General features: G+C 35.6%; 47 protein-coding genes and 1 tRNA gene (1 of these 48 running past the window's edge). 30 read left to right on the top strand and 18 right to left on the bottom strand.

Going from position 1 to position 57,671, the window contains the following annotated elements; genetic code table 11:
* The 7 genes from FD18_RS09300 to FD18_RS03135 all read left to right on the top strand — a co-directional run.
* A protein-coding gene (locus FD18_RS09300; protein WP_083486746.1) for a hypothetical protein crosses the window boundary here: on the top strand, window positions 1-743 show its 3' portion. The gene continues 1,444 nt to the left of window position 1, outside the view; 743 of the gene's 2,187 nt are visible here — the last part of the coding sequence; the start codon falls outside the window, past its left edge; the stop codon is at window positions 741-743.
* 6 nt (window positions 744-749) lie between these two features.
* The gene (locus FD18_RS03160; protein WP_057718554.1) at window positions 750-1,397 is read left to right on the top strand and encodes an ABC transporter ATP-binding protein; all 648 of its coding nucleotides are present in this window, start codon (window positions 750-752) and stop codon (window positions 1,395-1,397) included.
* 102 nt (window positions 1,398-1,499) lie between these two features.
* On the top strand, window positions 1,500-1,934 hold the full coding sequence (locus FD18_RS03155) for a CopY/TcrY family copper transport repressor (protein ID WP_057718552.1): 435 nt from the start codon (window positions 1,500-1,502) through the stop codon (window positions 1,932-1,934).
* Window positions 1,935-1,946: 12 nt separating this feature from the next.
* Window positions 1,947-2,324, top strand: coding sequence for a cupredoxin domain-containing protein (locus tag FD18_RS03150; protein WP_057718550.1), 378 nt, complete (start codon window positions 1,947-1,949; stop codon window positions 2,322-2,324).
* Between the two features lie 17 nt (window positions 2,325-2,341).
* Window positions 2,342-2,629 (top strand): cupredoxin domain-containing protein, encoded by a 288-nt coding sequence (locus FD18_RS03145; protein WP_057718548.1) that lies wholly within the window; start codon window positions 2,342-2,344, stop codon window positions 2,627-2,629.
* Window positions 2,629-4,563 (top strand): copper-translocating P-type ATPase, encoded by a 1,935-nt coding sequence (locus FD18_RS03140; protein ID WP_057718546.1) that lies wholly within the window; start codon window positions 2,629-2,631, stop codon window positions 4,561-4,563. The genes FD18_RS03145 and FD18_RS03140 overlap by 1 nt, the downstream gene beginning before the upstream one ends.
* 322 nt (window positions 4,564-4,885) lie before the next feature.
* Window positions 4,886-5,938, top strand: coding sequence for a YdcF family protein (locus FD18_RS03135; protein WP_057718544.1), 1,053 nt, complete (start codon window positions 4,886-4,888; stop codon window positions 5,936-5,938).
* 50 nt (window positions 5,939-5,988) lie between these two features.
* On the opposite strand, the gene FD18_RS10060 is transcribed toward FD18_RS03135, so the two are convergent.
* On the bottom strand, window positions 5,989-6,252 hold the full coding sequence (locus tag FD18_RS10060) for a hypothetical protein (protein ID WP_235499865.1): 264 nt from the start codon (window positions 6,250-6,252) through the stop codon (window positions 5,989-5,991).
* A gap of 192 nt (window positions 6,253-6,444) precedes the next feature.
* Here FD18_RS10060 and FD18_RS03125 point away from each other — a divergent pair, with 192 nt between their 5' ends.
* Window positions 6,445-7,122: a mucin-binding protein gene (locus FD18_RS03125; protein ID WP_083486745.1), complete on the top strand. Its 678-nt coding sequence runs from the start codon at window positions 6,445-6,447 to the stop codon at window positions 7,120-7,122.
* Between the two features lie 112 nt (window positions 7,123-7,234).
* Here the strand turns inward: FD18_RS03125 and FD18_RS03120 are convergent, their stop codons facing one another.
* On the bottom strand, window positions 7,235-13,687 hold the full coding sequence (locus FD18_RS03120; protein ID WP_057718540.1) for a S8 family serine peptidase: 6,453 nt from the start codon (window positions 13,685-13,687) through the stop codon (window positions 7,235-7,237).
* A 277-nt stretch (window positions 13,688-13,964) separates the two neighbouring features.
* Here FD18_RS03120 and FD18_RS03115 point away from each other — a divergent pair, with 277 nt between their 5' ends.
* The gene (locus FD18_RS03115) at window positions 13,965-14,861 is read left to right on the top strand and encodes a peptidylprolyl isomerase PrsA (protein WP_057718538.1); all 897 of its coding nucleotides are present in this window, start codon (window positions 13,965-13,967) and stop codon (window positions 14,859-14,861) included.
* Window positions 14,862-15,177: 316 nt separating this feature from the next.
* A complete protein-coding gene (locus FD18_RS03110) occupies window positions 15,178-15,891 on the top strand; it encodes a hypothetical protein (protein WP_057718536.1) in 714 nt (237 codons plus the stop codon).
* Here the strand turns inward: FD18_RS03110 and FD18_RS03105 are convergent.
* The 3 genes from FD18_RS03105 to FD18_RS03095 all read right to left on the bottom strand — a co-directional run bounded on the left by FD18_RS03105 (window position 15,874) and on the right by FD18_RS03095 (window position 19,464).
* Entirely contained in the window at window positions 15,874-17,103 is a 1,230-nt protein-coding gene (locus FD18_RS03105) for a glycosyltransferase family 2 protein (RefSeq protein ID WP_235499864.1), read from the bottom strand. The genes FD18_RS03110 and FD18_RS03105 overlap by 18 nt on opposite strands.
* 59 nt (window positions 17,104-17,162) lie before the next feature.
* The gene (locus tag FD18_RS03100) at window positions 17,163-17,582 is read right to left on the bottom strand and encodes a hypothetical protein (protein ID WP_057718534.1); all 420 of its coding nucleotides are present in this window, start codon (window positions 17,580-17,582) and stop codon (window positions 17,163-17,165) included.
* 400 nt (window positions 17,583-17,982) lie between these two features.
* Complete coding sequence (locus tag FD18_RS03095) at window positions 17,983-19,464, bottom strand: APC family permease (RefSeq protein ID WP_057718533.1); 1,482 nt, start codon at window positions 19,462-19,464, stop codon at window positions 17,983-17,985.
* Window positions 19,465-19,706: 242 nt separating this feature from the next.
* On the opposite strand from FD18_RS03095, the gene FD18_RS03090 reads away from it, so the two are divergent.
* Together FD18_RS03090 and FD18_RS03085 are read left to right on the top strand one after the other, a co-directional pair.
* The gene (locus FD18_RS03090; protein ID WP_057718532.1) at window positions 19,707-21,809 is read left to right on the top strand and encodes a putative ornithine decarboxylase; all 2,103 of its coding nucleotides are present in this window, start codon (window positions 19,707-19,709) and stop codon (window positions 21,807-21,809) included.
* The gene (locus FD18_RS03085; protein WP_057718530.1) at window positions 21,809-23,077 is read left to right on the top strand and encodes a methionine gamma-lyase family protein; all 1,269 of its coding nucleotides are present in this window, start codon (window positions 21,809-21,811) and stop codon (window positions 23,075-23,077) included. Before FD18_RS03090 ends, FD18_RS03085 begins: the two co-directional genes overlap by 1 nt.
* A 68-nt stretch (window positions 23,078-23,145) precedes the next feature.
* Here FD18_RS03085 and FD18_RS03080 read toward each other — a convergent pair whose 3' ends face one another.
* On the bottom strand, window positions 23,146-23,559 hold the full coding sequence (locus FD18_RS03080) for a GNAT family N-acetyltransferase (protein ID WP_057718528.1): 414 nt from the start codon (window positions 23,557-23,559) through the stop codon (window positions 23,146-23,148).
* 263 nt (window positions 23,560-23,822) lie between these two features.
* Here FD18_RS03080 and FD18_RS03075 point away from each other — a divergent pair, with 263 nt between their 5' ends.
* The 3 genes from FD18_RS03075 (at window position 23,823) to FD18_RS03065 (ending at window position 27,700) form a co-directional block, all read left to right on the top strand.
* Entirely contained in the window at window positions 23,823-25,166 is a 1,344-nt protein-coding gene (locus tag FD18_RS03075; RefSeq protein WP_057718525.1) for an MFS transporter, read from the top strand.
* Between the two features lie 53 nt (window positions 25,167-25,219).
* Window positions 25,220-25,618, top strand: a complete 399-nt coding sequence (locus FD18_RS03070; RefSeq protein ID WP_057718523.1) for an iron-sulfur cluster biosynthesis family protein — start codon at window positions 25,220-25,222, stop codon at window positions 25,616-25,618.
* A 216-nt stretch (window positions 25,619-25,834) separates the two neighbouring features.
* Entirely contained in the window at window positions 25,835-27,700 is a 1,866-nt protein-coding gene (locus tag FD18_RS03065; protein WP_057718521.1) for an endonuclease MutS2, read from the top strand.
* A gap of 50 nt (window positions 27,701-27,750) precedes the next feature.
* Here the strand turns inward: FD18_RS03065 and FD18_RS03060 are convergent, their stop codons facing one another.
* The 8 genes from FD18_RS03060 to rpmH form a co-directional block, all read right to left on the bottom strand.
* On the bottom strand, window positions 27,751-29,304 hold the full coding sequence (locus FD18_RS03060; RefSeq protein WP_057718520.1) for a ClC family H(+)/Cl(-) exchange transporter: 1,554 nt from the start codon (window positions 29,302-29,304) through the stop codon (window positions 27,751-27,753).
* 93 nt (window positions 29,305-29,397) lie between these two features.
* A complete protein-coding gene (gene gndA / locus FD18_RS03055; protein ID WP_057718518.1) occupies window positions 29,398-30,786 on the bottom strand; it encodes an NADP-dependent phosphogluconate dehydrogenase in 1,389 nt (462 codons plus the stop codon).
* Window positions 30,787-30,932: 146 nt separating this feature from the next.
* A complete protein-coding gene (gene spxB / locus FD18_RS03050) occupies window positions 30,933-32,741 on the bottom strand; it encodes a pyruvate oxidase (protein WP_057718517.1) in 1,809 nt (602 codons plus the stop codon).
* A gap of 247 nt (window positions 32,742-32,988) precedes the next feature.
* A complete protein-coding gene (gene mnmG, locus FD18_RS03045) occupies window positions 32,989-34,884 on the bottom strand; it encodes a tRNA uridine-5-carboxymethylaminomethyl(34) synthesis enzyme MnmG (RefSeq protein WP_057718515.1) in 1,896 nt (631 codons plus the stop codon).
* 8 nt (window positions 34,885-34,892) lie between these two features.
* Complete coding sequence (gene mnmE / locus FD18_RS03040) at window positions 34,893-36,278, bottom strand: tRNA uridine-5-carboxymethylaminomethyl(34) synthesis GTPase MnmE (protein WP_057718513.1); 1,386 nt, start codon at window positions 36,276-36,278, stop codon at window positions 34,893-34,895.
* 108 nt (window positions 36,279-36,386) lie between these two features.
* The gene (locus tag FD18_RS03035) at window positions 36,387-37,262 is read right to left on the bottom strand and encodes a YidC/Oxa1 family membrane protein insertase (RefSeq protein WP_057718511.1); all 876 of its coding nucleotides are present in this window, start codon (window positions 37,260-37,262) and stop codon (window positions 36,387-36,389) included.
* Between the two features lies 1 nt (window position 37,263).
* Window positions 37,264-37,632 carry a ribonuclease P protein component gene (gene rnpA, locus FD18_RS03030; RefSeq protein WP_057718510.1) on the bottom strand — a complete coding sequence of 123 codons (369 nt, stop codon included), beginning with the start codon at window positions 37,630-37,632 and terminating at the stop codon, window positions 37,264-37,266.
* A gap of 48 nt (window positions 37,633-37,680) precedes the next feature.
* Window positions 37,681-37,821, bottom strand: coding sequence for a 50S ribosomal protein L34 (gene rpmH / locus FD18_RS03025; protein ID WP_003648141.1), 141 nt, complete (start codon window positions 37,819-37,821; stop codon window positions 37,681-37,683).
* 483 nt (window positions 37,822-38,304) lie between these two features.
* Between rpmH and dnaA the strand changes: the two genes are divergently transcribed.
* The 14 genes from dnaA (at window position 38,305) to FD18_RS02960 (ending at window position 54,262) form a co-directional block, all read left to right on the top strand.
* Complete coding sequence (gene dnaA / locus FD18_RS03020) at window positions 38,305-39,669, top strand: chromosomal replication initiator protein DnaA (protein WP_057718508.1); 1,365 nt, start codon at window positions 38,305-38,307, stop codon at window positions 39,667-39,669.
* 180 nt (window positions 39,670-39,849) lie between these two features.
* Window positions 39,850-40,980, top strand: a complete 1,131-nt coding sequence (gene dnaN, locus FD18_RS03015) for a DNA polymerase III subunit beta (protein WP_057718506.1) — start codon at window positions 39,850-39,852, stop codon at window positions 40,978-40,980.
* A 216-nt stretch (window positions 40,981-41,196) separates the two neighbouring features.
* The gene (yaaA, locus tag FD18_RS09295) at window positions 41,197-41,412 is read left to right on the top strand and encodes a S4 domain-containing protein YaaA (protein ID WP_083486747.1); all 216 of its coding nucleotides are present in this window, start codon (window positions 41,197-41,199) and stop codon (window positions 41,410-41,412) included.
* A 3-nt stretch (window positions 41,413-41,415) separates the two neighbouring features.
* The gene (gene recF / locus FD18_RS03010; protein WP_057718504.1) at window positions 41,416-42,540 is read left to right on the top strand and encodes a DNA replication/repair protein RecF; all 1,125 of its coding nucleotides are present in this window, start codon (window positions 41,416-41,418) and stop codon (window positions 42,538-42,540) included.
* Window positions 42,541-44,508 (top strand): DNA topoisomerase (ATP-hydrolyzing) subunit B, encoded by a 1,968-nt coding sequence (gene gyrB / locus FD18_RS03005; protein WP_057718503.1) that lies wholly within the window; start codon window positions 42,541-42,543, stop codon window positions 44,506-44,508.
* A 10-nt stretch (window positions 44,509-44,518) separates the two neighbouring features.
* Window positions 44,519-47,008: a DNA gyrase subunit A gene (gyrA, locus tag FD18_RS03000; protein ID WP_057718502.1), complete on the top strand. Its 2,490-nt coding sequence runs from the start codon at window positions 44,519-44,521 to the stop codon at window positions 47,006-47,008.
* Window positions 47,009-47,194: 186 nt separating this feature from the next.
* On the top strand, window positions 47,195-47,491 hold the full coding sequence (gene rpsF / locus FD18_RS02995) for a 30S ribosomal protein S6 (protein ID WP_004896331.1): 297 nt from the start codon (window positions 47,195-47,197) through the stop codon (window positions 47,489-47,491).
* A 33-nt stretch (window positions 47,492-47,524) separates the two neighbouring features.
* Window positions 47,525-48,043, top strand: coding sequence for a single-stranded DNA-binding protein (gene ssb / locus FD18_RS02990; RefSeq protein ID WP_057718501.1), 519 nt, complete (start codon window positions 47,525-47,527; stop codon window positions 48,041-48,043).
* Between the two features lie 25 nt (window positions 48,044-48,068).
* Complete coding sequence (gene rpsR, locus FD18_RS02985) at window positions 48,069-48,305, top strand: 30S ribosomal protein S18 (RefSeq protein WP_003649728.1); 237 nt, start codon at window positions 48,069-48,071, stop codon at window positions 48,303-48,305.
* 94 nt (window positions 48,306-48,399) lie between these two features.
* On the top strand, window positions 48,400-49,317 hold the full coding sequence (locus tag FD18_RS02980) for a magnesium transporter CorA family protein (protein WP_057718500.1): 918 nt from the start codon (window positions 48,400-48,402) through the stop codon (window positions 49,315-49,317).
* Window positions 49,318-49,420: 103 nt separating this feature from the next.
* Complete coding sequence (locus tag FD18_RS02975) at window positions 49,421-51,439, top strand: DHH family phosphoesterase (protein ID WP_057718499.1); 2,019 nt, start codon at window positions 49,421-49,423, stop codon at window positions 51,437-51,439.
* Window positions 51,440-51,450: 11 nt separating this feature from the next.
* The gene (rplI, locus tag FD18_RS02970; protein ID WP_003651632.1) at window positions 51,451-51,906 is read left to right on the top strand and encodes a 50S ribosomal protein L9; all 456 of its coding nucleotides are present in this window, start codon (window positions 51,451-51,453) and stop codon (window positions 51,904-51,906) included.
* A gap of 2 nt (window positions 51,907-51,908) precedes the next feature.
* Window positions 51,909-53,282, top strand: a complete 1,374-nt coding sequence (gene dnaB / locus FD18_RS02965; RefSeq protein ID WP_057718498.1) for a replicative DNA helicase — start codon at window positions 51,909-51,911, stop codon at window positions 53,280-53,282.
* Window positions 53,283-53,377: 95 nt separating this feature from the next.
* The gene (locus tag FD18_RS02960) at window positions 53,378-54,262 is read left to right on the top strand and encodes an ROK family protein (protein WP_057718497.1); all 885 of its coding nucleotides are present in this window, start codon (window positions 53,378-53,380) and stop codon (window positions 54,260-54,262) included.
* A gap of 75 nt (window positions 54,263-54,337) precedes the next feature.
* Here FD18_RS02960 and FD18_RS02955 read toward each other — a convergent pair whose 3' ends face one another.
* From FD18_RS02955 to FD18_RS02940, 4 genes are all read right to left on the bottom strand, one after another.
* Window positions 54,338-55,480, bottom strand: coding sequence for an Mbeg1-like protein (locus FD18_RS02955; RefSeq protein WP_057718495.1), 1,143 nt, complete (start codon window positions 55,478-55,480; stop codon window positions 54,338-54,340).
* A 368-nt stretch (window positions 55,481-55,848) separates the two neighbouring features.
* Window positions 55,849-56,046, bottom strand: a complete 198-nt coding sequence (locus FD18_RS10055) for a hypothetical protein (protein WP_057718494.1) — start codon at window positions 56,044-56,046, stop codon at window positions 55,849-55,851.
* A gap of 207 nt (window positions 56,047-56,253) precedes the next feature.
* Complete coding sequence (locus FD18_RS10050) at window positions 56,254-56,637, bottom strand: hypothetical protein (protein ID WP_057718492.1); 384 nt, start codon at window positions 56,635-56,637, stop codon at window positions 56,254-56,256.
* A 108-nt stretch (window positions 56,638-56,745) separates the two neighbouring features.
* On the bottom strand, window positions 56,746-57,447 hold the full coding sequence (locus FD18_RS02940; RefSeq protein ID WP_057718490.1) for an MgtC/SapB family protein: 702 nt from the start codon (window positions 57,445-57,447) through the stop codon (window positions 56,746-56,748).
* A gap of 136 nt (window positions 57,448-57,583) precedes the next feature.
* Between FD18_RS02940 and FD18_RS02935 the strand changes: the two genes are divergently transcribed.
* Window positions 57,584-57,656 (top strand) — tRNA-Thr (locus FD18_RS02935).
* Window positions 57,657-57,671 lie beyond the last annotated feature (15 nt).

The following is a 57,671-nucleotide window of genomic DNA, read 5'->3' as shown; positions in this document are numbered from 1 at the left end:
TTTACTTACCTGATAACATTTCCGGAGCTGAGAAAAGAAAAACTATCTCTTATATAAAAGAAAGTATGCAAGAAGGCATTCGATCTTCAGATATTTCAACTAAATTTACTCGATCTCGTAAATTCAAATTTATAACCTATTATCCTCAAAAATCTATCTTTCTTTGGAACAATACTCCGCAAGAACCAACGCTAAACAACTCTCCAATTATCTATGTTGCCAGCCCAGAAAACTTTTCTTTTGTAGAAATAGGTAACTTATTTGCATCGGGATTAGGAGGTTCGTTTAAATTTAAAGATTCTGCAGTGCGTAAACAAGTTCTTTCTCCAGATAATTTATCTAAATATCACTTAGCAGACAATAAATTGAACTTTGCGACTGTCCAGCAGTACATAGATGGGGTTCAAAAATCACTCTGGCAAACTCTAGCTATCTTCGGTTTGGTGATTATATTATTGATTATTCTCTTAATCTTACTTGTAGGTGTCTTAGCCTTTACTTACAAAAAGCTTAACTATGAGACTCTACTGATTAAACAGTTTTTAGGTTTCTCATTCAGACAGCTTTACACTCTACCACTCATTATGATTAGCACAATTAATGGAGGAGCTTTACTCATTATCTTAATTAGCCACAGTAAGATTGGAGTTCTAATAGAAATTTTAAATTTAATTTTACAGCTTTTAATTTTTTATTTAGCATTAAAAACTCACTTTGCTCAAAAAATGATAGAAAGGAATTAGACTAATATGATCGATGTAATCAAAGTTCAAAATCTTACCAAAAATTTTGGAAAAAGAATTATCATTGATAATTTAAATATGAGAATCAAGCAACAAGAATTCGTCGCAATTGTAGGTCCATCAGGATGTGGCAAATCCACCCTGCTCAATATTTTAGGTTTACTAGAAGATTGGAGCGATGGAACAGTCGAATTATTCGGACAGCCTCTTCCTTCACTCAACAGTAAACGAGCAATCATGTTAAGACGTAATACGATTAACTATCTCTTTCAAAGTTTTGCCCTAATTTCTAATAAAACAGTCAAAGAAAATCTTTATTTGGCTACTTACTTTAAAAAAATAGATAATAATAGGCGTGATAAATTAATTGATCAAATCCTTACTGAGCTAGACATATTCCATACTAAAGATGAACAAGTTTCTATTCTTTCTGGTGGAGAACAGCAGCGTGTCGCCCTTGCTCGAACTATTTTAAAGCCTGGGGATCTCGTTTTAGCAGATGAACCAACTGGAGCTTTAGACGATCAGCATGCTAAAGAAGCCTTAAATTACATTATTCAGCTACGTGACAAATATCAAAAAACGGTAATCATGGTTACCCATAATTTAGAGCAGGCTCAGCAGGCTGATCGAATAATTTACTTAAATAAATAAAATATTTCTATTTGAATAAGAACTATTTTTTTAATAATTTTATGTTGACAAACGTAAACTAAAAGTTATATGATTACATTTGTAAACGAAAGGAAAGTAATAATGAACGAAAAAAATTTATCTTCCATTTCAGACAGTGAATGGGAAGTAATGCGTATTGTCTGGACATTAGGTGAAACTCATACAAAGCAAATCCTAAAAGAACTTCGGGCAAAAAAAGATTGGTCAGATTCAACTATCAAAACACTAATTAGACGTTTAGTTCAAAAAGGCTGGTTAACTGCTAAGCACGAAGGACGACGTTATACCTACACTGCTACTGTTAGTCAGACAGACATGATGTACAACGAAGCTAAAACCTTATTAAACCGAATGTGTGACATGCATAAGGGCGAAGTGATCCTAAAACTTTTAAAGGACTCACCCATTTCTAAAGGCGATTTAATGAAGATGCAAGAAGAAATTAGTCAAAAAGAAAAAACAGCCCCCAACATGGTCCCATGTAACTGTTTAAAAAACGGCTCTACCATTTGTTAGGAGGTCTTAAAAATGAATATTAGTCAAATGCTTGTCTTAATTATTGGAATAATTTTAATTGGCTTTATTGTTTGGTGGTTCTTTGGCAAACATAAAGAAGCTACGGGAAGCGGAACTATTGTTAATGATGAACAAACTGCAACAATTGTAGTTAACGGTGGATACTCTCCCTCAACTGTAGTTTTGAAGAAAGGGATACCTGCACAAGTCAACTTTGATATGCGCGATTCTACTGCCTGCTTATCACATGTTGTCTTTGAACAATTGGGCGTTAATAAAGATCTAACTAAACAAAAAATCACTACAGTTAATATTCCAACCGACAAGCCTGGTACTTATAACTTTGCCTGCGGAATGGACATGTTTCATGGAAAAGTAATTGTTAAATAAAGAAAGGAACTACTAAAATGAGTATTTTTTCAAAAAAACAAACTAAAAAAGTCGTCGTCAATGCAGAAAATCATGGCTATAAACCGGATACTATTACTTTTAAACAAGGTAAACCAGCTCAATTAAAATTTATTCCTTCTGACAATATGGGCTGTATGAACGAAGTAGTTTTTAAAGACTTGGATATAGATGACAAACTTGATGACAAAAAAGAAGTTATTGTCAATATTCCTACCGACAAGCCTGCTACTTATAATTGGAGTTGCGGAATGGACATGTTTCACGGGAAGGTTGTTGTTAAATAATGAAGTTATCAAACATTAAACGATTTTGGATATCGTTTATCCTCTCTATCCCCATGCTTATTCAAATGTTTGCAATGCCATTCCATTGGATGATGCCAGGCTATAATTGGATTGCTCTGATTACAACCACAATCATTATGGCAATCTCTGCACTTCCTTACTGGAAAAGTGCTATTGCTGCTTTTAAAAAGCATAGTGCTAATATGAATACCTTAGTGGCTACTGGCACAGCTGTTGCGTATTTCTATAGTATCTTTGCCATGATCACTAACCGCCCCGTTTACTTTGAAAGTGCAGCATTTGTTACGGTCTTCGTCTTATTAGGCGACGCTATGGAAGAAAAGATGCACGATAACGCATCAAATGCCTTAGGTAAATTAATGGGTTTACAAGCAAAAGATGCAGAAGTTCAAAGAGATGGTAAATTTGTAAAAATTCCATTGGATCAAGTTCAAGTTGGTGACATTATTCGCGTTAAGCCAGGTGAAAAAATTCCAGTTGATGGTGAAATTCTAGAAGGGGTTACTACACTTGATGAATCAATGGTTACTGGTGAAAGTATGCCAGTTGTCAAAAAAGTTGGTGACACCGTTGTAGGATCAACTATTAATAGTAATGGCACAATTACTTTCAAGGCTACTAAAGTTGGTTCTGACACCATGCTTGCTCAAATAGTTGACTTAGTTAAAAAAGCTCAAACTAGTCATGCCCCAATTCAAAACTTAACAGATAAAATTTCTAATATTTTTGTCCCTGCTGTTATGATTATTGCCATTTTAACTTTTATCATTTGGTATTCATTCCTTGGAGCAACCGCTGTTAAAGCAATGCTTTTTGCAGTTAGTGTGATCGTTATTGCCTGCCCATGTGCTTTAGGACTTGCTACTCCAACCGCTTTAATGGTGGGTACTGCTCGTAGCGCTAAAATGGGAGTTTTGATCAAGAATGGTGAAGTTCTTCAAGAAGTTAGTGACTTAAATACTGTTGTCTTTGATAAAACAGGTACTATCACGGTTGGTAAACCTGAAGTTACTGATATTGTCGGTGACGAAAAACAAGTTTTAACTATTGCTGCAAGTCTTGAGGAATCCTCTGAACACCCTCTTGCTACAGCAATTATCAAAAAAGCCGAAGCTGAAAAATTAGCAATTGAAAAAGTTGATGACTTTGAAGCTATTGAAGGTAAAGGCGTTAAGGCTAATTATCATGATCAAACAGCTTTTGTAGGAAGTAATCGTTTATTAGCTGATGTCAATATTTCCCCGGAAATGAATACAAAAGCTACAAAATTACAAGAAGAAGCTAAAACTGTTGTTTATGTCGGCCTAAACGGTGAAATTATTGGCTTAATTGCTATTCAAGATGTTCCTAAGCCAAGCTCTAAAGAAGCTATCAGCGAACTTAAGAAACGTGGATTAAAGACAGTAATGCTTACAGGCGATAATGAAAAAGTTGCTCAAGCAATTGCTAATGAAGTTGGAATTGACCAAGTTATTGCTGGTGTTTTACCAAACGAAAAAGCTGAGCATATTCAAGAACTTCAACAACATGGCGACAAGGTAGCCTTTGTTGGGGATGGTATCAATGATGCCCCTGCTCTTTCAACAGCTGATGTTGGAATTGCCATGGGCTCTGGTACTGATATTGCAATTGATTCTGGTGGTATTGTTTTAGTTCAAAATGACTTACGCGGTGTAGTACGTGCCCTAGATATCTCAAGGAAGACCTTCAATCGTATTAAATTAAACCTCTTTTGGGCCCTCATTTATAATACAATTGGTATTCCAATTGCAGCTGGATTATTCGCTAGTTTGGGCTTTACTCTAAGCCCTGAGCTAGCAGGTTTAGCTATGGCATTTTCATCTGTTTCAGTTGTTGGTAGTTCATTAATGCTTAATAAAACAAAAATTGCTGGTGATACAGCAAAGGCATAGTCACTTGACTATGCCTTTTTTAGAATTAACTATCATTTTATAATTCTTAATCACCGAAATATTGTATTTTCTCTCCAAAACTTGTTTCCATTTATATTTTTAGATTATTCTATTTATTACCTAGTATATAATTTATCCATTTTATACCCCACACTATGCACTCATGGGGGACAAAATAGATTTTTTATTCAGAATATATTTTCTTCATAAAGAAATTATTTGCATAAAGTCATATGAATTTACCTTATAAAGCAAATTGCATTGAAATATTGTTAAAATTTACTTTATAGAGAAAATATACTCGACTAAAAGGCGGAATTCTATGTTTGAAATTTTTTATTGGTCTCTAGGACTATTCCTAGCAAGTTTAGGAATATTTATTTTTGTTTTAACTCACGAAAGACGGTCAATGTGGGCTGGATTCACTTTGACTACCACTTTGATGTTTTTAGGATTTTTATCTATTGATACGATTATTATTATCGATACCAAATTTCCCGGTCATCATCAAATAATCTCGCAAATCTTACTCTTACTCGCTGTCGGCATTGCATTATTAATCTTTTTATTCGTGATTTTACTCATTTTAATGTTTGTCTATAACGGCATTAAAATATTATTCAAAGAAGGAACTAAATGGACTAACTTTCTCTCTTTAGGGATGGGAGTAGCAATACTATTTTTAATTTTTGGTTTTCCCTTGCTTGGTCGCTTTAATACACAGCCATGGTTTCGTTTCATTTATCTATTTTTGTCACTCAGCATCTTCTATCTGATCTTTATTATGGTGATGTACACTTTAACGTCTTGGCTTAACTTAATTAATATTCGACAAAAACCATTAAACTACGTTGTGGTGCTTGGTGCTGGATTAATCGGCAAAAAAGTTACACCACTTTTAGCCAGTCGCATTAACCGCGGAATTGAAATTTATAAGCAGAATCCTGGCTCAAAAATTATCATGTCTGGCGGACAAGGTCCAGATGAAGCAATTCCTGAATCTCATGCAATGACTGCTTATGCTGAGGAGCACGGCGTTCCTAAATCTGATATCATCATTGAAAATAAATCTAAAACAACTAACGAAAATCTCAAGTTTTCCCACAAATTAATGAAACCCGACTCACGCTTTTGCCTAGTCACCAACTCTTATCATGTTTATCGTGCGCTTGTTTTAGCAAAACGCCAAGGATTGCAATGCATCGGTTATGGCGCAAAAACCAAGTGGTACTTCACCTTGAATGCTTTTATCCGCGAATTCATTGCTTATCTTGTGATAACTAAGAAATTGCAGGCAACTATGATTGGTCTTATCGGCTTGATGACCTTGCTGCTAGCAGGGATGTATTACTTATCGATCATTTTAGGATTATAACTTTATTTACAAAACGACTTAGTAATTTATTTACTAAGTCGTTTTTTTGTCTATTTCTCTTTATATTTATTAAAAAATTTTGTCATTTCTTTACCAAAAGTAGGCATCCCGCCCCATTCAAAACTTTCTAAAATCAATTCACACTTTTTTAAATGCATCTCTTTTTTATCACCGTGATAAGCAATCAGTTCTTCGTAAAAAGTGAGCATTTCCCGATAAAGAAAAAATTCAGGAAGTACATTAAGTTGCTTACCTAAATCAATAAGTCCTTTTGCTTCCCTATCCTTCTTTTCTTCAATTCCTTGTTGTAACACATTTAACAAAATCGCAAATAATATTTCATCTTGTCTTTCAACTTTTTTCTTTTCTAAAGCTTTAACAATCTATTTAATTATTTGCCGATTACTATCAAAATCATACAAATCCACGAAATTCGCATAGACTGATAATTTATGGGTATCATATTCTGGCATTAAAAATATCTTTTCTTTTAGCTTATTTCTTAAATTGCTGATCACTTAACTGGTGACCACACATTTGGTAAGATCAATACTCCTGTCATTAAGGGCTACACTACAACTGAAACTACTGCTGGTGGGGCAACAGTAACGAAGAACAACTCTGACGCCACAATTACTGTGACATATACAACAAATGGTCACATCATTCCAGTAGGCCCAGACGGTAAGCCAATTCTCGATGCTCCACAGCCTCAGTTCCCTACTAGTCCTGATAGCCCTACTGAAACTACTCCGAGTCAAGTTCCTGATGTTCCTGGTTACCACCCAGAATCTGGTAAACCTGGCGATCCTGTAGATCCTGTTCCGGGTAAACCTGGTGAAAATGTTCCTGTGAAATATGTTCCAGATGTAGTTCCAAATAAACCTACTGGTCCAGTTACTCCTAAACCTGTTCCAGAACAACCAGCTTCCAATTCTAAAGCTGAAATACCTACTACTCCAAATAAGCGTGTGCCTTCTACAGTTTCATTCAAGCCAGTTAAAGAACACAGCACTGTGAAGACTAAAAAGGCTACAACAATTAAAGCTAATTCTTCACAAAAGGCTGCAACTCTTCCACAAACCGGACGAAAAGAAAATCAAGGTCAACTAATTGGATTAGCACTGGCAGGATTAGGGATACTTCTAGGATTAGTTGGCGATAGAAAAAAGAAGAATAGCTAATTATTCAAATCCACAAAAAATGCGCTAAGATTCAATATCTTAACGCATTTTTCTTATATTAAGGAAAAGAATTTTAATTCATCAAAATGTATTTCCCGGGGAATTTATCATCTTAATTCTTATTTCTTCTCTTTATAACGATTCCTACACTAGCAAGTAATGTAGTCACACCAGTGACAATCAAGCTAACTAATGTTTCTTTTTCTCCTGTCTTTGGTAATTCTTTATTATTTCCATTGTTAGATTTCGAAGAATTCGTCTTAGTAGCTACTTGTTTATTATTCTGGCCATGAGTATGAGGCTTTACTGAAATAGAACCGCTTGTCTTTTCATGGATTGCATTCTTCTTTATTGGTGTTTGTACATTAGCAGCATCATTCTGATTTGAAGATTCTTTACTATTTTTAATTGAAGTTTGTTGATTTGTTCCTATTACGTTGTCTTTATTTTGAGTAGAGGCTGTTTCATTTTGCTTTTCAACTGGTTCCACTTGTTTACTTGAAGACTCATCTTTAGAAACTTCACTTACTTTTTTAGTGTTATCCTCATTTTTCTTTTCTGTAGTTGATACGTTTACTGATTGTTCAAACTTAGGTAGGACTACTTGATGCTCTGTTTTCGTCAAAATACCCTTAGCAGTTTCCAGAACAGCCTTTGCATTTTCTAAGCTAGTTGAAGATGTGGCTTTATCATTCAAAATTTCCTGTACATTATTCAGTATCTCTTTGAATTTATTTTGTGATTCAGCAGTATAACCATCTAAATTCAAACTGTTATTCTTATTGACTTCTTCCTGCAAACTTGCTCGAACATGCTCTGCTTCTTGATCATTAGTGGATTTTGTTTCATCTTTTTTAACTAAATCTTTTTCTGCTTCAACTAGAGTTTCTGTGGCCTTATTAACTTCTTCTACTTGTGCATCTTTTGAATCCAATATTCCTTCTGCAGTTTTCTCAGCATTTTCTTTTACTTTAGCTGAATCATCAGTATATTGCGATTTATCTTCATCTTTGTGCTTATTAAGCTCTTCTTTTAATTGATCTTTAGCTTTTTCAACATCAGGATCGGAAACTGTTTTTTCAACCAAAGCCTTTTCAGCCTGTGTCAAACTATCAAGGGCTTCTTGAATTTCACTTGTGTTTGCTTGCGTATTAGTTAAAACTTGATTTACTTTTTTCAGCGCATTACTTAAGCCTTCTACGCTTTCAGAAGTATATTTGGTGGTATCAAGTTGACTAAGTTTTTCTGCCTTTTCTTTTAAGGCATTTTTGGCGGCCATAATCTCTTCAACATTGGTTTCTTTTGTATCAGCTGGCTGTGTTGGCTTTTCTGGAGATACCTGTTTCTCCTTAAGAGCCTTCTTTGCATTAACAATAGAGTCAAATGCTTCTTGAAGGACAGCTACATTCGCGTCTTTATCAGATAAAGTCTTCCTTGCCTGATCAAGAACCTTAGTCATTTCTGCTACTGAATCATCAGTGTATTTACTTTGATCAAATTCTTCATTTTCTTTAATTGTTTTTTCCAGTTTTTCTTTAAGTGCCTGTAAGTCCTTATTAACTTCATGTTCTGCTGGTTTTTCAATTAAATTCTTAATTGCCGTATCTAAACTTTCAATTGCGTGCGTCAATTCTTGAAGAGTTGCCGTCTTATTTCTTAATACTTTGCTTGCTTCTTGACGCGCTTGAGCTAAGTTTTTAGCTGATTCATGTGTGTATTTACCAGCGCTTCCTAAAGATCTTGCTTGATCGAGTTTCTTTCTTAGCTCTTTTCGTGCCTGAGCTGTACTCTCATCTGTATTAGGCTGATCTTTTTCAATTGTCTTAACGGCATATTCAACAACATCTGATTCATTACCATATTTATCAGTAGTCTTAAATAAAATCTTTCCGTTCTCTGTAACAGTCAGCCCTTCTTCTGGCAAAACTGCATATTTATTTCCGCCATCAGTACTATATAAGACGTTGCCGTCTTCACCTTTTCCAGTTATTGTCACTGATTTTTTATCTGATGCAGTTGTAGCAGTAATTTGTGGCGCTGTCAATTTTTGAGCTTTCTTATAGTGTACGACCAAAGTCTGAACTTCACTCTGATTATCATTATTATCAGCTACTGCAACATTAAAAGTATTTTTCCCTTCTTTAAGTTTAACAGTATGAGTAAATTTCTTTCTCAAATTCTTGGTGCCATTATAATCGATATCATCCCAATTTGCATCAACATTATTATCATTTATAAACAAACTATAATATGGGTAATCGTCGCTAATTGTACCTTGAACTTCAAACTCTTCCTTATTTGTATAAATTGGTGTGTAGTGTCCCTGTTTATCCTTTTCGTGGTTAAGGGTTACTTCTGGAGTATTTGCATCTACATAGAAGGTTAGTCTTTCTTGAACAGTGTCTCCAATCGTCGTATCTCCAATTAAAACTGGAAACACCTTAGAACCGTGATTACCAAGATCCAAAACTAGTTTAAATGTTCCATCTGACTTCACTCTAACATCTTGATTACCAATTCTAAGCGTAGTAGTTGGACGGCTAACCTTTCCAGTTAATGTTAACTTACCAGTTTTAGGATCATAGTTCTTTGTTTTTGCGTTAACACTACTTGTTCCAAATTTAACTCCATTATCAAAAGTAACATTAGCTGCTGAAACAACAGTTTTACCACGATCACTCGATTTAACAATTTGCTTAACTGATGAGCTATTACCATCCTCATCGCTAACTACAATATTCATTACATTTTCGCCATAACTTACTGGGACTTTGACTGTAAATTCATGCTCACTATTTGGCTTAGCGCTATATGTTTTATCATTAATTTTTACAGCAACTTTATCAGCATCGGCACTAACTTTTCCTGATACTTCCACTGTATCTTCAGAAGTTTGACTTAACTTAACTTCTCCATCTCCAGCATAGGTTTCTTGATTATCAATTTTAAGACTCTCAATTTTAGCTGGCACTAGACTAACTTTAATATCTTTTTTAGTAATTAAAGTCTCATGTTCCTCATCAGCATAGAATTTAACCTGGGTATCATAATCACTAACTGATAATGGTAATGTTGTAACAAAGCGTTCGCTAGATTCATCATAGCTTATCTTAAGCTCATGCTCTTTCCCATCTTTACCAGTATATGTACCATATACTTTTTCTGGATATGTACCTGAAATCGTGTAAGAATTATCACTTGCATTATATGCATCACTAAGTGTTGTTATTTTGCTTGGTAAGTTCTTATCGATAATTAGTCCAAAGTTTATTTCACCTGGCTTATTAGCTACACCTGAAGTAGTTCCGGCATTAGTAGCATTATCAAAGACAGCTATAGACAAATCGTTTTTTCCTGCTTTAAGCGTTCTAACTTGCTCATCACTAAGTGGAATTTCAATCTTTTGATATCCAGAATTTGTTGAACCTACAATGTCATATGATACATTTCTATTGAGCTCACCATTTACGTAAGTATTTGCTTGACCATTTAGACCACTAAAATTGTCTTTTGCTTCAGCTTTAAGGACATACGATATTTTCCTGTTCTGATCTTTATGCGATCCTAGCTTCAAATTCTTAACTTCTGGTTTAACACTATCAACCTTAATTTTAATGTCATAGTGTTGTTGCTTGTTCGTTCCATCGACTGTACCCGTTACACGATAAGTGTAAGTTCCATCAGGTACTTTTTCAGTTTTATTAGTTTGTTGGTTGAAATATGTACCATCCCAAGCTGGAGCATAATTGAACTTAGCATATCTTTGACTGCTAGCAGCCCAATATGACTTGGTCACATGCGCTAAAGAGGCCAAAGTATTAATTACTTCACCATCTTGATTTAAAATTTCAGCTTTAACATTGTTGGCATTTCTAAATAAGAAATACTGTGGCTTCAACCACGTTACGGATGCCCCATCTGCCGTAGATAATGCAATTGCATCTGGATCAATACGATAATTTCCAACATGGCTTAATCCAGCATATCCGCTTGCTCCATTTTTATTTCCAGCCGTTACAATTGTACCTAAATTATTGTTTTCCGGATTAAATGCTAATCCATTCAATCCGTCAAAAATAGCTGGCTCAGCCCAATCACCAAAGAAGCCCATGTATGGAATTTTTAAGTGGGAATTATCTGATCCAGTAAAGGCCATAAATCCTTCAACATATTGGTTTTCTTTGAAATTGTCCGGTAATGATAAAGTTACTCCTACGTCTTTAGTTGAATTTGCTGGAACTATTATTTTTTCATCTGGAGTAAGCGTAGCACCTTCAATTTTCTTTTCAAATAATTTTCCTGTTTTGGAATCTGTTGCTGAAGTATATACATCCGAAAACTTTCCGTTACTATTTAAACTATATTCGATCTCTTTATTAGTACGATTTGTAAATTTAAGAGTAAATTGATGTTTACGATCCTTGAAGTCTTTCAATTCAACTCCTGGGTATCCATTCCCACCACTAACTGTTGAAGGATTATGCAAAATTGCATTAATTGCAGCTTCTACATTAACTAATCCACTCCCCTGTCTACGAGGTGATTCAATAACTGAATCATGATCAAGGTCAACTTCAATATTTGTTGTATTCATCTGAATATTCTTTATTAAAGCTGCTCGTTCACTCTTAGGCATCTTTTGATATAATTCATAAAATTTTCCATTCTTGTCATTCATTGCTTGCACAAGTAAAGCTTGAGAACCGGCAATGAATGGTGATGCCATTGAAGTCCCGGACATATTAGTGTAGCCATTATTATTTTGCAAAGACCAAATATTTCCACCTGGAGCGGTAATATCAGGCTTAAATGCCAAATTAGAAACAGGACCATAAGACGTAAAATCAGACATCAAATCTTCTTCACGTACCACATTATTCAGTGGTTGAACTGCAATGTTTACTTGCAATACTTCATCAGGATGAGATTCAAGATAATCAACAAGCTTTTTACCATCATCAGTTGATAAACCGGCTGTTGGAAATCCTTCGTTATACAAAACTGATGTTAGTGGGGTATTTCCACCAGCATTATTTATAATAAGAAGTCCAGCTGCACCAGCTTCCTGAGCATATTTTTGTTTATCAGTAAAAGCAATTGCTCCACGAGCTACTACGGCAATTTTTCCTTTTACATCATCGGTATACTGATCCGGTGTTCCCACACCTAACTTTCCAGCTACGTCTTTTACAAGATAGAATTTTTTATTATCAAATGCAGAAAGATCAGTGTTAGGAGAAAGCTGGGTAACAGCTGGTCCAAACAGCTTTTCTCCACTTGCAGTAGAGATAGTCATTCCATCAGTAGTCACTTTCGTATTCTCAGCTGATGCAACTGTTGTTGCCCCTCTACTTGTACCCGGACTACCAATAGTTTCCATATCTGGATTACCGTAAAAATCTTTATTATTTCCCTCTTGATCTGACGTTGAAGTACCAGAGTTTCCTGCTGAAATTACAGCTGCTGTTCCATGCTTAACAGCTTTTTCTACAGCTGCAATTTCTGGATCATCTTCAGTCTGTTCACCTGAAACTGATCCCAAAGACATATTCAGAACATCTGCTCCTAGCTTAGCTGAATCATCCACTGCACCAATTATACTGGTTGAATCAGTAGATGCAGAACTATCTGAGTTAGAGAAAGCTTTCATGGCAAGTAATTGTGCTTCGGGAGCCACTCCAACTACTGAAGTTGCTGGATTAGTTCCGGTACCATTTGCACCAACGATACCCGCAACATGCATACCGTGTTGTTCTTTTGGATCATCATCCGTAATAATATCGTTATTATCAGAATAGTTATGACCAAATGGTACTTTACTGGTGAAGTAACGACCGTAGCCACTATTTTCAGTAAAGCCATCAACATCCTTAGCAGTCAATTTAGCTTTAGATTCGTTGCTTAATCTCAAATCCTTATGATTAGGATCAATACCAGTATCAATAATTGAAACAACTGTTCCTTCACCTTTATATTGATAGTTTGACCAAACCGTCGAAACATTGGCCATATTATTTGCTGAGGTATCGGCTGCAAAATATACCTTAGCTAAAGTAACTGATTTTACACCCTTAATTTCTCTTAATTTTTTAATATCTCCAACTTTTGCTTTTGTTGCAAAACCATTAACTACATACCCATAACTTTTATCAATGGCTTGATTTGTAATTTTTTGAACTTCATTCTTAATTCCAGATTGAGCAGCAATTACTTTATTCGATGCTTGCTCAATTTCGACTCTACTTGCTGTTTGTGAATCAATTGATCCATTTTCAGAAGCTGGTAGAGCGTCGAGTTGGACAATCACATCTACATAGACCTCTTGCTGTTCTTCGGGTGTTAGTCGTTCAAAATTAACACCTTGAGCAGCAAGTTGCGCCTCAATAGCTTGTCTCGAGAGAGCGGTCGTAGAATGTTCTACAGCTGCTTTAGATTTTTTAACGCTGTTAGTTTGGCCTTCTACACTTGCCTTTACGACTTGTTCTCCTCCACCAAGTACTTGACCAGTAGTTATAAGAGCTGTACTGAGCAATAACCAAGCATATTTTTCTCTCTTCTTTTTCATTTAAATCCTCCTTAAAGAATTGATTAACTGACCCTTGTAACTAATTTATAATAAAAATGCATTTTAATATATTTTTATTTTAATATTATATCCATTTTATATTAAAGTTCAATGCTTTTTTATACAAAAAAATAACTATCAAATGTACATTATTTATTAATTTCTTCCAAATTATGCTACTAATGCCGAAAAAATTAACATTGATTTATAAATAAATAACTGTTTAAATTATTAAATAAATATTAGCATAATAAAAGCTTTTTCATTGGAGGTTTATATGAAAAAAATAATTAAAGTTGGTGCTTTAGCAGCAAGTAGCTTTTCCTTATTATTTTTAGCTGGTTGCTCTTCAAATAATCAGGAAGTTGCACAATATGGCGATAAAAAAATATCGCAGGAGCAATTTTATCAGGAACTAAAGAGCTCCCCAACTAGCAAAACAATTCTAGCTAATATGTTGATCTACGGGGCTCTTAAAGAAGCGTACGGAAGTAAGCTTAATAAAGATCAGGTAGAAGCCGACTATAATAGTTACAAAAAAAGATATGGATCTCAATTCGATTCCTTTTTAAAAGAAAACTCCTATACAAAAAAATCGTTTAAACAAATGATTGAATTAAATTATCTAAGTAAAATTGCTTTAAAAAAGCAAATGAAGCCAACCACTTCCCAATTAAAAGAAGAGTGGAAAGATTATCAACCGAAGATCACAGTTCAGCATATTTCAACTACTAGCCGTGATACAGCAAATACAGTTATTGAGAAACTTAATAATGGTGAGAGCTTTGCTAGTTTAGCTAGTAAATATTCTGTCGATAGTCTAACCAGTTCCAATGGTGGAAAATTGTCCGCTTTTGATATGCAAAATAGACGGTACGATTCTACTTTCAAAAAGGCCGCCTATAAATTAAAAAATGATGAATATACCAAAGAACCTATCAAAGTTACAAATGGTTATGAAGTCATTAAAATGATTAACCATCCTAAAAAAGGTAACTTTGCTGATAAGCAAAAAGAATTAACTGACGCAATTTATAATAAATGGGCTAGCAACTCTAGAATGATGAATAATGTTATCAGTCAAGTATTAAAGGAACAGCATGTATCAATTAAAGACAAAGATTTAGAATCAGCTCTTGATATGTATAAAGGTTCCAATAAAGCAAATTTTTAAATACTAAGAATTAATATATATAGAAAAAACTCTATTAAATTTTGGTGTTAATAAGCCTCGATTTAATAGAGTTTTTAATTTGAATTAAGATTTTTAAAGATATTTTTGATTAAAAAAGATTTAAATCATACTAGTTTATAAGAAATACCAGCAGACCCCTTGCGGACACATTATAGAAGAGTAGTAATAATTTAAAAAATTACAGTCTCTATAATATGAGTAAGAACCAAAGTAAGAGTATGAATATGAGTAGTATACTCTCACACTAATTGAAACATAGTAATATCTAGTAGATGATGTTGGAGCTGTGGCGCCTGTGCCTGCTGTTGGGGCTGTGACAGCCGTGCCCGCTGTCGGAGCTGTGGCTGCCGTACCTGCTGTTGGGGCTGTGGCTGCTGTGCCTGCTGTTGGAGCTGTGGCGCCTGTGCCTACTGTCGGAGCTGTGGCTGCTGTGCCTGCTGTTGGGGCTGTGGCTGCCGTGCCTGCTGTCGGAGCTGTGGCTGCCGTGCCTGCTGTTGGGGCTGTGGCTGCCGTGCCCGCTGTTGGAGCTGTGCCTGCCGTACCTGCTGTCGGAGCTGTGGCTGCTGTGCCTGCTGTTGGGGCTGTAGCGGCTGTGCCCGCTGTTGGAGCTGTGCCTGCCGTACCTGCTGTTGGGGCTGTAGCGGCTGTGCCTGCTGTTGGGGCTGTGCCTGCCGTACCTGCTGTTGGAGCTGTAGCTGCCGTACCTGCTGTTGAGGCTGTGGCTGCTGTGCCTGCTGTCGGAGCTGTGGCTGCCGTACCTGCTGTTGGGGCTGTGGCAGCTATGCCTGCTGTTGGAGCTGTAGCGGCTGTGCCTGCTATATTTGCTGTAAGTGGAGCAGTTTCTCTTACATCAGCTGTTTCTGCAACTAAGCCTATATTGTGTTCATCTTGTAAGTTATTATCATTTTCAGCTGCCTTCGCCTTACCGGTATTTAAGATAAAAGCCATTAATAATGCTGCTGTAGTCAGAGCTAATCTATACTTTTTCATTTTATTTTTTCCTCTTTAATTCATCTTCACCATGAGTTGTTTTTACCCAATATGAGTTGCCACGTATTTTCTTATAAAAAGCGATAATTATAGAAATATATAACAACAAATTATATATTGGAAAAGATATCAGCATACTTGCCATTAATACGTACTGCTTAGACAATGTTAATTTCCAATATTTCCATCCCAAGTAGCCACACCAAATTATGTTAATACTTATCAGTAGAACTAGTAAGCGCCAATATCCCTCTGCATTAATGCTCACAAATCCAAGGACTATCAAGTGACTTGCCCCAGTAATTAACGTAATTATTGGTAAAATCATGTAGAAAGTCATTTCACATTTTGCTCTTAAATTAAGATTGTCGTTAGATATTATTTTTCCCCAATAATTTACTAAGCAATCTAATCCGCCCTGCACCCATCTACTTCGTTGTCTAATAAAAGCTAGAGGATGACTTACGGCTTCCTGAAACACCACGATATCGTGAGCATACAGAGTCTTTTTTCCATTCAAAAGAAAACGTGTACTAAATTCAAAATCTTCAAGCAAAGCATTTCCCCAAGGTCGATTAGTATCAACTGCACTTGCACGAATACATTGACCATTTCCAGAAGCTGCTGCATTAGAGATGATATTTCGTGTATTTTGGATCCAATCATTAATTAAGGCAAACTCTATATCCTGTAAAATATGTAGCCAATTAGTTATCTTTATCATACCTACTCTAGTTTGCAAAAGATCTAAATTTTCATCTAAAGAGAAGTACTGTAAAATCTTTCGATAGCCTTTTGCTGTCATATAGGCATCTGCATCCATAACTTCGATAATCAAGTATCGAGGATCATAATTATTCTGTGAAATGAGTCGACTATAGGCCCAATTAAGGGCTTCACCTTTACCAATTTGTGCATTTGGCTTTTTTCGCTCAAGCAACTTAACTCGATCAGTTTTTTCTTGAGCTATTACCATCTTAGTAATAGACGACGTTTTATCGGAAGAATCGTCATCAATAATTACCATTTCAACCTGAGAAAGTCCTGCCGTACTTTTTAAAAATTGTTTTATGGTTCGACTAATTACCGCCTCTTCATTCATTGCGGGAACTAATACTACTAAATGATACTTAGGATCAATTTTGCTTATATTTTTTGATAAGAAAGATTTAGTATTTTTACCCCATATTATTAATAAAACAACCCAAAGTACATAAATAAAAATCCCCATTGCTGAAATATCAAAAATAATAGACTCTATTTTTGATCACTTCCTAACAGACAAGTCATTTACTTAACTCGAATTGCTATAGGAGCCGTCGCCGCAGTTGCAGCTGTAGCTGCCGTTGGGGCTGTGGCTGCAGTCGCAGCTGTAGCTGCTGTGGGCGCAGTTGCAGCAAGAGACCCTTTTGCAGGAATGCCGAGTTTGCCCGGGATACCTGGTTTTCCTGGAATTCCAGGCTTGCCTGGGATAGCTGGTTTTCCTGGGATACCTGGAATAATAATCCATTTACCATCAGTTACTCCACCTTTAGCAGTTTCTGCCACTTTACCTAGAGCAGCTGTTTTTGCCACTAATGCTTTGGGAGCTGTTTTTGCTGTTTCACCTGAGGTTAAACTATTCGCTATTACCTGATAAACATCAAGTTGACCTAAGATAATTACTGTACCTAAAGCAAAAACTATCTTTTTCCAGTTCTTAATCTTCATCTTTATTCCCTCCTACGCTATTACAAGTGTTATGTTATCACTTCACTTTTTCTAATTCAATGTTATTTATAATAATATTTTGATGTTATTAACAGATTATTATAATCACTATTTGTAATTCATAATATCTGGAATAATCTAGTGTTGTCTTCGGATAATCATATACGTGGAAAGAATTAACAGAATATATTTTCAAAATTCACTTTTTCATCAGTACGTTTATCTTAAAGTGCTTTATCTTACTTAACTTGTTTTTTATTTAAGTTATTTTCGTTATATAACAATCCTTAGATTATAGTTATCTTTATTATTTTAATTACTCCTTTGCTATTTTGAAGCACAAAAAAACCGAGACTCATTTCTGAATCTCGGAAGTAATAGTTTATTCTAAATATCTAATTTATTCTTTAATCTCGACCATATCTTCTTCTTCAGATTTTTGTTCAATCTTACGGAGCCATGGTAAAACAAATCCTAAGCCAAACAATACAACAACAGTAATAATGTTCATCCATAATTGATGAGTAAATGCCTTAGTACCCACTGCCACGTTTTGAGGAATAAATCCTAAAGTAGCACAAACAAAGGTAAAGAGTAAGCACCACCCACCAACAGTTAAAGCACCGGCCTTATTTTTAATAAAGACATAGTCTGAGTGATACTTATCTTGGTGCATTCTCATTGCTACAAAGGCAAAGAATACCCAACAAGTCTTATATGGCGAAATAATTCCGTTAACATTCAAAAGCCAGTTATAAATAGTATTGATGTTCGGCAAAGTTCCAGTCAATAGAAGCAAGAACAAACTAAGTCCGACAGTGAATGTGTATGAATGAATTGGACGTCCGTTCTTGTTTTTCTTAGTAAGCCATTTAGGCATGAACTTAGAACCAACATCCCCTGCAAATACACGACTTGATGCATCAAGTAATACTGCAAGTTGTGCCATCATAAAGATTGCTTGGACAACTGCAAAAATGTACATTAGCACTTTACCTACACCCAAGCTTTCACCAAGTAATTGGAAAGCGTAGTAAGGACCGTTCATCTTAAAGTCATGTGGAATGTGGTGAGCATTAAAGAACATTGCTAAAGCCAAAGTTCCAAAGATGGTTAAGAATCCAGTCATAATTGCTAGCATCCACATTGCTTTAGGAAAGTCGCGCTTGGGATTCTTCATTTGTTGCACATAAGGCGCAGCAAGTTCAGCACCTGACATTGCAAAGATCAAAAGACCAGTAGTTGAGAAGTAATTCAAGCTAAACGAAGGCTTAAATGCGCCCCAGTTAAATGGTTGTGTTGCAATATGATGTCCATGCATTACTGACCAGGCAGCAAGCAAAACAAAGAGCATAGACATAATAAACATTGCTCCCCCACCAATTAAAGAAAGAATTTCTAGTGAATTGCGTAGTTTATTTTCTAATAAAATAAAAATCAAAATAATTACGAATGTCAAAATTCCAAACCAGAATGTTGACATTTTTTTATCTAAACTATTGTTTCCAAAAATCATCCAGCTGAATGAAACAATAACTGAGTTTGACACGTCGACAATATACGGTACACTTTGGACCCAATACATCCATGAGGTCCAATAGCCTAAAGTATCATTAGTACTTCTTCTTACCCAAGAAGCAAGACCACCATCCTGATTATCAAAAGTCAAACTCATCTGACTACTAATCAATGCGTAAGGAATAACATAAGTAAATAGAAGAAAAATCCAAGAAATTACAACTGATAGACCTTGGTTTTGAAATGGATAGAAGATATTTTCAAAACTAATAATCGTTACAAAGTCAATCAATGCAATAACTGGCCAACTCATATAGTGCTTTTTATTCGGTTCTAAATCATTTAAGACATCTGGTTTATCCAATTTTCAATTTCCTCCAAAATTAAAATATTTATCTAAATCCAATGTCTCAAATTTGGAGGTTTTAAAACTATCATCAAAGTATTTAAATCCACTTGTAGAAATCCTCTATAAATCGCTATAATTTATGCCGTAGTCTACTTGCAAATCAAACTGCGTACAAAAACGTTCGCACAAAATTATAAAGATTTATAAAAAATTTGCAAGTCTATTTTAGAAAATATATAGGAAAACAAGGTGATTAAATGAATTTTCTAAAAATTGCGCTAAGCAATGGACTTAAAAATAATAGTTTTAATTCATGGCAAACTACTAATTTGAACGATAATCCTCAAGCTAGTGAACTTGCCGCAATCGTTGTAGCAGATACTGATCAAGATAGTCTTAAAACTGCTCAAGATTTACAAAAGACATCTGGCCTTGGGATTCCTATTCTTAAAGTTTCACATGAAACAATTTCTAACAATGAAAAAGAAAAAATAATTAGTGCAGCTAATAATTATACTAAAGAAATGGTTCCCGGCTTTTTAACTGATTTAGTAAACTTCGCTGAAGAACATCCACTCAGCTTTACAACGCCAGGGCATCATAATGGTTTATATTATGAAAAACATCCTGCCGGTGTTGTCTTTAACCGTTTTTTTGGTAAAAATCTAATGTTTGCAGATACGAGCGACACTGTTCCTGAACTGGGTGATACGATGACACATGAAGGGACACCGCTAACTGCTGAACAAAAGGCTGCTGAAACTTACCACGCCGATAAAGTTTATTTTTGTACTAATGGTACAACTAGTGCTAATTCAATTTGTGCTAGTGCACTCCTCACAAGAGACGATTTAGTCCTTTTTGACCGCAACAACCATAAATCACTGTATAACAGTGCGCTAGTAATGAGTGGCGCAAAACCAGTTTATATTCCAACTGACCGAAATGCACTGGGATTAATCGGCGAGATGGATCCTGATTTTTTAAGTGAAGAAAAAATTCGTGCTGAAGTTGCTAAAATCGCTCCTGAAAAAGCAAAAGCCAAGCGTCCCTTTAGACTAGCTATTATTCAATCAGAAACTTATGATGGTCTTTTTTATGATGCTAAATGGATGATTAACAAGATTGGCAAGCTTTGCGACTATATTTTATTCGATTGTGCTTGGGGCGGCTTTGAACAATTTGTCCCAGTTATGAATCACTTGTCTCCTCTTAATTTAGAATTTGGACCAGAAGATCCAGGAATCTTAGTAACTCAATCGCTTCATAAGCAACAGGCTGGTATGGGACAAGCTTCTCAAATACTAAAAAAAGATGCTCATATTAAAGGACAAGAGCGTTATGTTGACCATAAACACTTTAACCATGCTTATCTTAAATTTGTAACTTCTAGTTATTCTTACCCTCTTTATGCTTCTCTAACAGTCAATTCCTACTTAACGAGTGGTGAAGGTAACAAAAAATGGTGGGATAAGATTTTACGATTAGGAATCGAATGGCGTAAAGAATTAATTAGAAAGTCCAAATTATTTAGGCCATTAGTAATTGATAACTTCGAAAATATTAGTACTGGTGAGTTAGCCACCAATGAAAAATATTGGAATTTTGATCCAAATAATCTTTGGCATGGCTTTAGTAAAATTGCAACGGGACAAGCAATGCTTGATCCACTAAAGATTACAGTAGTCACACCCGGTATTGATGTTAAAAAAGCAAAATATGAAGATACAGGTATTCCAGGTCCAGTAGTAGCTGAATTCTTAATGGAGAAGCGAATTATTCGCGCAAAAGATGATCTATACTCACTGCTCTTCTTACTTACCCCCGGCGATACAAAAGAGGAATTAGATACATTACTTAATGCATTTCTAGAATTTGAACATTACTACGATGAAGATGCACCATTAGAAAAAGTATTACCTAAATTGGCTAAGGTATATGGTGATCGCTACAAAGGTTATACTTTAAAGCAACTTTGCCAGGAAATGCATAATTATTACCGGGGAAATAAAACTTTCACATTACAACAAGAACTATTTGCTAAACCGGACATGCAAAATTATCCAATGACTCCAGAACATGCTGACTATCTCTTTATGAAAAATAAAAGCGAGTTAGTTAACCTAGATGAGGTTAAGGATAGAATAGCCGCAGAAGGTGCGCTTCCTTATCCACCCGGGGTCTTTATTGTTGCACCAGGAGAAAAATGGAGCGACATTGATCAAAAGTACTTTAAAGTTTTAGTAGAAGCTATTGAACGTTTCCCTGGCTTTGTTCCCGAAATTCAAGGAGTATATTGGAATCAAAAATCAGATGGTAAAATAAGAGTACAAGCAGAAGTATTAAAGGAGAAAAATTAATGGTTTTATCTTGGAAAGAAAACTTACCAATCGAATTAAAAGAAAAAGTCGATAAAGTCGACAAAATGATTGAACCTCGTCTAGAAGAAATTGACGAGCAAGTATTTTATAATCAACAACGCGTTTTAGACTTGTTTAGAAAGCACCGCGTAGGAGAAGAAGACTTAGTCCCTTCAACTGGTTACGGCTATGATGATGTAGGCCGCGATAAGCTTGAAGCAATGTATGCAGATTATTTTAAGACTGACGACGCATTAGTACGTCCACAATTTTCTTCAGCAACTCATGCAATTGCTGTTGGACTTTTCAGTATGCTTCGTCCTGGTGATACCCTCTACTACTTAACGGGTATGCCATACGACACAATTCAAGAAGTTATTGGTTTAGCTGGTAACAAACCAGGTAACATGAAAGAATGGGGTATTGACTTTAAGCATACCGATTTACTTGATAATGGCGAAGTAGACTATGACCAGGCTAGAAAAGACTTGCAAGATCCCAAGATCAAAGTCGTAACGATTCAACGCTCTCTTGGTTACGCCGTACGTGCAAGCTTCACAATGGAAAAAATCAAGAAGATGCTTAAATTCATCAAAGAAGTGCGTCCTGATGTAAAGATTTTCGTTGATAACTGCTATGGTGAATTTTCTGAGACAGAAGAGCCAACTTTCTACGGTGCTGATATGATGGCAGGATCTTTATTTAAGAATGCCGGTGCTGGTATTGTTAAAGCTGGTGCTTTCTTAGTTGGTAAAAAGGAGCTTATCGAAGGTGCTGGTTCTCGTCTTAATGTACCTGGCGCTGGTAAAGGCGAAGGTGCTACATGGGGCTATTTAAGAGACATGTACCAAGGATTCTTTATGGCAGCTCACACTACTGGCGAAGCCCTAAAAGGTATGATATATACGGCTGCGCTTTGCGAAGAGATGGGAATGAAAGTTGCTCCTAAGTGGAATGATCCAAGAACCGATATCGTTCAAACTGTAACCTTCGGTGAACCGGATCCAATGGTTAAATTCTGTGCTGCAATTCAACACTATTCACCAATGAACTCATTCGTTGATCCTATTCCATACCACCAAGATGGTTATGAAGATGATGTTGTTATGGCTTCAGGTAGCTTTACTGAAGGTTCTACCATTGAATTATCTTCCGATGGTCCCCTTCGTGCGCCTTATCGTCTATACATTCAAGGTGGCTTATCTTACGCTCATGATAAGATTGCAATCACTCATGCAGTAGAAGAAACTTTCTATAAAAAGAATTAATATTATTAATAACTTCAAAACGGCCAGTGAATTATGTTCACTGGCCGTTTCTATTTTTCTTATTAAATTTAATCTAAAATCATTTTTTCTTTAGTCTCTTCTACAAATCCGCGACTCTTATATAACCTTTTTGCTTTGATATTTGAAGGAAAGACTTCTAAAAAAGCTGGACGTTCTAAATAAGGAATTACAGTATCCAATAATTTACCACCAATCCCTTTTCCTTGAAAGTCTTTTAGTACATAAATATAGCCCAGTTCGTTCTCCTTAAAAGCAACAAAACCTACTATCCGATTATTAACCTCAGCTACATAAATTGTTTCTGAAAATAGTTCTCCTTTATATATCGCAACCTCAAGTGGAGCATACAGATCAACTACATTACCTACAATTAATTCCTGCATTCTCGCTTCATCATGTACTTTACATAATTGGACATAGTCCGTATTTTTATATTTTCTAATAATTACTTCTTCTGACATAACTAACCTAAATTCTATATAAAATATCAGGAGAAATAGCTCCTGATTAATGACCAAATTGGCTAGCTTTTCTACGCAATCTCATCTTATTACTACCCTTCTTAATTTTAAGTAATATTAGCATGCCATTAAATAATTGTAAATATCTAATAAAAAATTAACTTAATTTTGCATCAATTTAAAATCTTTGTTAGGGTGGAATGTATACTATAAATTTTTAAGGAGGATTTTTTCGAGTTAATCTAGATGATTTAACTCATGTTATGCTAAAAGAAAATCAAAACAATACCAAGGACGTCAAAGAAAAGAAGAATTATAAAAAAGCCCCCCTCATGTCTATTCACTTACGAGTATTTATTGCAGTAGTATTAGGTCAAATCGCTTGTGGTTTTGCTTTAGGTATATCTGGTACTGCTCTTTCTAATGCAAGTAAATATATTCAAATTAGTGATCTCTGGACTGGATTAATTGGAGCAGGATCTTTAATTGGATTAGCAGGTAGTATCTTAATTGGTCGTTTATCCGATAAGATTGGTAGACGAAAACTATTAATGATTAATATGTATGTTTTAGGCGCCTTATCTTTAACACAGTTATTAATTAATGATTTTCTCTTTCTTTTCATCATCAGAGTACTGATTGGATTAATGATTGCCGTTGACTATACTGTTGGAAATGCCCTTTTAACTGAATGGCTTCCTAAAGGAGAGGACAGCAAAAAACAAAGTCATTTGCTTATTTACTGGACAATTGGATTTATTGCTTCATATATAGCAGGTACTTTCATTACGGGCCTTGGTTCACATACTTGGCAAATTATTTTAGCAACTGGTGCTATTCCAGCATTTATTGCAGCTATTTTTAGATCTATTTTTCCTTTACCTGCATCCCCTAGCTGGCTTGCGAGTCGTGGTAAGATCAAAACAGCTAATAAAGTTATTAAAAAGCACATGGGTCGCAAATGGGGAATTTCTAAAAAACTAAAAAAGGCTAAGCCTATCAAAGAAGTTTCATGGACAACATTATTTTCCGGGAAATATTTACGTCGTACTCTAGTCGGTGGTCTCTTTTATGCTTGCCAAGCCTTTGCATTCTTTGGTATCAGTATTTTCCTTCCAATTCTTTTACAAAGTATGCATGTTACCGATCAAAAGATTTCTGGGATTATCTACAATGGTGGTATGTTTATCGGCGTCATTTTAGGAATCTTACTTTTTAACAGAATTAGTCGACGCGCATTCCTTATCAGCAACTTTTTACTTTCAGGTATCCTAATCGGCTTTTTAGCTATTAATAAAAGCCTTAATTCCAATATTCAACTTGCTATCTTTTGTATTTTTGCGATTATCTTATCTTCTGGTTTAGTACTTGATTACCCATACCCAACTGAACTATTCGATATTAAGGTTCGCGGAACCGGAGTTGGAACTTGTATTACTATCAGCAGATTTGGTGCTGCGGCAGGAACCTTTTTACTGCCTATTTTGACTAATCAAGGTGGTGCAAGCTTATCAATGCTAATCTGCGCAATTGTTCTTTTGACTGCCTTTATTATCTGCTTAATTTGGGCACCTGAAACTTCACCAAAATTTAAGCAAAATAATTGATTCTGTTCTACTTTTTTCTAAAATAAAAATAGAAAGAGTTAGGAGAGGGTACTATGGTAAAAATGACAATTAGCCAAGATGCAATCGATTTTCTTAAAAAACGTGGTTATAACAAACATGAAATACTTTTAATTGTTGATGGCGGTGGTGGCGACTACTCAATTGAAGGCGGATCATGTAATATCGGAATGGATTATTCATTAATCTCGCTCGATACAATGAAACACGATCCACGCTACTCAGTAAAAATTGAAAATAATGCTAATTTTGAAATTTATACTTCTGACTATGATTTAGCTTTTTTAGGTGATAACTTGGTTCTAGATATCCACGATACTACCTTACGCCTTCGTAACGATTCTGGCATCTTAACTGGTGCTGTTAAGATTGCTAAGGCAAGCTTTCTTGCCGAGCAAGCTAAAAAAGGTATTATAAGTCAAAAAAATTGTTAATTAATAGTTTTACTCTCAAATATAAATTTGAGAGTTTTTATTTACCCTAATTTATAATGATTTTTTTCTAAAAATGTTATATCATTGAAATCAATAATTTAGAAAAGGACATATTGCTATATGATGCTAATTGTATTTTAGTCTCAAGGGACTAATATACCTTCCCTTGAGAAAACCATATTTAAAATCTATTTTCTTAAGGAGAAAAATAAAAAATTGAATAATACTGACGAAATCGAATTTTCACGTGTACGTAAACTTGTAGCCCACTGTGCCGTTTCACCAGAAGCTAAGGATAAAATTTTAGCTCAGCCCCTTACAACTAGCTTAGTTAAGGCAAATGCATTATTAGACGAAACGGAAGAAATGCTCTGGATTTTAGATCACGGCCTACACATTCCTTTTATTAGTTCAGATGCCTTTACCCCAATTATCAATAAAGTGAAAAAGGGATATATCTTAAATCCCCGCGAACTAGAACAAGTTGCTGATTTTATTAGAGTTACCCGCTTATTAGTACGCTTTTTTGATAAACAAAGAATTAATGCTCCAATTATGGCCAGCTATTGTGGTACGTTAACTATTCTAGATAGATTAGAAGAATTAATTTATCAAGATATTGAGCGCGGACAGGTTTCAGACCGAGCAGATAACGAGCTGACTAAACTACGCCAAAGAAGTGGCAAATTAAATACAACTATCAAAGAAACCCTACAGAAATACTTACAGACAAAAAAGTATCAATCAATGTTGCAAGATTTTCAGATTATTCAAAAAGATAATCACTATACTCTTCCTGTTAGGGCAAGCTTTAAGCATACTTTTGGTGGAAATATTATTGATCAATCTAATAATGGGACAACTGTTTTCATTGAGCCAACTAAGATCCTTCACCTTACCCAAGAAAAAACTACAGTTGAAAATCAGATTTACTTAATTGAATCTCAAATTTTGGGGAATTTAACAGCTAAAGTCTATAATGAACTACCTAATTTTGAAGCCAATCTTAACGTTATTGTTGATCTAGATTGTATCTTAGCACGCGCAAAATATTCGCATGCTATTGGTGGCAAACGACCAATTTTAAATGAACAAAATGAGCTTCAATTGAATGGAATGAAGCATCCCTTGTTAAGTAACCCCGTTCCTTTATCTCTTAAGTTAGATCCAACTAAACATGGCTTAATTATTACTGGACCGAATGCAGGTGGGAAAACTGTCACACTCAAAACTGTTGGCTTAGCCACTGCAATGACTGAATTTGGTCTCTTCTTACCTAGTACAGCACCGTGTTCCATTCCAATTATGACTGAAATCTATACTTCAATTGGTGATCATCAAGATTTAGATAACTCCCTTTCAACATTTTCTGCTGAAATGAAAAAAATGGCAGAGATTGTTCAAAAAGCCACCCCAAGTAGTCTGATTTTGTTAGATGAACTAGGTAGTGGAACGGATCCCAATGAAGGTGCAGCACTCGCTATTGCTCTTTTACAAACACTACAACTGAAAGGTTGCCTAATCTTAGCAACTACCCACTATAGTGCCATAAAAGATTATTCAACTAAAAATCCTGCTTTTATTACAGCAGCAATGGATTTTGACTTACAAACACTACATCCCACATATAAACTACTTTTAAATCAAGTGGGTGCTAGTCGTGCTCTCTGGATTGCAGAGAAAAGTGGGATGCCAGAAGACGTATTGTCGGAAGCTAAAGATTTCTTAAATACTGGTATCTTTCCTCTAAGACAAGCTAGTATTAAATTTAAAAATAAACAGAAAAAAATTAAGTCTCTACCTTCTTTTAAAAAAGGTGATCGAATCAAAGTGCCAAAATATCATCAAGAAGTCCTCTTCTACGAGAACTCTGATATAGCTAATCAGATTGTGATTTTCGTTAATAAGACTTTTGAAACTGTACCCTTAAAAGGAGCAAAATTAGTTCGGAAAGCTGAGGAACTTTATCCTACAGGTTATAATCTCAATTTATTATTTGTTCAGGATTGGCAAGAATATAAATTAAACAGAGATTTAAATCGTGGCTCTAAAAAAGCCTGGAAAAAATTGAAAAACAAATAAATAAAAGACTACAACAAAGATTGTAATAAATCTAAATTGTAGTCTTTTTCTTATCCATCTAATTCAACATCCTGTAGTTTGCGGATAGCATCATACGCTGCTGCACGTTGATTATGGTCCACACCTAAAACCAATAAATCTCCCGCCGCAATCACTGTATCACCATGTGGGATAATTTCTTGGCTTCCTCTTCTAATCGTTCTCACTAAAACATTATCGGGCCAAGCAATACTTTTAATCTCTTGATCTACCAATTTGCTATTTTCATAAACTGGAATATCAAGTTCATCCTCTTCTCCAGCAACTGTCTCAGTTTTAGTAGCTGGCATCATTGCATTTGCCAAACTATCATAAATTGGCTTGCCACCTAATACTTGATCAACCAGCAGAGCAATAAATGCCACAACTGCTAATGGCATTAAATGAAGTAGCGATCCAACCATTTCAGTAATTAAAATAATTGCCGTAAACGGTGCTCGAATAATTGCAGCAAAGTAGCCAGCCATTGAGAAAATAACCAAATTAATTACTAAATGAGCTGGCATTAGTCCTAATTGAACCATTAACATACCATAGGCCGCTCCAACCAAAGCTCCCATTGTCAAAATAGGCAGAAAAATACCACTAGGTAAGCCTGAATCATAAGAAACAATTGAAAAAGCAATTCGCATTACATAGTAAAAAGCAAGCATCCCTACCAATGCCCAGCCTGTTTTTGTAAGCATAGTAGGCATAGATAAAATTAATCGATTACCTGGTCCCGTAATTAATGGCCAATAATACATAATAGGAACTAAAATAGCTAACGGAATTAATCCATGAAGCCATCTTGGTAACCATGTGATTTTCAAATAAACTTTTTTTAATCCAAATAATCCTTTTTTATAAAAATGCCCCAGTAATCCTAAAATGACACCTAAAATAATCAAATGCCAATATAAACCTAAAGGAAAGGCATGTTTATACGGTAAGGCAAGAGCTGGATGAATTCCAAAAAAGTTTGACACCATAAAATTAGCAGCAATAGCACCAACTAAAGCATTCATCCAAACACGAGGAGAGAAATTATGAAAGATTTCTTCTAAAACAAACAAAGCCCCACTAAGTGGTGCACCAAAAGCAGCTGATAAACCACTAGCGGCCCCAGTAGCAAGTAGAACACGTTGATTGTATTTATTCTGCTTTAGTTTTTCTCCAAGTCCTTGACCGATAGAAGATCCTAGTTGAAGTGATGGTCCCTCCGGACCTAGGAATAAACCAGTCCCGATTACCAAAATACCACCAATAAGTTTTCTCCAAAGAATTTGCCACCACTTAAGTTGTAATTTACCTTGAAGTTGCAGTTTAACTTCTGGAATACCTGATCCACCAACATGAGGATACTGTTTTACAAAGTAACCTGCAATAATTCCAACTGCTGCTAAACCAATTACTATTGCCATAAACCAAGCCGAATTTTTATGAGCTTGCTTAAAGAGATATAACCAAAAAGCAGAAGTCTTTTCAATTCCAAACCTAAACAATCCAACTACTGTTCCTGCAATCAATCCAACAATCAAAGCTTGAAGCATTAACTTAAGATTGCTTTTTTCTTCTTTTCTCATCCTTACCCACATCCCTACTTTTAAATACTGTTCTATTTTAACGCAAAAAGCCACTACTAATGTAGTGACTTTTCAGTTTCATGTGAAACATTATTATTTTTCTTCATACCATTCAGTATGGAAAGTACCTGGACGATCGTTTCTTTGGTAAGTGTGAGCACCAAAGTAATCACGTTGTCCTTGAATAATATTTTGAGGTAAACGTGGGTTAAAGATTGATTCTAAGTAGTTCAAAGCTGCACTAAGAGTTGGTGTTGGTACGCCAGCATCAGCAGCAATTTTCACAATTTCTCTAAGAGCACCAATATTTTCTTTCTTTACCTTATCAAAGAATGGAGCCTTAAATAAGTTTGGTAAATCTTTATCAGAATTGTAGGCAAACTTAATATCATGAAGCATTTGAGAACGAATAATGCAACCAGCTTCCCAGTTTTGAGCAATAGTTGAGTAATGCAAACGCCAGTTATAAGCTTTTGCAGCCATAGTTAATTGTTCAAATCCTTGGCCATATGAAACAGCCATTGCTAAGTATAAAGCTTTTGCAAGTTGATCAACCAAGTCTTTTGGAGCCCTTTCTGGATCAATCGTTGGTTCAGGATCATCTCTTAAAGTTGCTTTTGACATGAAACGTGCAAGAACAGCTTCTGCAATAACAGTAATTGGGGCACCAAGACGAATTGCGTCTTCAAGCATCCAGTTACCAGTTCCCTTATAAGAAGCTTCATTTAAAATATGATCAATAATATGATCATCAGTTAAATCATCTTTTTGCTTCAAAACCTTAGCAGTGATTTCAATTAAATAAGCTTGAAGTGCGCCTTTATCCCAATTCTTAAAAATTTCGCTCATTTCATCATTTGAATAGTGACCAACAGTACGCAAAACATCGTATACTTCAGAAATAACTTGCATAATACCATATTCAATACCGTTGTGAACCATCTTCACATAGTGACCACTTCCAGCTGGTCCAATATAACCAACACAAGGTTGACCAGTAGGTGTTTTTGCGGCCATAGCTTCAAGAATTGGAGATACTTCTTCATAGGCTTTTTCGTCCCCACCTGGCATTAAGGCTGGTCCATTCAAAGCACCTTCTTCACCGCCAGATACACCCATTCCGATAAAGTGAATACCATGCTTTTCCATTTCTTTATAGCGACGATTAGTATCATGAAAATTAGAATTGCCACCATCAATCACAATATCGCCCTTATCTAAAAGAGGCAATAATTTTTGTAAAGTTTCATCAACTGGTTTTCCAGCCATAATTTGAACTAAGATTTTACGTGGCTTTTCTAGCGAATTAACAAATTCTTCCCAAGTATAAGTTGGCTTTAAATCTTTATCTTCATATTTCGCTAAAGCATCGACCTCTGGTTTATCAATCGAAAATCCAGAGACAGAGTATCCATGGTTTTTAACGTTTAAGGCAAGGTTTTTACCCATAACGGACAAGCCAATAACCCCAAATTGTTGCATATTTTTGCCTCCACATAATTTAATAAAATTCATTCATCTACTAGTATACTTTTTTATTACAAATTTCGCACAACTTTGCTTACTTTTTATCAAAAAAATAAAGAGTTCAACTATGTGAACTCTTTACTTAATTATTTCCTAGGAAATTAATGACGAGATGCACCTGATGAAGCGTCTTCCTTAGCTTCTACTGCTTCTGGCTCAGTATGTTCAGAAGCACCTGATGCAGCATCAGCTTCAACACCATATTTACCAGCAAAGTAACTAAATGGCTTTAAAGCTTGAGCATCATATTTTTCAACAAATGCTGGATCATCTAAAGTATTTAATTCAGTTGAATATGGCATTTCATGAGTAATCTTACAGTCAATTAAAACTGGACCTTCCATTTGTTGAGCAGCGTTTACTGCATCTTCAAATTCTCTCTTGGTACGAACAGTAAAGCCTTTTACATTCATACCTTCAGCAGACATAGCCCAATCATTATCTGGCAAAATAACCCCTGACAATGGTTGATGCGATTCATCAACTTGTTCAGCTTCAATGTAACCTAAAGTTTCATTTGTAAAGACTACATTGATAACATGCATGTTGTAGCGTGCTTGAGTTAAAAGCTCTTGGTTCATCATTGCAAAACCGCCATCACCAGCTAAGTTCCATACTTCACGGTTTGGATAAATAGTTGCTGCTGCTAAAGAAGCAGGAGCCCCATATCCCATAGTTGCGTATAAACCAGAAGTAGTCCACTTTTGATCATCATGCAAATGCATTAAGCGGTCAAAATTAATATTTACGTTACCAACATCAACTGCAAATACTGCATCTGAAGCTGCCTTTTTATTAATTACATCAAAGATTGGCTCAACTCTCATCGGCATTTCATCTGAATTGTTAAAGCTTTCAATCCAAGCCTCCCAGTTTTCACGATCAGCAAGCGCTGCCTTATACAATGGAGACTCTGAACGATTTTCGCCCGCTTCAATTAAAGCATGCAAAGTCTTCTTAGAATCTGCTAACATTGGAACAGTTACAGCATGACGTTTGCCTAATCTTTCAGAATTAATATCAATTTGAATTACTTTTGCCTTAGGATTGAAGAAGAAGATAGAGAATGGAGAGTTATTACCTATCCAAACAACTAAATCAGCATGAGTTTGAATATCATTACTTGGTTTAGCACCAACACGACCAATTGAGCCCATATATGCTGGGAACTCGTCTTCAACAATTCCCTTACCCAAGACTGAGGAAACTAAAGGCATCTTGAATTTATTAGAAAATTCCTTTAATTCTGCACTCGCATCTTGCGCACCATGACCGAAGTAAACAATTGGATTTTCAGCATTCTTAATTAATTCAAGTGCCTTATCAAGTTGTTCTTTGCGTGGTGCAGGAAAGTTAGGCACAACTTTGTGAGCTGCCGCATTATTACGGAAGTTGTCTTCAATTTTATCCCAACCAAAGTCCTTAGGTAAGATTAAAACTGCTGGACCTTTTCTTTGGTAAGCTTGACGAATTGCCTCATCCATCAAAACTGGAATAGATTCTGCAGTCTTTGCTTGGTGATTCCAAACCGCAACTGGATCAAACCATGGTTTTTCATCAAAGGCTTGGAAGAAGTCGATATCTTGACGACTAGTTGGAACGTTAGCCACAATTGCAACCATTGGTGTCTTATCATATTTGGCATCATAAAGACCATTCATCAGGTGAACAGCACCTGGGCCAGCAGAACCAAAACAAACTCCAACTTTGCCACTAATCTTATATTCAGCAGAAGCTGCTAAAGCACCAGCTTCTTCATGTCTTACTTCAATAAATTTTATCTTATCTTTCCAGTTATGAATTGCATTCATTGTTGAGTCAAATGAACCGCCTGGAAAACCGTATATATGATCAATACCCCAATCATATAAGACTTGGAACATTGCATCTGAGCCGCTAATCTTTGTCATAGTATATAAGCATCTCCTTAATGATTTTTCTTACACTTTGATTAAAGCACATTTGTTAACTAATTGAAAGCGTTTGCCAACAGCTCTATATCAATATTTTGATCATTTTTAAAAATAATTACTTCACAAACTTTTTTATCTTTTCTTCTAACTTATTATTCGAATGCACTTTCAAAGTGTGATTAAGTGATCATACTCAACAAAAAAGCAAAAAACTTTTTTGATTTTTTTTGTTTTAAGTAAGTATTTATTTTTTGATTTTTGCAATTCTTCCTTGTTGAATATATGCAGTTAAAATTGCTAAGTCGGCTGGATTAACACCTGAGATTCTTTCCGCTTGGGCAATCGATTCAGGACGAATTTTTTCAAATTTTTGACGTGCTTCAGTAGCCAAACTTGGAATCGCATTGTAATCAATATCTACTGGAACCTTCTTTGATTCAAGACGATGCAAACGATCAACTAAAGTCTTTTCTTTCTTAATATAGCCTTCATATTTCAGAGCAATTTCTACTTGTTCTTTTACGTAACGATCAGTAGCTAAAGTTTCTCCACTTAATTTCTCAACTGCATCAAAAGTCACACGGGGACGTTTTAAGAAGTCTGCGCCACTAACGCCAGCATTTAGTCTATCCTGCTTAACACTAGCGAGATAATCTTGAACTTCATCTGTAGGATGAATAGTTACTTTTTTAATAGCTTCCATTGCCTGGGAAATAGCCTTCTTTTTAACTTCAAATTTCGCATAACGTTCTTCTGAAATTAATCCTAAATTATGACCTTTTTCAGTTAAGCGTAGATCTGCGTTGTCATGTCTAAGAAGAAGCCGATATTCTGCTCTACTAGTAAGTAGACGATATGGCTCATTTGTTCCTTTAGTTACTAAGTCATCAATTAAAACACCAATATATGCTTCATCACGCTGTAAGGTAAAACCAGGCTTATTTTGAGCACTTAAAGCAGCGTTGATTCCAGCAATTAAGCCTTGTCCAGCTGCTTCTTCATAGCCCGATGTTCCGTTCATTTGACCAGCAGTAAAGAGATGCTTAATATTCTTAGTTTCTAACGTATGCTTTAACTGCCATGGCTCAATTACATCGTACTCAATAGCATATCCTGGACGCATTAATTCAGCTTTCTCTAATCCAGCAACACTATGAAGCATCTTCAATTGTACTTCTTCTGGCATTGAAGTAGAAAAATCACCAACATAAATTTCTTTAGTATTACGTCCTTCTGGTTCTAAGAAAATTTGATGATGATCCTTATCTGCAAAACGAACTACTTTATCTTCGATTGAAGGACAGTAGCGAGGTCCTACACCTTTAATAACGCCCGAAAACATTGGTGCACGATCAAGATTTGCACGAATAATGTCATGAGTTACGGTGTTAGTATAAGTCATGTAGCAAGACATCTGATCTTTTAAATAATCGCTATCTTTACTTGTGTAAGAAAAATGTCTTGGTTCCTTATCACCGGGTTCTTCCTGAGTTTTCGAGTAATCAACGGTATTACCATCAACACGTGGAGGAGTTCCAGTCTTAAAGCGACGTAATTTAAAGCCTAACTTTTCAAGATTTTCTGGCAACTTAATCGATGGCAAGGAATTATTAGGACCAGATGAATAGGTTAATTCACCAATAATAATTTTTCCTCTGGCAGCTGTTCCGGTAGTTAACACAACACTCTTAGCGTAATACTTTGCCCCAGTATTAGTTATTAAGCCTTTACATACACCATCTTCAACAATTAATTCATCAGCAACAGCCTGACGTAAAGTTAAATTAGGTTCATTTTCGATAGTATCTTTCATATGTTCATGATATTGCCACTTATCAGCTTGAGCACGAAGAGCCCTAACAGCAGGGCCTTTACCAGTATTAAGCATTCTCATTTGAATATAAGTTGCATCGATATTTTTACCCATTTCTCCGCCAAGAGCATCAATTTCGCGAACAACAGTACCTTTTGCTGGTCCTCCAACTGATGGATTACATGGCATAAAAGCTACCATATCCAGATTAATAGTTAAAAGAAGTGTTTTTTCTCCCATTCGCGCTGCTGCTAATGCTGCTTCTACACCAGCATGACCAGCTCCTACGACTATTACGTCATACTCGTTTGATTCGTAAGTCTTCATTATTTATCCTACTTTCCAAGACAGAATTGACTAAATAATTGTGTAATTAATTCATCAGGCGTACTTTCACCAGTAACTTCACCTAAAGTATCCCATGCATTTTTTAAATCAATTTGAACTAAATCTAACGGCATCGCATCATCAATCCCATTTACTACATCTTCTAATGACTGCCTAGCTTTAGCTAAAAGACCAGCCTGTCTTTGATTAGTTACTAAAATTTGGTTTTGAGAATTTTCAATGCCACTAAAGAAAAGTTTTTCAATTGCACTTTCAAGTGCGTCCATATTCTTTTGCTTCAAAATTGAAGTAACGATAATTGGATTATCCGTAATTTTTTCAATCATTTCCCGGGAAATCTTTGTCCCTAGATCTTGCTTATTCAAAATAATAATTCGCTTTTTATTAGCAGTTAAATCCAGAAGTTTTTTATCTTCTTCTGTCAAATATTGACTTGCATCGAGAAGCAAAAGTACTAAATCAGCTTCTGTAATAGCTTTTTTTGAACGTTCTACTCCAATTTTCTCAACCTTATCTTCTGTATGGTGAATACCAGCAGTATCAATCAATTTAAGTGGTACGCCTTTCACAGAAACATATTCTTCTAAAGTATCCCGAGTTGTTCCGGCGATATCAGTTACAATCGCTTTATCATCTTGAGTTAAATAATTTAAGAGTGAAGATTTTCCAACATTTGGTCTACCAACAATAGCCGTAGCTAAACCATTACGAATAATTTTTCCTTCTTGAGCAGTCTCAAGTAATTTGTTGATTTGTTCTGAAACTTCTTGGGCTTTCTTTTTCATTTCTTGAGAAGTTAAATCATCCATGTCATATTCTGGATAATCAATATTCACTTCTTCGTGGGCCATCGTATCCAACAATTCTTGACGCATTACTTTAATTTTATCCAATAATCCACCAGCCAATTGAGTCATAGCTACTTGACGAGATTTATCAGTTTTAGCTCTAACAATATCCATTACTGACTCAGCCTGAGTTAAATCAATCCGCCCATTCATAAACGCGCGCTTAGTAAATTCGCCTGGATCAGCCATCCTAGCCCCATTTGCTAAAAGTAGCTGCAAAATATCGTTAGTTACAATCATTCCTCCATGGCAATTTATTTCTACTATGTCTTCCCTAGTAAATGTTTTTGGCGCACGAAGTACACTGACCATCGTTTCATCAATAACTTCTTTTGTTTTAGGATCAATAATGTGTCCATAATGAATTGTATGAGTAGGAACTTTACTCAAATCTGCTCCCTTAAAAAGCTTATTAGCAATCGCTACAGCATCTTCACCAGACAAACGAACAATTGAAATTCCTCCTTCGCCAATAGGAGTAGAAATTGCAGCGATTGTATCAAATTGCGTTAATACTTGTGCCATTTTTTCACCTACATAAATATCTAAATAAAAAAAGTGCCCACTCCACCACTACAACAAATAATGATGGATAAAGCACTTTGACTACTTTATCTTAAAATTAAAGATAATTTATTTTTGTTTTTTACGTCCCAAACGTTTATATGCGCGACGAACTTGGCGCTGACGTTCACGTTCAGCCTTCTTTTGCTCTTCTAATTCACGTTGATACTTGAATGGATTTTGCAAAATAAAAGTCTGAACTACTTGGAATAAGTTTGAAATCACCCAGTAAAGGGAAATTGCAGATTGGATACCAATTGCTGAAACCCCAATAATAAGAGGCATCAAATATGTCATTCCTTTAGTCATTCCATTTTGCGAGGATTGAGGCGTTGACATCTGACTGATGTATGTACTCATAAAAGTAAATACAGCTGCCAAGATAGGCATGATGTAATATGGATCGGGACGTCCCAAATCCATCCACAAAAACCGACCATTCTGCAACTGTGGCGTCCGCCAAATTGCTTGGTACAAAGCATACATAACTGGAAGCTGGATTAGCATTGGTAAACATCCAGTATATGGATTAATACCTGCTTCTTTATACAGCTTACTAGTTTCTTCTTGTAGCTTTTGACGTGACTCAACATCCTTACCAGGATATTTTTTACGCAATGCATCCATCTGTGGTTGCACTTTTTGTTGCTTAGCCATGCTTCTAATAGAAATGGCATTCAATGGTAGCAAAATTACTCTTACTATAATAGTAAAGATAATGATTGCCCAACCATACGAATCATGAACTAAACTTGCAATCCAAAGAATAAATTGGGAAATATAGTAAACAATATACCGATCCCACCAATTGCCACTAGTATGAGAAATAGGAGCAACACTTGATCCATTAGTTGATGCACAACCTGTAACTACTAAAGCTAAGGTAAGCATCCCTAAACCTAATAGAATAAGTTTCCAATTTTTCTTCGACAAATGATTTCTCACTCTACTTTTCCTCAATTTCCGTCTCTTCGTTTGATAAGACTTTAGCTAGCCTTAGCACATGAATAAGATTTTTTTGGGTTCGTACCATATCAAAATCACGTGCATAAGGTCGAGCAATTACTAGAAAGTCTAAATCAGATCTTATCTCAGGCTTAAGGTCCGTCAGTGTAGCACGAATAAACCTTTTTAGGCGATTTCTTGCTACCGCGGTATGACCTACTTTTTTCCCTACAGAAATTCCAACACGAAAATGCTTTTGGTTTTCTTTAGGTAAGGTATAGACAACAAAGCCTCTATTAGCCATTGACTGACCTTCCTTAAAAACTTTTTGAAAGTCTCGTTCAGTTTTTACACGGTAGCTTTTTCTCACTCTGGTTCATCCTTACTTAAATTAAAAAAACCACTGAGCTTCAGTGGCTTAAGCAGATAAGACTTTTCTACCCTTTTTACGGCGTCTTGCTAAAACCTTACGGCCGTTTGCTGTAGCCATACGCTTCATAAAACCGTGAACGCGTGAACGGTGACGCTTCTTAGGTTGGTAAGTTCTCTTAGTTGACATTAATGTTGCACCTCCGTTTTTCAATGCTTAATAAGCATAATTTCTAAGATAGAATAGCATATTTAAACAAAAAAACCAAGTCCTTATCAAAATTTTCCTGAAAAGAAAAGTGTTTTTAAAAGATTTTTCTAGTTTCAATTTGTGGATATCTTTATTTTGTTTTTTCTATCTATTTTTATTAACAGCATAATTCTCAAAGTTATGCACAATTCACACCCTGTTTAGAATATAATAAACACCCTGTGTATAATCTAATAAAAAGATATTCAAACATTGATTTATAGCATAATAAAGTCCCACAAGATACTGTGGATAATTATTTTATGAAATTTTATTTCATACCCTGGTGGATTTTTATCTTTTTATTTTCCACAGCACTGTGAATATGTTAGTTTCTTTTATTACTTGTGGAAAACTTTTTTAATTCATGCTAAACTTATTTTGACTTATTCTGTGGATAATACAGTATTTGGAGGAATTTTTTTGTTTGATCTAGATAAATTTTGGCAATTTTTTAATGCTGAGATGAAAAAAAGCTACAGCACAGTTGCCTATAATGCTTGGTTTAAAAATACTAAACCTATTTCCTTTAATAAAAAGACAAAAGAAATGATAATTGCTGTTGAATCTCCTGTTGCAAAAGGATATTGGGAAAAGAATTTAGCATCACAATTAATCCAGGAAGCTTACGCTTATGCGGATATGGAAATTCAACCTAAGTTCGAAGTTGCTGGCAAAGAAGGTCCTGAACGTTTAGTTACACCAAAACCAAGAATTAAAACTAATCAAGAAATATTAGAAGATCGTCGTAATGAATTTGCTCAAGATCTTCAATTAAATAGTAAGTATACCTTTGACACATTTGTTCAAGGTGAGGGAAATAAACTTGCTGCCGGGGCAGCTTTAGCCGTAGCAGATAATCCAGGTAGTTTCTATAATCCTTTATTTATTTTTGGTGGAGTTGGTTTAGGTAAAACTCACCTAATGCAAGCTATTGGACACCAAATGCTCGCTGAAAAGCCACATGCAAAAGTGGTCTATATTCAAAGCGAGACCTTTGTAAATGACTTTATTAATTCAATAAAAAATAAAACTCAAGCTGAATTTCGTAATAAATATAGGAACTGTGATCTCTTACTAGTAGATGATATTCAATTCTTTTCTAAAAAAGAGGGAATTCAAGAAGAGTTCTTCCATACCTTTGAAACTCTTTATAATGATCAAAAACAAATTGTAATGACTAGTGATCGTCTACCAACTGAAATTCCTGAATTATCAGAACGTTTAGTCTCTCGGTTTGCATGGGGACTACAAGTAGAAATTACACCGCCTGATTTAGAAACTAGAATCGCAATTTTACGTAAAAAAGCCGAAACTGATGGGTTGTCAATCGATGACAGTACGCTTGACTACATTGCTTCACAAGTTGATACCAACATTCGAGAACTTGAGGGAGCCTTAGTCAAGGTCCAAGCTCATGCCACTATTGAACGAGAAGATATTAACGTTGATCTAGCTAAAGAAGCTTTGGCCGATTTAAAACTTGTACAAAAAAATAGAGGACTTCAGATTTCGAAAATTCAAGAGGTTGTTGCAAACTATTTCCAAACTTCAACCACTGAATTAAAAGGAAAAAAGCGAGTTAAGCAAATTGTCGTTCCCCGCCAAATTGCAATGTATCTTTCACGTGAGTTAACAGATTCTAGTTTGCCAAAAATTGGTCAAGAATTTGGTGGCAAAGATCATACAACAGTTATGCATGCCTGCGATAAAATTTCTCGTGCTCTAAAAACAGATGCTGAAATTAAAGCAGCTATCTATGATTTGAAAGCCATGCTAGAACACTAAAAGTTAATAACATGTGGATAACTTTTGCTTTTGTCCACATTTGTTAAACAGACAAAAGTCCGTTTTATTCAGGTGTTTGTCTACTTTCCCACAGATTCCACTGGCCCTACTACTACTTCTAAGTATTTAAATATATAATTAAATAAAACAAAGTACATAAAACTTCACAGGAGGTAAACGATGCAGTTTACAATTAATCGTAATTTATTCCTCGAAAACCTAAACAATGCAATGCGTGCAATTTCTTCACGTGCAAGTATTCCGATCTTAAGTGGTATTAAACTTAATCTTACCGACGAAATGCTTACTTTAACTGGTAGTGATACTGACATTTCTATTGAGATTCAAATACCGGTAAATGATGATTTAGTTGTTCAGTCAACTGGTTCAATTGTTTTGCCAGCACGTTTCTTCAGCGAAATTGTTAAAAAATTACCAGGTAAAGATTTTTCATTTGAAGTAAAAGAAAGCTTTCAAACAAAGATCGTTTCTGAAAATACAGAATTTATGATTAACGGATTAGACGCCAATAACTATCCACACCTACCAGAAATTTCTACGGATGCTTCATTTAAAATTTCTGGAAAAACTTTTAGAGAAATTATTAATGAAACTGTCTTTGCTGTTGCTACTCAAGAAAGCCGTCCAACTTTAACTGGTGTTAACTTTATTTTTAATAATTCATCAATTAAAGCAGTAGCTACTGACAGTCACCGTTTGTCACAACGTCAAATTTCTTTAGAAAATGGTCCTCAAACTAGTACTGATTTAATTATTCCAGGAAAGAGCTTGGTAGAATTAGCTAGAATTATTGGAGAAAACGATCCTGAAATTACAGTAAATCCGGGAGAAAATCAGGTACTATTTGAAGTAGGAAACATTGCATTTTATTCCCGGTTACTTGATGGTCAATATCCAGATACTGATCGCTTAATTCCAACTGAATCTACAACTTCAGTTGAATTTGAACTACCAGTTCTAGCTCGATCATTAGAACGCGCTAGTTTGCTTACTCATGAAAGTCGTAATAATGTAGTTAAAATGACCTTAGATGTTCAAAATCAGTTGGTTAAACTACAGGGTGATTCACCAGAAATCGGTAATGTTGAAGAAGAGATTGGATTTAAGAATCTTGAAGGTGATGGATTGACAATTTCTTTTAACCCTGATTATTTAAGAGAAGCATTACGTGCATCCATTACGGATTCTATTATCATGAACTTTACTCAACCATTGAGACCATTCACTGTTGTTCCAGCAAAACAAGACGTCAACTTTACTCAATTAATTACTCCAGTTAGAACCTTTTAGTTAAAAAACTAAAAAAGAGCTGCTTTAGCAGCTCTTTTTTTGCTTTTCACACTTAAAAGCTAAATTTAGGCCGAATAAGCGAATTTTTAACTGGTTAAGTATAACCATATTAATTTGTGAAAAAATGGCTTAAAAAAGACTATAATGCGTCACAAAATTGAATTTCACATAAAAAAACGGTATAATAGCTAGGTATGACAAGGTAAACGGGGTGATATTATCAAAAAATTCACAATTAAGGGAGAATATATTACGCTTGCTCAATTTTTAAAAGAAGAAAGTGTAATATCTTCTGGTGGTCAGGCTAAATGGTATCTAAAAGAAAATCCAGTTCAATTAAATGGCGAACTTGAAGATCGCCGAGGAAAGAAGCTACATTCAGGTGATATATTGAAATTGGCTGGAGAAGAGTATGAATTTATTTCAGAGTAGCCAATGTATCTTGCAAACTTTGAATTGAAGGACTTTAGGAATTTTGAAGAATTAAAAATAAATTTTGATCCTCATGTAAATATTTTTATTGGGCCAAATGCTCAAGGAAAAACTAATTTACTTGAGGCAATTTATTTTTTAGCACTAACTCGGTCTCATCGTACTAATAGCGACAAAGAATTAATTCGTTTTGGAAGTAAGTTCGCTGGATTGCAGGGGAAAGTTCATAAAAGCCAACTAGAGGTTGAGCTTAAGCTTCGTTTAACGCCCAATGGCAAAAAAGCTTGGGTAAACCGACTGGAGCAAAAAAAGCTTTCAGCTTATGTAGGACAAATGAATGCAATTTTATTTTCTCCTGAAGACCTCGCTCTTGTTAAAGGGGCACCATCTGTTAGACGAAGATTTATGGACTTAGAGTTTGGGCAAATTAATTCAGAGTATCTATATTATTCTAGTCAGTATCGACAGGTACTGCAGCAAAGAAACAACTATTTGAAGCAGCTAAGTCAAAAAAAGGCACATGATCAAATCTTTTTAGATGTCTTATCGGATCAACTCGCAGGAGTTGCGGCGGAGATAATATCTCGTCGAATTAAATACGTCAAAAAACTTAATTCATATGCTCAAGTTGCTCATAGTGAAATTAGTGGTCAAGCTGAAAATTTGCAGATTTTTTATCGCCCATCAGTGAAAGAAATTGCATCGAATGATGATGTAGAGACCATTTATAAAAAAGTAATTGCTAGCTATAAAAGAAATCGACCTAATGAAATTCGAAAAGGAACCACTTTGAGTGGACCTCATAGGGATGATTTGGATTTTGTGATTAATGATAAAAATGCTCATGATTTTGCATCTCAAGGGCAACAAAGAACGATTTCTTTAAGTGTAAAATTAGCAGAGATTCAACTAGTTCATGAATTAACACAAGAATATCCAATTTTACTTCTAGATGATGTGATGAGCGAATTAGACCATCGAAGACAAAGTAGGTTACTAGATTATATTCATGGAAAGACACAAACTTTTATAACAACAACAGATTTAGAAGGTATTTCTTGGGAAATTGTGAAGGAACCTAAGATTTATCACATTTCTGCTGGAACGATCAGTGCAAAGGAGAGTTAAATGGCAGAAGATAAGAGTAAGGCAGCATTAAATAAAGCTAAAGACTTTGAAAAACGTGCCGATACTTATAACGCAAGTCAAATTCAAGTTCTAGGCGGACTTGAAGCAGTTAGAAAACGTCCAGGTATGTACATTGGCTCAACTAGTAGCCAAGGTTTACACCACCTTGTTTGGGAAATTATTGATAATAGTATTGACGAACGCTTAGCAGGTTTTGCTACTAAGATTGAGATTACTGTCAACGAAGACGGTAGTGTTACAGTCCAAGATGATGGACGTGGTATTCCAGTAGATATTCAATCAAAAACTGGTCGTCCAGCTCTAGAAACTGTATTTACTGTTTTACACGCTGGTGGTAAATTCGGCGGTGGCGGATACAAAGTATCTGGTGGACTTCACGGTGTTGGTGCTTCTGTAGTAAACGCTCTTTCAACTAAACTTGATGTTACAGTTATGAGAGACGGAAAGAAGTATGCAATTTCTTTTGATCATGGCCGAGTAGTAGGTGAAATGAAACAAATTGGTACGGTTCCACTTGAAGAACATGGTACTATTGTTCATTTTTATCCTGATCCAGATATTTTCACCGAAACTACTACCTTTGACGATAAGATTTTAAAAAATAGAATTCGTGAACTTGCCTTTTTAAACAAGGGCTTAAAACTTACGTTTACTGATAAACGTAAAGAAACTACCGAAACTGATGTATATCATTTTGAGGGTGGAATTAAGGAATACGTTGCCTTTTTGAATAAGGGTCAAGATGTATTATTTGATGAGCCAATTTATGTCGAAGGAAATTATGAGGGAATTGACGTTGAAGTTGCTCTTCAATACACCAACGGATATAAGACAACACTCATGACCTTCGCAAACAACATTCACACTTATGAAGGTGGAATGCATGAAGCTGGATTTAAGACCGCTTTAACTCGTGTAGTTAATGACTATGCTCACAAAGCCAAAATTCTCAAGGATAAAGACGATAATCTTTCTGGTGAAGATATTCGTGAAGGTATTACCGCCGTTGTATCTGTTAAACACCCTAATCCTCAATTTGAAGGACAGACCAAGACTAAGCTTGGAAACTCAGATGCTAGAACTGCGGTAGACCGCGCATTTTCAGAAACCTTTAGTCGTTTCTTAATGGAAAATCCGTCTGTAGGTCGTAAGATCGTTGAAAAGGGACAGCTTGCAGAAAGAGCTAGAACTGCTGCTAAACGTGCACGTGAAGTTACGCGTAAAAAGTCTGGTCTTGAAATTGCAAACTTACCAGGTAAATTAGCTGACAATACCAGTAATGATCCAAGTATTTCTGAACTATTTATTGTCGAGGGAAATTCTGCCGGTGGATCCGCAAAACAAGGACGTTCTCGATTGACGCAAGCTATCTTACCAATTAGAGGTAAGATTTTGAATGTTGAAAAAGCATCAATGGATCGAATTCTTGCTAACCAAGAAATTAGATCATTATTTACTGCTTTAGGTACTGGATTTGGGGCTGATTTTGATGTTTCAAAAGCAAGATATCATAAGTTGATCATCATGACAGATGCCGATGTCGATGGAGCTCACATCAGAACTTTACTTTTAACTCTCTTCTACAACTACATGCGACCAATGATTGAGAAGGGATATGTTTACATTGCTCGTCCGCCTCTATATCAAGTTCGTCAGGGTAAAGTAGAAAAGTACTTAGATACAGATGAAGAATTACATGATTATTTAGGTACTTTGCAACCAAGTCCTAAACCAGTGGTTCAACGTTACAAGGGACTTGGTGAAATGGATCCAGAACAGTTATGGGAAACTACTATGAATCCAGAAAATCGTCGTTTAGATCGAGTAAGTCCTGAATATGCCGAAGACGCAGATAAGGTCTTTGACTTGTTAATGGGTAATGAAGTAGGTCCAAGACGAGAATTTATTGAAAAGAACGCTAAATACGTTGAGAATTTAGATGCTTAGGAGGCTTTAGATGGCTAACGAAAATCAACCCCAAGATCATAGAATACGTAATGTTGATTTAACCCATACGATGCGTAGCTCATTCTTAGACTATGCAATGTCAGTTATTGTGGCTCGTGCCCTACCTGACGTTCGTGATGGTCTAAAGCCTGTACAGCGTCGTATTCTTTACGGAATGCATGAATTAGGTGTTACGCCAGACAAGCAATATAAAAAGAGTGCCAGAATTGTCGGTGAAGTTATGGGTAAATTCCACCCACATGGTGACTCTTCAATTTATCTAGCTATGGCTCACATGGCTCAAGATTTCTCATATCGCTATATGTTAGTTGATGGACACGGAAATTTTGGTTCTGTCGATGGGGATGAGCCAGCCGCAATGCGTTATACTGAGGCAAAAATGAGTAAAATTGCGGTTGAAATGCTTCGTGATATCAATAAAGAAACTATTGATTGGCAACGTAACTATGACGATACTGAAAATGAACCTGCAGTTTTACCAGCTAGAATTCCTAATTTATTAGTAAATGGTGCTAGTGGTATTGCTGTTGGTATGACTACTAATATCCCACCGCATAACTTGTCTGAAGTAATTCGCGGTATTCACATGTTAATGGATAACCCTGACGTTACAACTAAGGATTTGATGAAGGTAATACCTGGGCCTGATTTTCCAACCGGTGGTATTGTAATGGGACGCGGCGGAATTTATCGTGCTTACGAGACTGGAAAAGGAAATATTGTTGTCCGTGCTAAAACCAATATTGAAACTGAAAAAAGTGGCCGTGAACGAATTGTAGTAAGTGAGTTACCTTACTTAGTAAATAAGGCTGAATTGGTTAAGAAAATCGCTGACCTAGCTCGTGAAAAAGTTATTGATGGCATTACTGGGGTTCGTGATGAATCTGACCAGACAGGTATGAGAATTACCATTGATATTCGTAGGGATGCAAGTGCAAGTGTGGTTTTGAATAATTTATTTAAAGAAACCCAAATGCAAGCAAACTTTGGAATGAATATGGTTGCTATTGTCAATGGAGCTCCTCATTTCCTAACTTTGAAACAAATGCTTGAATACTATCTTCACCACCAAGAAGATGTTATTACTCGCAGAACTAAGTTTGATTTGAAGAAGGCAGAAGCTAGAGCGCATATTTTAGCTGGATTAAGAATTGCCTTAGACCACATTGATGAAATCATTAAGATTATTCGTGGTTCACAAAATAGTGATATAGCTAAAGCACAATTGATCCAAAACTTTGGTTTAGACGATCGTCAATCTCAAGCTATTCTGGATATGCGTTTAGTTCGTTTAACTGGCTTGGAGCGAGACAAGATTGAAGCTGAATATCAAGATCTACAAGCTAAAATTGCAGACTACAGAGATATTCTTGCTAAACCTGAACGAATTGATCAGATTATTTATAATGAATTGCTTGATATTCAGAAGCGCTTTGGTGATGATCGTCGTACTAAGATTGCCGAAGGCGAAGCAGTTTCAATTGAAGACGAAGATTTGATCGAACAAAAGGACGTACTCTTAACTTTAACTCATAACGGTTATATTAAACGTATGCCAGCTGATGAATTTAAAGTACAAAACCGTGGTGGACGCGGAATAAAGGGTATGGGAGTTCAAGATGATGACTTTATTAATCATTTGATCTTCTCAAGTACTCATGACTTTTTGTTATTCTTTACCAATTTAGGAAAAGTATACTCAAAGAAGGCCTATGAAATTCCAGAATTTGGTAGAAATGCTAAAGGCTTACCAATCGTTAACTTATTAGAGCTTGATAAGGGTGAAAAGATCCAGGCTGTAATTAATGTTCCTGAAGGTGCAGATGATAATTATCTCTTCTTTGTAACTAAGATGGGAACAGTGAAACGTACTAAAGTTAGTGAATTCCAAAACATTCGTCGTAGTGGCTTAATTGCCCTTACTCTTCGCGATCAGGATGAATTGAACAATGTTTTGACTACTGATGGTAAGCAAAATATTTTGATTGGTACGCACTTAGGCTATGCAGTAACTTTCAATGAAAAAGATGTTCGTTCGATGGGAAGAACAGCAGCTGGTGTACGTGGAATCAATTTAAGAGACCATGACTATGTTGTTGGATCTGATATTTTGAAACCTGATTCAGAAGTATTAGTAATTTCTGAAAAGGGATACGGAAAACGAACTGCAGCATCTGAATATCCAGTTAAGGGACGTGGTGGTAAAGGAATTAAAACTGCCAATATAACTGAGAAGAATGGACCTTTAGCTGGTGTAACTGTAGTAAATGGCGATGAAGATATTATGCTAATTACTAGTGCAGGTGTTATGATTCGTTTTGATGTAGATGATGTTTCTCAAACTGGTCGTGCTACTTTAGGTGTACGTTTAATTAAGGTTGATGACGGGGCACAGGTTGCAAGCATTACGGCAGTGCCTAAGGCTAGTGAAGAGGATGAAGAATCATCTGATGAAAAAGACTCAGTAGAAGAAAATTAATAAATAAAAAAATTACCAAAGTTTTTGCGTAATAGTAATTGAGTAATGAAACTCAGGATCACGTGAAAAAACATTTGGTAATTTTTTGTTTTTGTGATAAAATCAAGCATTGTGAGTAATATTATTCATTACTCCTTGTTCTTGATTTTACAAGAACCATTTAGTCCAAGAGGAGGTGCAATTATTATGGCAAAAACTAAGTACGAAGTTACTTACATCATCAAGCCTGATATTGACGAAGATTCAAAGAAAGCATTGATCGATCGTTTCGACAAGGTTGTTACAGACAACGGTGCTGAAGAACTTGAATCTAAAGATTGGGGTAAGAGACGTTTCGCATACGAAATTGAAAAATACCGTGAAGGTACTTATCACATTATGACTTTCGTTGCAGAAAACTCTGAACCAGTTGATGAATTTGGTCGTCTTTCTCGTATTGATAACCAAATTTTACGTTCAATGACTGTAAAATTAGACAAGTAATTTGTTTTCGTGAATTAGGAAGGGGACAAAAGTATGATTAATAATGTTGTACTTGTTGGCCGTTTAACACGTGATCCTGATTTACGTACAACCGGGAGTGGAATCTCAGTTGCTACGTTTACTCTAGCTGTTGACCGTCAATATACCAATAGTCAAGGTGAACGTGGTGCTGATTTCATCAGCTGTGTAATTTGGCGTAAAGCTGCAGAAAATTTTGCTAACTTTACCTCAAAAGGTTCACTAGTTGGTATTCAAGGTCGGATTCAAACTAGAACGTATGATGATAAGGATGGTAAGAGAGTGTACGTGACTGAGGTCATCGTTGATAACTTCTCTTTACTCGAATCGCGTCGTGATCGTGAGAATCGTCAGACTAATGGTGGTAATTTTGCTCCACAAGGAGGAAACGCACCAAGTACCAATAACTTTGGTGGATCAAGTGCACCGAGCACTAATAATGCCCCTGCTGGTGGAGAAAGCAATAAACCGCAAGATCCATTTGCAGATTCAGGTAGCACTATTGACATCTCAGATGATGATCTCCCATTTTAACTTTTAATTAGAAAGGATCTTTGATATGGCTCAACAAAGAAGAGGTGGCCGTCGTCGTCGTAAGGTTGACTTTATTGCAGCTAACCACATTGACTACATCGACTACAAAGATGTTGATTTGTTGAAACGTTTTATCTCTGAAAGAGGTAAGATCTTACCACGTCGTGTCACTGGCACTAGCGCAAAGAATCAACGTAAGTTGACTGTTGCTATCAAGAGAGCTCGTGTTATGGGCTTATTGCCATTCGTCGCAGAAGACTAATAACAGATCAAGAAATAATAAAAAGAGTAGCACTAGCTACTCTTTTTATTTTATTTTTTGCGGTATCATAAAAGAAGCAAACGGAGGGATTGTCATGATTATTAAACAAAAACTAGCCGGAAAGATATCTTTTGACTACAAATGGTATGACATTTATAACTGTGATGATCACGATATAAGATTATTAAAGGATGAATTTGATCTAACCTCAGAGATTATATCTTATATCACCGACCTTCACGAACGGCCACACTTTGATCATGACTATATTACTAATAGTGACTTGCTTGTGTATGATGTTCCAGTTTGGCCAACTGCGGATGCAGACCATTTTACTACATTGCCAATTAAGTTTTTAATGGTAGATCATACGCTTTTTACAGTTCACTCTCCTGATACAACTTATATGATCGAAGAATTTAGACAAAAGCCTGACGAATATATTCACAGTGAAAAAGAATTAATTTTTGCTATTCTTTTTGCTGTCACCAAATACTTTCAAAGGGCATTAAGCCAGCTAAATAGTCAACGTTTAGTTTTGGATAACCATTTGAGCGAAAGAATTCATAATAAAGATTTACAAGAATTATCTCAAGTTGAAAAAAGTTTAGTTTATTTGTCTAGTTCAATTAGAACTAATTTAATGATGCTTGAGAGTTTGAAGAATAAAAAATCTGGTCTTCATATGAATGCTTCTGAAGAGGAAATGTGTGATGACATTATCATCGAAGTTCAGCAGTCCTCACAAATGATCAAAATTTATAGTGAAGTGACTGAAGAAATTTCTAAAACGTCTAATAACATTTTGAATAATAACCTGAACAATACCATGCAATTTTTGACTGTGTGGTCTCTATTATTAACTATTCCAACAATTGTAACAGGTTTTTTTGGAATGAACGTAGATTTACCTATTTTTCATAATCCTTTTGATTGGATAATAATTACCGTTGGGTCAATTATAGTAATGGCAATTTTACTCTGGTATTTACGTCGGCATAATATGCTATAATGCTTGCTTAGCTTAGATGATAAGCAAGCATTTTTTGATGTATAATATAAACTGATGTAGTGTATTATTTTATGATATTAATGCTATACAGGAAGGAATTTCAATGAAAGGCTTTTTACGCAAATTAGAATTGCCTGAATTTGTTAAAGATACTAGATTAACAGCATCATTAGTCATTGTTTTAGTTCTTTCTTTATTAGGAGCTATTATTGGGATGCTAATTAGTCCACTTTTTGGACTAGCAATGGTATTGTTATTCATCTTGACAGTTATTTTTGTAGTATATGGAATTTATGTTCTGGCGGGAAATACAAATAACTATGCTGCTAATCTTTCATATCGAATAAAGCGTGGGGAACAAGAGGCAATGATAAAGATGCCTCTTGGGATTATGCTTTATGATAAAGATCGGCAGATTCAATGGATAAATCCTTATCTGCAGATGTATTTACATGGTGAAGACGTTATTGGCTCCTCAATATCGTCTGTAGATAAAGAATTAGCAAAATATGTTGATGATGCTATTAAATCTAATAGTAATCAAAATAAAATTATCAAGTGGGGCGACCGAAAATTTGAAATGGTGGTTCAAGACGACTTAGGAGTTGTTTATTTACTTGATATTACGCGCTATGCAAATATTGAAGAGAAGTATAAGCAAGAGCGATTGGCAATTGGATTAATATTTATTGATAATTATGATGAACTAAGTCAATCAATGAGTGATCAAAATCTAACAAATATGAGCTCATACGTTCAAAATGCACTTAGCAATTATGCAGGCCAATTTAATTCATATCTAAAACGAATTGATGAAGATCATTTTATTTTGTTAACGCATATGCACGATTTGGCTAAAATGGAAGAGGATAAGTTTTCTATTTTGGATAAGGTTAGAACCGAATCGAGTCGAAAGAATATGCCATTAACATTATCGATTGGTATTGCTTTTGGTTCTGAAAGTTTAAACGAAATTGCGGATCAAGCACAATCGAATTTAGATTTAGCCTTAGGTCGTGGTGGGGACCAAGTAGTTGTAAAACAATCAGGTCATGAAGCACGTTTCTATGGTGGGAAATCTAATCCAATGGAGAAGAGAACTCGTGTAAGAGCTCGAATGGTTTCGCAAGCTTTGGTAGAATTATTTAAAGGCGTTGATCATGTCTATGTTCAAGGTCACAGAAATCCGGATTTAGATGCAATCGGCTCAGCAATTGGAATTGTTAAGATTGCTAAAATACATGGTGTAAAGGCGAATGTTGTATTAGATGTTGATCATGTCAACTATGATGTGGGGCGTTTAATTGCTAAGATGCAGGCTGCTGGGATTGATAAGAATATTTTTATTTCTCCTAAAGACGCACTTGAAGAAGCAACGGATGAATCACTTTTAGTTCTTACTGATCACTCTAAGCACAGTATTACCTATGATCCTGAATTGTATGATCGGTTGAAGAATCGATTAATTATTATCGATCACCACCGCCGCGGAGAAGAATTCCCAGAAAATCCAATGTTAGTATATATTGAACCTTATGCTTCTTCGACTTGTGAGTTGGTAACAGAAATGATTGAATACCAGCCACAAGGCGGTGAAGGAGTTCTTACTGACTTAGAAGCCTCAGCAATGCTTGCAGGTATTACGGTGGATTCTAAAGAATTCTCCTTAAGAACTGGTACTAGAACGTTTGATGCAGCAAGTTATTTACGATCAATTGGGGCTGATACTCAAGTTGTATCTGAACTTCTGAAGGAAAACATTGATAATTATTTGCAAAGAAGTCACTTAGTTTCTACTATTGACATGATTGAACCAGACATGGCGCTTTTGATGGGAGAAGATAATAAGATTTATGATCCTATCATTACCGCTCAAGCAGCAGATACTGCTTTGTCACTTGAACATGTTGATGCTAGTTTTGCCTTGACGAGACGAAGCAAAGATACAGTTGGAATTTCGGCTCGTTCAATGGGAAATATTAATGTCCAAGTCATTATGGAAAAACTAGGTGGTGGTGGGCACTTATCTAATGCGGCAACTCAAATTAAAGGCGTAACAGTTGACGAAGCTAAAGATAAGTTACTGGCAGCAATTAATGAGTATTTGAAAGAAAATGAATAGGAGTGAAATTCATGAAAGTTATTTTTATTAAAGACATGAAGGGTAAAGGTAAACGCGGAGAAGTTAAGAATGTACCTGATGGCTACGCTCAAAACTTCTTGATTAAAAATGGCTATGCTAAGGAAGCAACTAGTTCTAACTTAAACACCCTAAAACGTGTTCAAAAGGCAGAAAAAGATGCTTACGAAGCAGAAAAAGCAGCAGCTGAAGATATTAAGAAAAAACTTGAAGATGACAAGACAATCGTAAACTTTAAGTCTAAAGCTGGCACCGACTCTCGTTTATTCGGTTCTATTTCAAGTAAGAAGATTGTTGAAGGACTTGAAAAGCAATACGGTATTAAAGTCGATAAGCGTAAATTGGAGCTTCCAGAGCCAATTAAATCTTTAGGATACACAAATGTACCTGTTAAACTATTTAAAGGCGTAGAAGCGGTAATTCGCGTTCACATTACGGAGCAAGACTAATAATGGATAATGTTGTTTCTCAACAAATTCCCCATGATAGTGAAGCAGAGAAGGCGGTCCTAGGGGCCGTCTTTTTAGATCCCGAAGCAATTATTGATGCATCGGATGTATTGCAGCCTGATGATTTTTATGAACATGCAAATCGTATTGTATTTCAGGCCATGCTTAATATTTCAGATCGTGAGGAAGTAATTGACCCTATTACTCTGCAAGATGAGTTAAAGAAAAATAATCAGGTAGATGATATTGGCGGAATTGCTTATGTTACGGAATTGTCAATGGCAACGCCGACGGCAGTACACGTTACTTATTACGCTAAAATTGTAAAACGTAAGGCAATTCTTAGAAATTTGATTGCTACTAGTCAGAGAATTATTCAAAATGCGATTGAAGGTTCTGATGATGTAACAGACATTCTAGATGACGCTGAAAGTCAAATAATGGGCGTCTCACAGGATAATGCAAGTGGTGGGTTTAAGTCTATTCATGATGTATTAAACACGACTATGGAGGAAATTAACTCTATTCCAGATGATGGGAATACAGTTACAGGACTTCCATCGGGATTTTCTGAATTAGATAAGATGACTACTGGTTTTCATGATGATGAGTTAATCATTTTAGCTGCTCGTCCTGGGGTTGGTAAAACTGCCTTTGCGCTGAATGTTGCACAATTTGTTGGACTTAAAACCGATAAGACGGTTGCAATGTTTTCACTAGAAATGGGAGCTGAGCAATTGGTTCAAAGAATGCTAGCTTCAGAAGGTTTGATTGACTCACAGCATCTTAGAACTGGTCAGTTAACTGATGAAGAATGGCGTAAACTAGTTGTTGCAGCTGGATCATTAGATAATACAAGTATTTATATTGATGACACTCCTGGAATTAAAATGAGCGAAATTCGTGCTAAAGCACGTAGATTAGCTAAAGAAAAAGGCAATTTAGGATTAATTGTAATTGACTATTTACAGTTGATTGAAGGACCACGTAGTGAATCACGTCAGCAAGAAGTTTCTGCAATTTCTAGACAGCTTAAAAAACTAGCTAAAGAATTGCATATTCCCGTTATTGCTTTATCACAGCTTTCTCGTTCTGTTGAGCAGCGTCAAGATAAGCGTCCTGTATTATCAGATATTCGTGAATCGGGGTCTATTGAGCAGGATGCGGATATTGTAGCTTTCTTATATCGTGATGATTATTACCGTGATGAGCGTGATGAAGATGATGAAGGCGAAGTTGAAGCAGAAGAAGATAATGGCGAAGTTGAAGTAATTATCGAAAAAAACCGTTCTGGTACACGTGGAACAGTTAAATTGATGTTCTCGAAACCATATAATCGTTTTTCGAATCTAGATTATACTCATAGTGAATCTTAAGAAAATGATTTGTAAGCGTTTCATTAATTAGCTATACTATAAGAGTTAAAAGTCTATCTTTTTAAGAAACAATCAAATGAGAAGGTGTAAGTTGAATGGTAGAAAATAAATATGTAGGTAGTATTGAAGCTGGTGGAACCAAATTTATTTTGGCAGTACAAGATACTAAAAATGGTGGAATTGTAGCAAGAAAAAGAATTCCAACAACAGATGCAAAAGAAACTTTAGCTAAGAGTGTAGAATTCTTTAAGGAACATCCGGTATCTGCTTTGGGAATTGGAACATTTGGTCCAATTGATATTAATCCGAATTCAAGAACTTTTGGATACATTTTGGATACACCTAAACGCGGTTGGTCTGGAACTAATGTTAAAGGTACTTTTGAAAAAGAACTTGGTATTCCTGTTGTAATGACTACTGACGTTAATGCTTCTTGTTATGGCGAATATATTGCTCGTGGCAAAGATGATTCTAAAACTTACTTTTATGTAACAATTGGTACTGGTGTTGGTGCAGGTGCTGTTCAAGCAGGTAAATTCATTGGCTTAAATAACCATCCAGAAATGGGGCATATGTTAGTAACTCCTTATCCAGGCGATAACTATACTGGAAAATGTCCATTCCATGGCAATAAGTGTGTTGAAGGAATGGCAGCGGGTCCTTCGCTAGAAGGAAGAACGGGTATTCCAGGTGAAAAATTACCTAGAGACCATAAAGTATTCACCTATGTGTCCTATTATGTAGCACAGTTATTATTTAATGCTTACATGACTATGCGCCCTGATGTAATGGTTGTTGGTGGATCAGTTTTAAATGATCAAGACTTGGTCCAAGTTCGTGGCTTCTTCAAGGAATTTAACAATAATTATGTTGCAACTCCAGACGTTGACGAATTGATTGTGCGCCCAGCAGTTGCAGATAATGGCTCCGCAACTTTAGGTGATTTTGAATTAGCTAAAGAAGCATTAAAAAATAAATAATCATTGTACGATTAGTAAAAAAGTCAACTTCAATTTTGAAGTTGACTTTTTTGTTGTTTCACATGAAACAAATAACTAACTACCATCATAAGAATCGTCAACGATGGGCCCCTTACTTGAATCATTACCCAGTGGTTCTAAATGTTCACTATGACTAAGGAAGGGAAGATTGATGTATTGGCGAGCAGTTGCCGTAATATCAGAGATAATCTCATTAGCAATTAAACGTGCGTCTGGATCAAGCGAAAGATAAGCATGGCTAAATTGAATGGCACCACGAATTTTGTTAGTTGTTAATTGACTAGCTTCAGTGATTTTATGAGATTCTAATGCAGTAAAGAATGCCAACCAAAATGCTTCACGTTTTTCACGTGGAATTTTGGTATTCCAGGAAATAAATGTACTTCTAATAATTCTGCTTGCATTACTTAAACCTGGTGCCATAACGAAACTACTTCGCGCTACTTCCCAGTGTAAAGGATTATGTTGTTTCATTAAGTGTTTCATTCTACTTTTAACAACTATTACACGTTCTGGATGGTCAAGCATCATACCAAAAATTGAGCCTTCAGGTACGTAAGTAATCATTTTTGGAATAACGCGTTGAAATTCTATCCGGTCATACATTTCTTTCATGAAACCAGGACCGTCAAAACTGTAAGCTTTGATTACTCGATCCTGAATATTCGGTGATACTGCGTATAATGCATAAGCTGCAAAATTTCCGCCTTTTGAGTGACCGGTAGTGTATATTTTTTTGTCGGGATAAGTTTGTGCAATTCTATCTAAATAATCTGCAGCAACACTTTGACCAAAAATTTCTGGCTGATAACTCATATCTACATCTTCGTTGAGACCAACCATCGATCCATCAGTTCCACGATAGGCGACTAGAATGGTTTCAGGATCTAATTCAATTGTCATCGCTGTAAATTGTACAGGTGGCTTTTTTTGAGAAAGATGCGACCAGTCTAAAAATCGCATATTTTTATATCGATCACTTAGATTTATTAATTGAGCTTCAAGTTTATCTGAAGGAATAAGTGTCTTTTTTTGTATTAAACGTTTTGTAGCTACTTCGAGCGTATGATCCTTAACACTGGGATCGAATGGAAGATAAGCAAAAGCGGCAAACAAACCAGCATCTAAACTATTAAATGGTTCTCGATCTAATGTTAAGTCACCCCGCCAGCGAACGTAGTCAAGTATTTTACCCAAGATAAAAATCCTTTCGTTAACGGTTGTAGTACTTTCATTTTAATGCTTTTTTAGTTAAAGATAAAAGAGGAAGCTTTTTGTTCTTTCAACAAAAAATAAGAGCCATTTGGCTCTTATCAATAATTAGAATATCAATTGAATAGTTTCAAGAGGAGAAAGGGGAGCTTTAATAGTAGTGATTCCGTTTACTACTTTGATTTTAATTACTTCTTTGTCAACACTATTATTATGTTTTCGAATTAATGTTGCAGTATCAGATGGCAAATCACGACTTAAATGCCATTTTCTTGAATGTTTAGTTTCACATGAGGCATGTTAATTAAATAATCAATAGGTGTAATGCTCGTTAACATTTATTGCATTAGACCTTATTTATAAGATGAAAATTGTGAGTCCCAACCGTGTTTTGGATCTTGATCCATAGGAAAGACAATTATATGATCATCGATAACTGCCATGAAATTACCAAGTTTTTGATCAATAAAAGTATAAGCTGAACTCCAGATTTTAACATTACTATCTGTTTGATAAGTAAGTTGTAAATAGTTACCTGTATGTTGAAGCATAGTAATGCGAGGATTCTTCACACTTTGAACAGTAACGCCATCAGCTTGTTCAAATGATTGATAGCTACTCTTGGCTAGATGCTATTGTGCATCTTGAATATGAAGTAAATTGCCTAAATTTCTATCTAGTAAAACTTGGATACTTTCACCATCAAGAAGAGCCCTGTTTTTAGTGATTAGGTTTGTGATTTGTTCGTTTATGAGGTTTCACAATAGTTGACTGGCGATTGCAATAATTTGATTTTCGATTGTTAGATCAGCTTGAACAGGAATAATAGTTGTCGCAAAACCAAAACTCGATAAAAGACTGGCCCAATTCTTTTCATGTGGAAGAAATTCTTCTGGTGTTTTACTAAAGTCATCCTCCCTCCACAAACGACGAGGATGTATTGAAGCATATTGCGCGTATCGATCAGCTAAATATTTGCGCCAGGTAGGATGCGCAGGACAAGCCATATCTTTAGCCTTGTTACCATTAATATCGACGAAAGTGTTAAAGCCAATTTTTGGATTAACACTAAAGCCTCGATCAGAGTGCATAATAGTTGTCCGTGGATCGAAGACATACCATAAAGTGTAAATATCGCTCATAATAAAGTCCTCAGTATTTCTAATCAATTAATATTTAAAAAAGCATGTAACTTATTATATTAAGCTACATGCATATCTTAGCATATTTTGAAAGCGGTTATTATACTTTTATTTAGCTCCATGAGTAGAATTAATTCGATGAATATTTTGGTTTTTCTCAAGGGCTAGGATAATATCATTCTCATCTTTTCTGTTTCTGATTACTCCGTCAACATTAACGACGATATGTGCAGAAGTTACGTCAATAATTTTGATAGAAATTTGTTCAACTTCATTTAAGGAAAGCTCTTTTTTCAGTTCATTAAGAATGTCTGGATGATTATTAGCTTCAATTTGAACATTGAATCGAACATGAAGAATAATAAAGTTAATAAATGTATCATCGTGAAAAATAATTTGGATGATAAATAAAAAGACTGTGCTGACAATCCCAATGACATACATTCCAGCACCAACTGCCATACCAATTGCAGCAGTTGCCCAAACACCAGCTGCAGTAGTTAAACCAGAAATCTGTTCTCGTCTAACTAGGATTGTACCCGCACCAATAAATGAAATACCAGTTACAATCTGAGCTGCAATTCTTGATGGGTCGAGTGAAACATCATGGAGTGATAATAGGTCAAAGAAACCATATTTTGAAACTAGCATAAATAGAGCAGAAGCTACAGCAACAACCATGTGAGTTCTAATGCCTGCGCTTTTTCTTTGAGTTGCACGTTCATAACCAATTGCTGTCCCGCAAAGAGCAGCAACCAAAATTCTTAGTAACCAATCTAATTCAGTTGAAAGTGATGTTAAACTTACCATAATAAAACCTTTCTATTTAACAGATACGTTTTTATTGTAGCCTAGATTTAGTCAGATATTCATTTAAGTAAAAAGTAAAAAAACTCTTGTGTAGAAACAGATAATATGGTTAAATAATTAACTGTCATATGGATATGCTGACTTAGCTCAGTTGGCAGAGCACGTCACTAGTAATGATGAGGTCGAAGGTTCGAATCCTTTAGTCAGCACATGTAAAAGTCCTA

The sequence above is a fragment of the Lactobacillus taiwanensis DSM 21401 genome (assembly GCF_001436695.1).
Taxonomy (GTDB): domain Bacteria; phylum Bacillota; class Bacilli; order Lactobacillales; family Lactobacillaceae; genus Lactobacillus; species Lactobacillus taiwanensis.
Note: the sequence above shows the minus strand (reverse complement) of the source record. Positions and strands in the feature narration are given on the sequence as shown.

What these genes read in the sequence shown, in the direction of transcription:
- FD18_RS03160 (WP_057718554.1), top strand. Translation starts at nt 750, where the DNA reads ATGATCGATGTAATCAAAGTTCAAAATCTTACCAAAAATTTTGGAAAA.
- FD18_RS03155 (WP_057718552.1), top strand. Translation starts at nt 1,500, where the DNA reads ATGAACGAAAAAAATTTATCTTCCATTTCAGACAGTGAATGGGAAGTA.
- FD18_RS03150 (WP_057718550.1), top strand. Translation starts at nt 1,947, where the DNA reads ATGAATATTAGTCAAATGCTTGTCTTAATTATTGGAATAATTTTAATT.
- FD18_RS03145 (WP_057718548.1), top strand. Translation starts at nt 2,342, where the DNA reads ATGAGTATTTTTTCAAAAAAACAAACTAAAAAAGTCGTCGTCAATGCA.
- FD18_RS03140 (WP_057718546.1), top strand. Translation starts at nt 2,629, where the DNA reads ATGAAGTTATCAAACATTAAACGATTTTGGATATCGTTTATCCTCTCT.
- FD18_RS03135 (WP_057718544.1), top strand. Translation starts at nt 4,886, where the DNA reads ATGTTTGAAATTTTTTATTGGTCTCTAGGACTATTCCTAGCAAGTTTA.
- FD18_RS03120 (WP_057718540.1), bottom strand. Translation starts at nt 13,687, where the DNA reads ATGAAAAAGAAGAGAGAAAAATATGCTTGGTTATTGCTCAGTACAGCT.
- FD18_RS03115 (WP_057718538.1), top strand. Translation starts at nt 13,965, where the DNA reads ATGAAAAAAATAATTAAAGTTGGTGCTTTAGCAGCAAGTAGCTTTTCC.
- FD18_RS03105 (WP_235499864.1), bottom strand. Translation starts at nt 17,103, where the DNA reads ATGGGGATTTTTATTTATGTACTTTGGGTTGTTTTATTAATAATATGG.
- FD18_RS03100 (WP_057718534.1), bottom strand. Translation starts at nt 17,582, where the DNA reads ATGAAGATTAAGAACTGGAAAAAGATAGTTTTTGCTTTAGGTACAGTA.
- FD18_RS03090 (WP_057718532.1), top strand. Translation starts at nt 19,707, where the DNA reads ATGAATTTTCTAAAAATTGCGCTAAGCAATGGACTTAAAAATAATAGT.
- FD18_RS03085 (WP_057718530.1), top strand. Translation starts at nt 21,809, where the DNA reads ATGGTTTTATCTTGGAAAGAAAACTTACCAATCGAATTAAAAGAAAAA.
- FD18_RS03080 (WP_057718528.1), bottom strand. Translation starts at nt 23,559, where the DNA reads ATGTCAGAAGAAGTAATTATTAGAAAATATAAAAATACGGACTATGTC.
- FD18_RS03075 (WP_057718525.1), top strand. Translation starts at nt 23,823, where the DNA reads ATGCTAAAAGAAAATCAAAACAATACCAAGGACGTCAAAGAAAAGAAG.
- FD18_RS03070 (WP_057718523.1), top strand. Translation starts at nt 25,220, where the DNA reads ATGGTAAAAATGACAATTAGCCAAGATGCAATCGATTTTCTTAAAAAA.
- FD18_RS03060 (WP_057718520.1), bottom strand. Translation starts at nt 29,304, where the DNA reads ATGAGAAAAGAAGAAAAAAGCAATCTTAAGTTAATGCTTCAAGCTTTG.
- gndA (WP_057718518.1), bottom strand. Translation starts at nt 30,786, where the DNA reads ATGCAACAATTTGGGGTTATTGGCTTGTCCGTTATGGGTAAAAACCTT.
- spxB (WP_057718517.1), bottom strand. Translation starts at nt 32,741, where the DNA reads ATGACAAAGATTAGCGGCTCAGATGCAATGTTCCAAGTCTTATATGAT.
- mnmG (WP_057718515.1), bottom strand. Translation starts at nt 34,884, where the DNA reads ATGAAGACTTACGAATCAAACGAGTATGACGTAATAGTCGTAGGAGCT.
- mnmE (WP_057718513.1), bottom strand. Translation starts at nt 36,278, where the DNA reads ATGGCACAAGTATTAACGCAATTTGATACAATCGCTGCAATTTCTACT.
- rpmH (WP_003648141.1), bottom strand. Translation starts at nt 37,821, where the DNA reads ATGTCAACTAAGAGAACTTACCAACCTAAGAAGCGTCACCGTTCACGC.
- dnaN (WP_057718506.1), top strand. Translation starts at nt 39,850, where the DNA reads ATGCAGTTTACAATTAATCGTAATTTATTCCTCGAAAACCTAAACAAT.
- recF (WP_057718504.1), top strand. Translation starts at nt 41,416, where the DNA reads ATGTATCTTGCAAACTTTGAATTGAAGGACTTTAGGAATTTTGAAGAA.
- gyrB (WP_057718503.1), top strand. Translation starts at nt 42,541, where the DNA reads ATGGCAGAAGATAAGAGTAAGGCAGCATTAAATAAAGCTAAAGACTTT.
- gyrA (WP_057718502.1), top strand. Translation starts at nt 44,519, where the DNA reads ATGGCTAACGAAAATCAACCCCAAGATCATAGAATACGTAATGTTGAT.
- rpsF (WP_004896331.1), top strand. Translation starts at nt 47,195, where the DNA reads ATGGCAAAAACTAAGTACGAAGTTACTTACATCATCAAGCCTGATATT.
- ssb (WP_057718501.1), top strand. Translation starts at nt 47,525, where the DNA reads ATGATTAATAATGTTGTACTTGTTGGCCGTTTAACACGTGATCCTGAT.
- rpsR (WP_003649728.1), top strand. Translation starts at nt 48,069, where the DNA reads ATGGCTCAACAAAGAAGAGGTGGCCGTCGTCGTCGTAAGGTTGACTTT.
- FD18_RS02980 (WP_057718500.1), top strand. Translation starts at nt 48,400, where the DNA reads ATGATTATTAAACAAAAACTAGCCGGAAAGATATCTTTTGACTACAAA.
- FD18_RS02975 (WP_057718499.1), top strand. Translation starts at nt 49,421, where the DNA reads ATGAAAGGCTTTTTACGCAAATTAGAATTGCCTGAATTTGTTAAAGAT.
- rplI (WP_003651632.1), top strand. Translation starts at nt 51,451, where the DNA reads ATGAAAGTTATTTTTATTAAAGACATGAAGGGTAAAGGTAAACGCGGA.
- dnaB (WP_057718498.1), top strand. Translation starts at nt 51,909, where the DNA reads ATGGATAATGTTGTTTCTCAACAAATTCCCCATGATAGTGAAGCAGAG.
- FD18_RS02960 (WP_057718497.1), top strand. Translation starts at nt 53,378, where the DNA reads ATGGTAGAAAATAAATATGTAGGTAGTATTGAAGCTGGTGGAACCAAA.
- FD18_RS10055 (WP_057718494.1), bottom strand. Translation starts at nt 56,046, where the DNA reads ATGCTTCAACATACAGGTAACTATTTACAACTTACTTATCAAACAGAT.
- FD18_RS10050 (WP_057718492.1), bottom strand. Translation starts at nt 56,637, where the DNA reads ATGAGCGATATTTACACTTTATGGTATGTCTTCGATCCACGGACAACT.
- FD18_RS02940 (WP_057718490.1), bottom strand. Translation starts at nt 57,447, where the DNA reads ATGGTAAGTTTAACATCACTTTCAACTGAATTAGATTGGTTACTAAGA.